55 protein-coding genes are annotated in these 57,671 nt (G+C 46.3%); 48 read left to right on the plus strand and 7 right to left on the minus strand.

The genetic code is table 11. The annotated features are described in order from the left end of the window. Positions 1-591: 591 nt before the first annotated feature. The 14 genes from VHA02S_RS15760 to fliJ all read left to right on the plus strand — a co-directional run bounded on the left by VHA02S_RS15760 (position 592) and on the right by fliJ (position 15,318). Positions 592-1,722, plus strand: a complete 1,131-nt coding sequence (locus VHA02S_RS15760; RefSeq protein ID WP_005448343.1) for a flagellin — start codon at positions 592-594, stop codon at positions 1,720-1,722. Between the two features lie 79 nt (positions 1,723-1,801). Beyond that, positions 1,802-2,230, plus strand: a complete 429-nt coding sequence (gene flaG / locus VHA02S_RS15765; protein ID WP_005448345.1) for a flagellar protein FlaG — start codon at positions 1,802-1,804, stop codon at positions 2,228-2,230. A 20-nt stretch (positions 2,231-2,250) separates the two neighbouring features. After that, a complete protein-coding gene (fliD, locus tag VHA02S_RS15770) occupies positions 2,251-4,263 on the plus strand; it encodes a flagellar filament capping protein FliD (protein ID WP_005448347.1) in 2,013 nt (670 codons plus the stop codon). Next, positions 4,264-4,569: a flagellar protein FliT gene (fliT, locus tag VHA02S_RS15775; RefSeq protein ID WP_005448349.1), complete on the plus strand. Its 306-nt coding sequence runs from the start codon at positions 4,264-4,266 to the stop codon at positions 4,567-4,569. It abuts the gene before it with no gap. Positions 4,570-4,581: 12 nt separating this feature from the next. Then, positions 4,582-4,992 (plus strand): flagellar export chaperone FliS, encoded by a 411-nt coding sequence (gene fliS, locus VHA02S_RS15780; RefSeq protein ID WP_005438665.1) that lies wholly within the window; start codon positions 4,582-4,584, stop codon positions 4,990-4,992. Positions 4,993-5,278: 286 nt separating this feature from the next. Beyond that, positions 5,279-6,745, plus strand: a complete 1,467-nt coding sequence (locus tag VHA02S_RS15785; RefSeq protein WP_005448351.1) for a sigma-54 dependent transcriptional regulator — start codon at positions 5,279-5,281, stop codon at positions 6,743-6,745. Positions 6,746-6,938: 193 nt separating this feature from the next. Then, positions 6,939-7,976, plus strand: a complete 1,038-nt coding sequence (locus VHA02S_RS15790) for a sensor histidine kinase (RefSeq protein WP_005448353.1) — start codon at positions 6,939-6,941, stop codon at positions 7,974-7,976. Beyond that, on the plus strand, positions 7,976-9,385 hold the full coding sequence (locus VHA02S_RS15795) for a sigma-54-dependent transcriptional regulator (RefSeq protein ID WP_005448355.1): 1,410 nt from the start codon (positions 7,976-7,978) through the stop codon (positions 9,383-9,385). Before VHA02S_RS15790 ends, VHA02S_RS15795 begins: the two co-directional genes overlap by 1 nt. Positions 9,386-9,511: 126 nt before the next feature. Further along, entirely contained in the window at positions 9,512-9,823 is a 312-nt protein-coding gene (fliE, locus tag VHA02S_RS15800) for a flagellar hook-basal body complex protein FliE (RefSeq protein WP_005448364.1), read from the plus strand. 14 nt (positions 9,824-9,837) lie between these two features. Then, positions 9,838-11,580, plus strand: a complete 1,743-nt coding sequence (gene fliF, locus VHA02S_RS15805) for a flagellar basal-body MS-ring/collar protein FliF (protein ID WP_005448365.1) — start codon at positions 9,838-9,840, stop codon at positions 11,578-11,580. Then, positions 11,573-12,628 carry a flagellar motor switch protein FliG gene (gene fliG / locus VHA02S_RS15810; RefSeq protein ID WP_005448366.1) on the plus strand — a complete coding sequence of 352 codons (1,056 nt, stop codon included), beginning with the start codon at positions 11,573-11,575 and terminating at the stop codon, positions 12,626-12,628. The genes fliF and fliG overlap by 8 nt, the downstream gene beginning before the upstream one ends. Before the next feature lie 116 nt (positions 12,629-12,744). Beyond that, positions 12,745-13,545 carry a flagellar assembly protein FliH gene (fliH, locus tag VHA02S_RS15815; protein ID WP_005448367.1) on the plus strand — a complete coding sequence of 267 codons (801 nt, stop codon included), beginning with the start codon at positions 12,745-12,747 and terminating at the stop codon, positions 13,543-13,545. Positions 13,546-13,548: 3 nt separating this feature from the next. Further along, the gene (gene fliI, locus VHA02S_RS15820) at positions 13,549-14,868 is read left to right on the plus strand and encodes a flagellar protein export ATPase FliI (protein ID WP_005448368.1); all 1,320 of its coding nucleotides are present in this window, start codon (positions 13,549-13,551) and stop codon (positions 14,866-14,868) included. A gap of 6 nt (positions 14,869-14,874) precedes the next feature. Then, on the plus strand, positions 14,875-15,318 hold the full coding sequence (fliJ, locus tag VHA02S_RS15825) for a flagellar export protein FliJ (RefSeq protein ID WP_005448369.1): 444 nt from the start codon (positions 14,875-14,877) through the stop codon (positions 15,316-15,318). Positions 15,319-15,346: 28 nt separating this feature from the next. On the opposite strand, the gene VHA02S_RS15830 is transcribed toward fliJ, so the two are convergent. Then, entirely contained in the window at positions 15,347-15,661 is a 315-nt protein-coding gene (locus VHA02S_RS15830) for an NIPSNAP family protein (RefSeq protein ID WP_005448370.1), read from the minus strand. Between the two features lie 263 nt (positions 15,662-15,924). Here VHA02S_RS15830 and VHA02S_RS15835 point away from each other — a divergent pair, with 263 nt between their 5' ends. The 31 genes from VHA02S_RS15835 to VHA02S_RS15985 all read left to right on the plus strand — a co-directional run bounded on the left by VHA02S_RS15835 (position 15,925) and on the right by VHA02S_RS15985 (position 44,960). Continuing rightward, positions 15,925-18,039 carry a flagellar hook-length control protein FliK gene (locus tag VHA02S_RS15835; protein ID WP_038898835.1) on the plus strand — a complete coding sequence of 705 codons (2,115 nt, stop codon included), beginning with the start codon at positions 15,925-15,927 and terminating at the stop codon, positions 18,037-18,039. A gap of 39 nt (positions 18,040-18,078) precedes the next feature. Next, positions 18,079-18,579: a flagellar basal body-associated protein FliL gene (gene fliL, locus VHA02S_RS15840; RefSeq protein ID WP_009696009.1), complete on the plus strand. Its 501-nt coding sequence runs from the start codon at positions 18,079-18,081 to the stop codon at positions 18,577-18,579. 7 nt (positions 18,580-18,586) lie between these two features. After that, complete coding sequence (fliM, locus tag VHA02S_RS15845; RefSeq protein WP_038898818.1) at positions 18,587-19,633, plus strand: flagellar motor switch protein FliM; 1,047 nt, start codon at positions 18,587-18,589, stop codon at positions 19,631-19,633. 98 nt (positions 19,634-19,731) lie between these two features. Beyond that, on the plus strand, positions 19,732-20,142 hold the full coding sequence (fliN, locus tag VHA02S_RS15850; RefSeq protein ID WP_005448377.1) for a flagellar motor switch protein FliN: 411 nt from the start codon (positions 19,732-19,734) through the stop codon (positions 20,140-20,142). 1 nt (position 20,143) lies between these two features. Beyond that, complete coding sequence (fliO, locus tag VHA02S_RS15855) at positions 20,144-20,557, plus strand: flagellar biosynthetic protein FliO (RefSeq protein ID WP_005448379.1); 414 nt, start codon at positions 20,144-20,146, stop codon at positions 20,555-20,557. Next, a complete protein-coding gene (gene fliP / locus VHA02S_RS15860) occupies positions 20,544-21,413 on the plus strand; it encodes a flagellar type III secretion system pore protein FliP (RefSeq protein ID WP_017817802.1) in 870 nt (289 codons plus the stop codon). Before fliO ends, fliP begins: the two co-directional genes overlap by 14 nt. A gap of 27 nt (positions 21,414-21,440) precedes the next feature. Beyond that, complete coding sequence (gene fliQ / locus VHA02S_RS15865; protein WP_005433008.1) at positions 21,441-21,710, plus strand: flagellar biosynthesis protein FliQ; 270 nt, start codon at positions 21,441-21,443, stop codon at positions 21,708-21,710. An 8-nt stretch (positions 21,711-21,718) separates the two neighbouring features. Continuing rightward, a complete protein-coding gene (gene fliR, locus VHA02S_RS15870; RefSeq protein ID WP_005448385.1) occupies positions 21,719-22,501 on the plus strand; it encodes a flagellar biosynthetic protein FliR in 783 nt (260 codons plus the stop codon). 9 nt (positions 22,502-22,510) lie between these two features. After that, positions 22,511-23,641, plus strand: a complete 1,131-nt coding sequence (gene flhB, locus VHA02S_RS15875; RefSeq protein ID WP_005448387.1) for a flagellar biosynthesis protein FlhB — start codon at positions 22,511-22,513, stop codon at positions 23,639-23,641. Positions 23,642-23,867: 226 nt separating this feature from the next. Then, positions 23,868-25,967 carry a flagellar biosynthesis protein FlhA gene (gene flhA, locus VHA02S_RS15880; protein ID WP_005448388.1) on the plus strand — a complete coding sequence of 700 codons (2,100 nt, stop codon included), beginning with the start codon at positions 23,868-23,870 and terminating at the stop codon, positions 25,965-25,967. A gap of 29 nt (positions 25,968-25,996) precedes the next feature. Continuing rightward, complete coding sequence (flhF, locus tag VHA02S_RS15885; protein WP_005448389.1) at positions 25,997-27,508, plus strand: flagellar biosynthesis GTPase FlhF; 1,512 nt, start codon at positions 25,997-25,999, stop codon at positions 27,506-27,508. A gap of 14 nt (positions 27,509-27,522) precedes the next feature. After that, a complete protein-coding gene (locus VHA02S_RS15890; protein ID WP_009696006.1) occupies positions 27,523-28,410 on the plus strand; it encodes a MinD/ParA family protein in 888 nt (295 codons plus the stop codon). Beyond that, positions 28,403-29,137 carry an RNA polymerase sigma factor FliA gene (locus VHA02S_RS15895; RefSeq protein WP_005448391.1) on the plus strand — a complete coding sequence of 245 codons (735 nt, stop codon included), beginning with the start codon at positions 28,403-28,405 and terminating at the stop codon, positions 29,135-29,137. The genes VHA02S_RS15890 and VHA02S_RS15895 overlap by 8 nt, the downstream gene beginning before the upstream one ends. Before the next feature lie 45 nt (positions 29,138-29,182). Beyond that, on the plus strand, positions 29,183-29,551 hold the full coding sequence (gene cheY, locus VHA02S_RS15900; protein ID WP_017635949.1) for a chemotaxis response regulator CheY: 369 nt from the start codon (positions 29,183-29,185) through the stop codon (positions 29,549-29,551). Positions 29,552-29,670: 119 nt separating this feature from the next. Continuing rightward, on the plus strand, positions 29,671-30,411 hold the full coding sequence (locus VHA02S_RS15905) for a protein phosphatase CheZ (protein WP_005448392.1): 741 nt from the start codon (positions 29,671-29,673) through the stop codon (positions 30,409-30,411). Between the two features lie 9 nt (positions 30,412-30,420). Continuing rightward, on the plus strand, positions 30,421-32,667 hold the full coding sequence (locus VHA02S_RS15910) for a chemotaxis protein CheA (RefSeq protein ID WP_038898820.1): 2,247 nt from the start codon (positions 30,421-30,423) through the stop codon (positions 32,665-32,667). A gap of 29 nt (positions 32,668-32,696) precedes the next feature. Continuing rightward, positions 32,697-33,812: a protein-glutamate methylesterase/protein-glutamine glutaminase gene (locus VHA02S_RS15915; protein ID WP_005448394.1), complete on the plus strand. Its 1,116-nt coding sequence runs from the start codon at positions 32,697-32,699 to the stop codon at positions 33,810-33,812. 8 nt (positions 33,813-33,820) lie between these two features. Further along, positions 33,821-34,600, plus strand: coding sequence for a ParA family protein (locus tag VHA02S_RS15920; RefSeq protein WP_005448395.1), 780 nt, complete (start codon positions 33,821-33,823; stop codon positions 34,598-34,600). Beyond that, on the plus strand, positions 34,590-35,669 hold the full coding sequence (locus VHA02S_RS15925) for a chemotaxis protein CheW (protein WP_038898821.1): 1,080 nt from the start codon (positions 34,590-34,592) through the stop codon (positions 35,667-35,669). Before VHA02S_RS15920 ends, VHA02S_RS15925 begins: the two co-directional genes overlap by 11 nt. A 36-nt stretch (positions 35,670-35,705) precedes the next feature. Continuing rightward, on the plus strand, positions 35,706-36,200 hold the full coding sequence (locus VHA02S_RS15930) for a chemotaxis protein CheW (RefSeq protein ID WP_005438733.1): 495 nt from the start codon (positions 35,706-35,708) through the stop codon (positions 36,198-36,200). Between the two features lie 14 nt (positions 36,201-36,214). Further along, positions 36,215-36,706, plus strand: coding sequence for a DUF2802 domain-containing protein (locus VHA02S_RS15935; protein ID WP_005447967.1), 492 nt, complete (start codon positions 36,215-36,217; stop codon positions 36,704-36,706). Positions 36,707-36,905: 199 nt separating this feature from the next. Continuing rightward, on the plus strand, positions 36,906-37,523 hold the full coding sequence (gene ccmA, locus VHA02S_RS15940; RefSeq protein ID WP_038898822.1) for a cytochrome c biogenesis heme-transporting ATPase CcmA: 618 nt from the start codon (positions 36,906-36,908) through the stop codon (positions 37,521-37,523). Between the two features lies 1 nt (position 37,524). Beyond that, positions 37,525-38,193 carry a heme exporter protein CcmB gene (ccmB, locus tag VHA02S_RS15945; protein ID WP_005447970.1) on the plus strand — a complete coding sequence of 223 codons (669 nt, stop codon included), beginning with the start codon at positions 37,525-37,527 and terminating at the stop codon, positions 38,191-38,193. Between the two features lie 109 nt (positions 38,194-38,302). Further along, entirely contained in the window at positions 38,303-39,046 is a 744-nt protein-coding gene (locus VHA02S_RS15950) for a heme ABC transporter permease (RefSeq protein WP_005447972.1), read from the plus strand. 11 nt (positions 39,047-39,057) lie between these two features. Then, a complete protein-coding gene (ccmD, locus tag VHA02S_RS15955) occupies positions 39,058-39,264 on the plus strand; it encodes a heme exporter protein CcmD (RefSeq protein ID WP_005447974.1) in 207 nt (68 codons plus the stop codon). Next, positions 39,261-39,746, plus strand: a complete 486-nt coding sequence (gene ccmE / locus VHA02S_RS15960; protein ID WP_005447975.1) for a cytochrome c maturation protein CcmE — start codon at positions 39,261-39,263, stop codon at positions 39,744-39,746. Before ccmD ends, ccmE begins: the two co-directional genes overlap by 4 nt. Beyond that, positions 39,743-41,728: a heme lyase CcmF/NrfE family subunit gene (locus VHA02S_RS15965; RefSeq protein ID WP_038898823.1), complete on the plus strand. Its 1,986-nt coding sequence runs from the start codon at positions 39,743-39,745 to the stop codon at positions 41,726-41,728. The genes ccmE and VHA02S_RS15965 overlap by 4 nt, the downstream gene beginning before the upstream one ends. Continuing rightward, the gene (locus VHA02S_RS15970; RefSeq protein WP_005447979.1) at positions 41,729-42,283 is read left to right on the plus strand and encodes a DsbE family thiol:disulfide interchange protein; all 555 of its coding nucleotides are present in this window, start codon (positions 41,729-41,731) and stop codon (positions 42,281-42,283) included. Beyond that, the gene (locus VHA02S_RS15975) at positions 42,280-42,765 is read left to right on the plus strand and encodes a cytochrome c-type biogenesis protein (RefSeq protein ID WP_005447981.1); all 486 of its coding nucleotides are present in this window, start codon (positions 42,280-42,282) and stop codon (positions 42,763-42,765) included. Before VHA02S_RS15970 ends, VHA02S_RS15975 begins: the two co-directional genes overlap by 4 nt. Beyond that, on the plus strand, positions 42,765-43,982 hold the full coding sequence (gene ccmI / locus VHA02S_RS15980; protein WP_005447982.1) for a c-type cytochrome biogenesis protein CcmI: 1,218 nt from the start codon (positions 42,765-42,767) through the stop codon (positions 43,980-43,982). Before VHA02S_RS15975 ends, ccmI begins: the two co-directional genes overlap by 1 nt. 198 nt (positions 43,983-44,180) lie before the next feature. After that, positions 44,181-44,960, plus strand: a complete 780-nt coding sequence (locus VHA02S_RS15985; protein WP_009698566.1) for an MlaA family lipoprotein — start codon at positions 44,181-44,183, stop codon at positions 44,958-44,960. A gap of 90 nt (positions 44,961-45,050) precedes the next feature. On the opposite strand, the gene VHA02S_RS15990 is transcribed toward VHA02S_RS15985, so the two are convergent. The 4 genes from VHA02S_RS15990 to VHA02S_RS16005 all read right to left on the minus strand — a co-directional run bounded on the left by VHA02S_RS15990 (position 45,051) and on the right by VHA02S_RS16005 (position 49,519). Further along, positions 45,051-46,343, minus strand: a complete 1,293-nt coding sequence (locus VHA02S_RS15990) for an outer membrane protein transport protein (RefSeq protein WP_038898824.1) — start codon at positions 46,341-46,343, stop codon at positions 45,051-45,053. 309 nt (positions 46,344-46,652) lie between these two features. Then, positions 46,653-47,921, minus strand: coding sequence for an outer membrane protein transport protein (locus VHA02S_RS15995; RefSeq protein ID WP_017189317.1), 1,269 nt, complete (start codon positions 47,919-47,921; stop codon positions 46,653-46,655). Positions 47,922-48,219: 298 nt separating this feature from the next. Beyond that, the gene (locus VHA02S_RS16000; RefSeq protein ID WP_009698563.1) at positions 48,220-48,951 is read right to left on the minus strand and encodes a DUF3379 domain-containing protein; all 732 of its coding nucleotides are present in this window, start codon (positions 48,949-48,951) and stop codon (positions 48,220-48,222) included. Continuing rightward, entirely contained in the window at positions 48,944-49,519 is a 576-nt protein-coding gene (locus VHA02S_RS16005; protein ID WP_026000239.1) for a sigma-70 family RNA polymerase sigma factor, read from the minus strand. Before VHA02S_RS16005 ends, VHA02S_RS16000 begins: the two co-directional genes overlap by 8 nt. 632 nt (positions 49,520-50,151) lie before the next feature. On the opposite strand from VHA02S_RS16005, the gene fadI reads away from it, so the two are divergent. Together fadI and fadJ are read left to right on the plus strand one after the other, a co-directional pair. Beyond that, the gene (fadI, locus tag VHA02S_RS16010; protein WP_005433092.1) at positions 50,152-51,459 is read left to right on the plus strand and encodes an acetyl-CoA C-acyltransferase FadI; all 1,308 of its coding nucleotides are present in this window, start codon (positions 50,152-50,154) and stop codon (positions 51,457-51,459) included. After that, positions 51,459-53,573, plus strand: coding sequence for a fatty acid oxidation complex subunit alpha FadJ (gene fadJ / locus VHA02S_RS16015; RefSeq protein WP_038898825.1), 2,115 nt, complete (start codon positions 51,459-51,461; stop codon positions 53,571-53,573). The genes fadI and fadJ overlap by 1 nt, the downstream gene beginning before the upstream one ends. 77 nt (positions 53,574-53,650) lie before the next feature. On the opposite strand, the gene VHA02S_RS16020 is transcribed toward fadJ, so the two are convergent. Next, positions 53,651-53,923, minus strand: coding sequence for a hypothetical protein (locus VHA02S_RS16020; protein WP_038898826.1), 273 nt, complete (start codon positions 53,921-53,923; stop codon positions 53,651-53,653). A gap of 97 nt (positions 53,924-54,020) precedes the next feature. Continuing rightward, positions 54,021-56,798, minus strand: coding sequence for an insulinase family protein (locus tag VHA02S_RS16025; protein WP_038898827.1), 2,778 nt, complete (start codon positions 56,796-56,798; stop codon positions 54,021-54,023). A 377-nt stretch (positions 56,799-57,175) separates the two neighbouring features. On the opposite strand from VHA02S_RS16025, the gene sixA reads away from it, so the two are divergent. Continuing rightward, entirely contained in the window at positions 57,176-57,640 is a 465-nt protein-coding gene (gene sixA, locus VHA02S_RS16030) for a phosphohistidine phosphatase SixA (protein ID WP_038898829.1), read from the plus strand. Positions 57,641-57,671 lie beyond the last annotated feature (31 nt).

Here is a 57,671-nt window from a genome sequence, read left to right on the forward strand (position 1 = left end):
TTTTCAACCTAAAGGCAAGAACCTCATTGGCTCGTGGTGAGAGATGAGCGAGTAAACCCAGCTTCGGCTGGGTTTTTTTCTGCCTGTTTTGGATTAGGGTCTGTTGACCTTTTGTGATGATTTTTGCAGCAATTTGTAGGTGTTTTATACAAGGCAGAGGCTTTGATATGTAGCTATTCTACCTGATAAGCCGATAACGCAGTAGAAAGCACCTACAAACGCTGCCCAAAGGGTTCGGCTGGGCGCCCCCGGCTAAAAGCATTTTACTCTTTGTTGAGTCAATTTTACTTAGAACCACTAGGTTTAAATCGACTCGCCGCGATTAAAACGCTTTTGACTAGGCGTCCCCATCCGAACAAAATTTAACCACGAAAGATAAACAGACCCTAATAACCCAGCAGCTAGCCAACCCATTGAATATTAGAGATTCATCACATTTCAGTAAGCTAAAGAAAATAATCGCAAAAAATTGAAAATTTCTCCTAAAGGATATTTATAGGTCGCCGTTAAAGGGACTGAGAGAAATGAGATGTACCTAAGTGAGGTGAGAGACACGACGGTGCATCAACTAAAGCCTTAAGGAGATCAATTATGGCGATTAACGTTAATACTAACGTTTCTGCGATGACCGCACAGCGTTACCTAAACCAAGCGGCTGAAGGTCAACAAAAATCAATGGAGCGTTTGTCTTCGGGTTATAAAATCAATAGCGCGAAAGATGATGCTGCAGGTCTACAGATTTCTAACCGTTTGAACGCACAGAGCCGTGGTCTAGACATGGCTGTGAAAAACGCGAACGACGGTATTTCTATTGCACAGGTTGCTGAAGGTGCAATGAATGAATCTACCAACATCCTACAACGTATGCGTGACCTATCGCTTCAATCTGCGAACGGTTCGAACTCAAAATCAGAACGTGTAGCGATCCAAGAAGAAGTAACAGCGCTGAACGACGAGCTAAACCGTATCGCTGAAACAACCTCTTTCGGTGGTAACAAGCTTCTAAACGGTACTTACGGTACTCAATCTTTCCAAATCGGTGCGGACTCTGGTGAAGCAGTAATGCTTTCTATGGGTAACCTACGTTCTGATACTTCTGCAATGGGTGGTAAGAGCTACGCAGCAGAAGACGGTAAAGATGCGTCATGGACAGTGAGCGATAAAACTGAACTTAAAATGACGTACACCAACAAGCAAGGCGAAGAGCAAGAGCTTACTGTCCAAGCAAAACAAGGCGACGATATTGAGCAGCTAGCGACTTACATCAACGGTCAAAGCGAAGATGTAAAAGCGTCTGTTGGTGAAGATGGCAAACTACAAGTATTTGCTTCTTCTCAAAAAGTAACGGGTGACGTTGAGTTCTCTGGTAACCTAGCGGGTGAGATCGGCTTCGGTGACGCAAAAGACGTAACGGTTAAAGACATCGACGTAACAAGCGTTGCAGGTTCTCAAGAAGCGGTAGCTATCATTGATGGCGCACTAAAATCAGTAGACAGCCAACGTGCGTCTCTTGGTGCATTCCAAAACCGTTTCAACCACGCTATCAGCAACCTAGACAACATTAACGAGAACGTTAATGCGTCTAACAGCCGTATTAAAGATACTGACTACGCGAAGGAAACAACGGCAATGACTAAGTCGCAAATCCTTCAACAAGCAAGTACTTCAATCTTGGCTCAAGCGAAGCAGTCACCATCTGCAGCGCTAAGCTTGTTGGGCTAATCGGGTCGACTCAGCCTAGTGATTACGTCACCAAAGCGATAGACCTATCGTTAGCCCATAAGGTGGAAGGGAGATTGTAATGGAAATATCCTCCTACACATCGAACATCCAGCCTTACGGCACACCGAGTGGCACAAAAGTTGCTAAAGAAAATGGCGTAGGCGCGCCTAGCACAGCAAGTTCAAACGGTACCGCTTCGCCTGTAAAAGCGAACGATGCCGAACGCGATCTCTCTGTTCAAGCTGCACTTGAAATGGCGGATACCCGCCAAGAGCTGAACAGAGAAGAACGCGAAAAAATGGTTAAGCAAATGAATGAATTTGTCGACGCCATGAATAAGGGAGTGGCGTTTCGTGTTGATGAAGAATCGGGTCGAGACGTCGTGACGATATACGAAGCCACAACCGGTGATGTTATTCGTCAAATTCCTGATGAAGAAATGCTAGTGGTTTTGCGTCGCCTAGCTGAACACACAGCTAACAGCGGTTTGTTAGTTGAAAAGGTGTAAGTCGTTTTTGAGGTGATTTGATGAGTTTAGGCCCTTTGGGGATGTCTGGCGGCATGGATATCAATTCCATGGTCAGCAAAATTGTGGATGCCGAGCGTGTGCCAAAGCAGCAACGCATCGACAACGAGCGTGCGACAATTGACGCCAGCATCAGTGCCTACGGGCGACTCAGAGAATCGTTGGATACGATGAAGAATCTCATGACGAACTTTCGTCAGGAGAAGGCTTTTGCTGTTCGTACGGTAGATACTACCGACGATGCAGTGGTATCTGCGACCGCAACAACAGACGCTATAGCCGGTAAGTATGCTATCGATGTGTTGCAGCTTGCACAGAGTCATAAAGTGGCTTCTGACGTTTTGCCAGAAGATGCTAAGTTTGGACCTGGTAAGCTGCAGATTTCTCTTGGTGATGACACCTTCGACGTTAATGTCCGTTCTAGTTCTAAGCTAGTTGATGTCGTTCGTGGAATTAACGGCGCTAAGGATAACCCTGGCGTACGTGCTTCCGTTATTAACGACGTAGAAGGGCCGCGTTTGATCCTTGCTTCGAATCTATCGGGCAAGGACCATCAAATTAAAGTCAGTGTGGATGCCGATGCAGGTAACCCGCTGAAACATTTCGAATACAAAACTCTAGAAGACCGAGTGAACGCGCTTGAAGAAGCTCGTGAAGCGGCTGAAGCCGTACTTGGACCTCTAAAAGAACCAGAATCAACAACCGATGCAGACCAACCAGAACAGGTGGATGCAGACGGCAATCCTATACCTCCTGAAGAACAAAAAGCGGCAGAAAGTGCGCAAGATGGCGCATCCGATGAACCGATCTCTGCATCCGGCGCTGCTGCGGCGAAAGCTGGACAAGAAGCGATTGATGCCGCTAACAAGCGTGCAAGTATGCGCCCACAAGACAGCATTCCCGGTTGGACTGAAACGGCTTCAGGAACACTTCTCGATTCTTACCGTCCACCGGAACTCGAACTGGATGAGAAAGCGATTGAGAAAGCGCCAGATGTTCCTGGGTGGGATAACACCGCCTCAGGCACACTCACCGATTCATACGTAACAACGAAAGAAGCGAAACAACAGCTCGAACAAGAAAAAGCGGAAATCGAGCAAAAGATTGCGGATGAAAAACAAGAGCTTGACCAAAAGGTTGAACGAGGTGAGCTAACTGAAGCGCAAGCAAAACAAATTCATCGAGCCAAGCTTGAGCCAGAGGAGCGCGAACGTCTTGAAAAAATAGACGTAGCAGAAGCCAAAATCGCAGAAGCAGAGAAGTCTTTTGAAGCGTACTCGGGCATGATGGAAGTACAAGCTGGGCAAGACTCGCAAGTGATGCTTGATGGCGTCGCACAGCTATCTAGTCACAACAACGTGATTGAAGATGCTATTGAAGGTGTCAACTTGACCCTTAAAGGCAAGTCCGAAGTAGGTAAACCTCCTGCTGAAATCGGCGTAGAATACGACCGCGGCAGCGTGCGTAATGACATTGAAAACTTTGTCTCTGCTTACAACTCGTTCTACCAAACATCGAAAGCACTATCGAGTGTTGACCCTACCACTGGTCAGAAAGGACCGCTTGCGGGCGACAGTACAGTGCGTAATGCCGATGCGAGACTGAAAGCGGTATTCTCAACGGCGATTGACAAAGCACCAGAAGATTTAAAATCCCTGACTGAGTTCGGTATCACGACCACACGCCAAGGCACATTAGAGATTAACTACGACATGCTGGATCGCCAGTTGAACAGCAACTTTAACGAGTTGGAAAAGTTCTTTGGTGGTAATACCGGTTTTGCCAAGCGCGTGGAAGACGCGATTCAGGGTATTACAGGGTTTACTGGCAGTATTCGTACTCGTGAAAAAAGCTTAACTGAGCAGAACTATCGTTTAGGTGATGACCAAGCGGCATTAGATCGCCGTATGGATAGCCTTGAAAAACGCACCCACGCTAAGTTTGCCGCTATGCAAGATGCCACGGGTAAGATGCAAGGGCAGTTGGGCGCATTGATGAACGCGTTGGGCCAATAGATGCGAAGTGAACTCATTGAAATTAGTGATATTGATCAACTAATTGCGCAAGAACTAGAAAAAGTCGACTTTAATGCTGAAGAAATTCTTCGTTTGGTCGATATCAGGGAACGGTTATTGCAAAACCTGCTACCCATTGTCGAGAGCAATCCGTTGGTGAAGCAGGAAGCAGAGTGGCAAGACTTGCTCACTCGTACCAAAAGAATTGTTGAGCTGATGCAAAACGAAACCACGAACGTTGGTAAAGAGCTACATAAGTTCCGTTATGGTAAGCGTTCGCTTCAGCAGTACAAAAAATTTATATAAAAGAGGAATACTATGCGCGGTTCTTTGCAAGCATACAAAAAGGTATCAGTCGACAGCCAGCTGAGTGCGGCGTCTCCGCACAAAGTCATTCAAATGCTAATGGCAGGTGCGATTGAGCGTCTGATCCAAGGTAAAGCAGCAATGCAAGCAGGCAACATTCCAGCAAAAGGCGAGCGTCTAGGTAAAGCGTTAGACATCATAATTGCGCTACGCAGCTGCCTTTCAATGGACGATGGTGGTGACATTGCTTCAAACTTAGATTCACTTTACGAGTTTATGATCACTCAGATTTCTGCCGCGAACCACCAAAACGATCCTCAACCGATCGACGACGTTATCGACATCATCCGTGAGATCAAATCAGCGTGGGACCAGATCCCAACTGAGTTCCACAACCTAACTGCTGCAGAAGTAGGCATTTAATAAAGAAAACAATACTTTACTGATTTGGTAGGGTATTGTGTCTGATTGCACATCAAGTCGTTCAGCAAAGTTACAATCAAGCTCACACCTCTTTATTGCTTGGTTGCCTTATTTTTTTATTCAAATAAAATAGAAGTCATTAGTGGCCCTAATGGCTTTTTTTTGTTGCTGATTTTCCTATTTTGTCTATCGTTAATTGAGAGTGGTCCCACCTTTTCTGACACTCAATTGCGCAAATCAAGGTCTGGCCGCAACAACCCCATAATAAAGGCAATCATTCTTACTTATGCAAGGTTTGGCAAAGCTGCTTGTAATCGATGACGACGCACCAAGTCGTTTAAATATAAGCAATATATTGGAATTTGTTGGAGAAAGTTGCGAAGCTGTCAGTTCTGATCAGCTAGGCGATGTAGACTGGTCTAGTGTTTGGTCAGGTTGTATTGTGGCTAACATCTCTGCCGGTCAGGCTGCGACAGCAGTAATGACACAGCTCAACGAAGCGTACCATATCCCTCTTCTCGTCATGGGCTCTTTCCCATTGCCTGTTGATGACTTGCCAAATTTTGTCGGTGAATTAGAGCAACCTCTAAACTATCCGCAACTTAGCGAAGCGTTACGTCACTGCAAAGACTTTCTTGGTCGCAAAGGTGTGAACGTTGTTGCAAGTGCTCGCAAAAACACTCTTTTCCGCAGTCTCGTTGGTCAAAGCCGTGGTATCCAAGAAGTTCGTCATTTGATTGAACAAGTATCAGGTACAGAGGCAAACGTCTTGATCTTGGGTGAATCAGGGACAGGTAAAGAAGTGGTGGCGCGCAATATCCACTATCATTCTGCTTACCGCAACGGTCCGTTTGTGCCAATTAACTGTGGTGCGATCCCACCAGAGCTTTTAGAAAGTGAGCTATTTGGTCATGAAAAAGGTGCATTTACCGGAGCTTTAACGGCACGTAAAGGTCGTTTTGAATTAGCAGAAGGTGGCACGATCTTCCTTGATGAGATTGGTGATATGCCAATGTCTATGCAAGTGAAGCTGTTGCGCGTATTGCAAGAGCGCTGCTTTGAGCGTGTTGGTGGCAATACGACGATCAAAGTCAACGTTCGTGTTGTAGCTGCAACTCACCGTGATCTCGAAACCATGATCGACGATGGCACGTTCCGTGAAGACCTCTTTTACCGCTTGAATGTATTCCCAATTGAAATGCCTGCGCTAAAAGCGCGTAAGCAAGACATTCCTTTGCTGCTGCAAGAGCTAATGACGCGTCTTGAAGCTGAAGGCGGACAACCAATTTGCTTCACTCCTCGTGCTATCAACTCGCTGATGGAACACAACTGGCCAGGTAACGTACGTGAACTTGCTAACCTTGTTGAGCGTATGGTGATCCTATACCCGAATAGCTTGGTCGACGTGAATCATCTTCCGACTAAATACCGCTACAGTGATATTCCTGAGTTCCAACCTGAAGGGAACCCATTCACAACAGTGGAAGAGCAAGAGCGTGATGTATTCCAAGATATCTTCTCTGAAAACTTCAGCTTTGAAGAGCAGAGCGATCTTGACCACAACATGAATGCACCTCAAGCACTGCCACCGGAAGGAGTCAACTTGAAAGAGTTGCTAGCCGATATGGAGGTCAACATGATCAGCCAAGCGTTAGAAGCGCAAGGCGGTGTAGTGGCGCGAGCGGCAGATATGCTCGGTATGCGTCGTACGACATTGGTTGAGAAAATGCGTAAATACAACCTACAGCGCTAGGTTTATCTGATAGCCAAAGTTCACACTTTCAACGGTGATTGGTTATCTTTTCTGATAACGAAAGCACCATTTTCCTAGTGTCAACTTCTTGTCGTTCGCATAACGCTATGATAAATATAGAAAATAGCTTGGTACGCTAATTGCTTACCAAGCTATTTTAGTTTGTAAGTGGCGACAATTCGACAGGCAGTGAATGGACAACAACACTAACCAATCCCATTTAGACTCAGTAGAGAATCAGGTAGAGCGTTATAAACAGGTTCTGGACGTAATGCCGGCTGGCGTGATCTTGTTAGACACGCACGGAGTGGTCCGTGAAGCCAACCCGGAAGCGCATCGAATTCTTGAGATTCCATTAGTCAACGAGAAATGGTTCAACATCATCCAAGCGGTTTTTGATCCGCGTGAAGATGATGGTCATGAAATTTCACTGCGCAATGGTCGCAAAGTGCGCTTGGCCATCTCTGCCTCGGCAACGGGTCAGCTTATCCTGATCACTGACCTAACAGAAACCCGCTTACTGCAATCTCGCGTGAGTGACTTACAACGTTTGTCATCACTCGGTCGTATGGTGGCGTCGCTCGCTCATCAAGTTAGAACGCCTTTATCAAGTGCGATGTTATATGCATCAAATTTAGGTGCGCCGAATCTCCCTCCTGCGACAAGAGAGCGATTTCAGAGCAAATTAATGGATCGACTGCACGATTTGGAGAAGCAGGTTAATGATATGCTGCTTTTTGCCAAAGGTGGTGATAATAAAGTCATTAAGCCATTTAACATTGCTCAGCTGGTGGCTGAATATCAGCCCATGGTGGAAACCGCACTGAAAAACAACAGCATCGATTACTTCCTAGAAGTTGAGGAAGAGCAGACTGAGCTATTAGGTAACGCGAATGCCATTGCTTCAGCATTGAGTAACTTAGTGATGAACGCGATTCAGATGTCAGGCAAAGAATCGCAAATTGATGTCTTTTTCCGCCCGGTAAACGGTGAACTGCGCATTTCTGTGCAAGACAGCGGACCGGGTATACCAAAAGAACTACAAGCCAAAATTATGGAGCCCTTCTTTACCACGCGTTCTCAAGGAACGGGGTTGGGACTTGCTGTTGTTCAAATGGTTTGCCGTGCCCATGACGGTCGATTGGAACTCATTTCAGAGCAGGGTGATGGAGCCTGCTTTACCATGTGCATTCCGCTAGAGCGAGTGCAAGCACATACTGGAGAATCATAATGGCGCAAAGCAAAGTGCTGATCGTAGAAGACGATGAAGGTCTTCGTGAAGCCCTAGTGGATACTCTGGCTCTGGCTGGGTATGAGTGGTTAGAAGCCGATTGTGCAGAAGACGCTTTGGTGAAACTGAAGTCGAACGCGGTAGACATCGTAGTTTCAGATGTACAAATGGCAGGTATGGGTGGCTTAGCGCTGCTCCGTAATATCAAACAGAATTGGCCAAATATGCCCGTTCTGCTTATGACGGCTTATGCAAACATTGAAGACGCCGTGTCGGCAATGAAAGAAGGTGCGATTGATTACATGGCGAAGCCATTTGCACCAGAAGTCTTGCTCAACATGGTAAGTCGCTACGCGCCAATTAAAAGTGACGACAATGGTGACGCGGTAGTTGCAGATGAGAAAAGTCTGCGTCTGCTTGCTCTAGCTGACAAAGTAGCGCGCACTGATGCCAACGTTATGATCTTAGGTCCTAGCGGTTCTGGTAAAGAGGTTATGTCGCGTTACATTCACAACGCTTCAAACCGTAAAGATGGTCCATTTGTTGCCATTAACTGCGCTGCGATCCCAGATAACATGCTTGAAGCGACGCTGTTTGGCTACGAAAAAGGTGCCTTCACTGGGGCAGTTCAAGCTTGTCCAGGCAAATTCGAACAAGCACAAGGCGGTACCATCTTGCTAGATGAAATCAGCGAGATGGACTTGAGTCTGCAAGCGAAGTTACTACGTGTTTTACAAGAGCGTGAAGTGGAGCGTCTGGGCAGTCGTAAGAGTATCAAGCTTGATGTTCGCGTACTTGCAACCAGCAACCGCGATCTTAAACAGTACGTTTCAGAAGGAAACTTCCGTGAAGACTTGTACTACCGTTTGAATGTTTTCCCAATCGCATGGCCAGCACTCTGCGAACGTAAAGGTGACATCTCGCCACTTGCGCAGCATCTTGCTGAGCGCCATTGCAGCAAGATGGGTATGCCTGTGCCTAAGTTCTCTCAAGTTGCATTAGATAAGCTGCTTCAATACCCATGGCCGGGTAACGTTCGTGAGCTGGATAATGTGGTTCAACGTGCGTTGATTTTGAGTGAAAACGGTGACATAGATGCTGAACATATTTTGCTAGAAGGTGTAGATTGGCAAGATGCAAACAGTCTGCAACATGTTGTTCAGAATGCCGAAATGGTCGTACCGGATGTCAAGCCAGTCGCACAAGCTGAGCCAATCAACCGAGTCGCGTCTGGTGGCGAAGGTCTAGGCGGGGAACTCCGTGACCAAGAATACGCCATTATTTTGGAAACATTGATCGAATGTAACGGACGTCGTAAAGAAATGGCAGAAAAACTGGGTATTAGCCCACGAACTCTGCGCTACAAACTTGCTAAAATGCGTGACGCTGGTATCGATATTCCGGCTTAGTAATCACATAAATAGCCATAAGACGAAAGTGTGGGTAAACTACGGCACTATTGTCTTATGGCACAGTAATTGCTGTGTCAATAATCAGTTTTAGTTAATAGTCAAACTTTTGGCTTAGAGGTGACAATGAAAGTTGATGGTATTCAGGCAGAAATGCGCGCCATGATGGTGGAAGCGAGTAACACTGCTCCTACGGCGACAGGCGCGAAAGTTGGTGCAGATTTTGGTGATCTCCTAACAAAAGCCATCAATAACGTAAACTCACTTCAAAAAGCATCGGGTGACCTGCAAACGCGTTTTGACCGTGGTGATGCCGATGTTTCCCTTTCTGACGTTATGATTGCTCGTAACAAGTCCAGTGTTGCTTTCGATGCCACTGTTCAAATCCGCAACAAGCTCGTTGAGTCCTATAAGGATCTCATGAATATGCCAGTGTAATTTAGGTAATAAGTGTGGCAGACAAGTCTACAGATTTAACCGTCACTGATGGCGGCGCAGATGGTGCACTGATTGCTGGCTCAGATCTGGATGTGGAAAGCCAAAACCCAGATCTTGAAGAGCGCAGTGCGTCAAAATTCGATATGGCAGTAGGCGACCTCGATTTACTTCGTCAGGTCGTGTTAGTGCTGTCTATCTCTATCTGTGTTGCGCTGATCGTGATGCTGTTCTTCTGGGTGAAAGAGCCGGAAATGCGCCCATTAGGTGCTTACGAAACGGAAGAACTGATCCCTGTGCTGGACTATCTCGACCAGCAAAAAATCAATTACAAGCTAGATGGTAATACCATTTCGGTAGAAGCGAGTGACTATAACTCGATCAAGCTCGGTATGGTGCGTGCTGGTGTAAACCAAGCGACGGCGGCGGGCGATGATATTCTGTTGCAAGATATGGGCTTTGGTGTATCACAGCGTTTGGAACAAGAACGTTTGAAGCTCAGTCGTGAACGCCAACTTGCTCAAGCGATTGAAGAGATGAAGCAGGTACGTAAAGCTCGTGTGCTGCTTGCCCTGCCAAAACACAGTGTGTTTGTTCGCCACAACCAAGAAGCGTCTGCTTCGGTATTTTTGACGCTCTCCACAGGTGCGAACCTTAAACAGCAAGAAGTGGATTCTATCGTCGATATGGTCGCGAGTGCTGTTCCGGGCATGAAGACCTCTCGTATTACGGTAACTGATCAACACGGTCGCCTGCTTAGCTCGGGTTCTCAAGACCCTGCGTCTGCGGCTCGTCGTAAAGAGCAAGAGCTAGAGCGAAGCCAAGAGCAAGCCCTGCGTGAGAAAATCGATTCTGTGCTTCTGCCTATTTTGGGCTTCGGTAACTACACCGCTCAGGTGGATATCCAAATGGATTTCAGTACTGTTGAGCAAACCCGTAAGAATTTCGATCCGAACACTCCGGCAACCCGTAGTGAATACGCGCTAGAAGATTACAACAATGGCAACATGGTCGCGGGCATTCCTGGTGCATTGAGCAACCAGCCGCCAGCGGATGCGTCTATTCCTCAAGATGTGGCGCAAATGAAAGACGGCACATTGACTGGTCAGGGTTCGGTACGTAAAGAATCAACGCGTAACTTTGAGCTTGATACCACGATCAGCCATGAACGTAAGCAAACCGGTACGCTGGCTCGTCAAACGGTTTCTGTTGCGATCAAAGACCGCCGTACCGTGAATCCTGATACTGGTGAAGTGACTTATACACCATTGTCTGAATCTGAAATTAATGCAATTCGCCAAGTTCTGATCGGCACGGTTGGTTTCGATCAAAGTCGTGGTGACTTACTCAACGTTCTGAGCGTCAAGTTTGCTGAACCAGAGCTTGAGCAAATGGTTGATCCACCAATTTGGGAGCATCCAAACTTCAACGATTGGGTTCGTTGGTTTGCAAGCGCGTTAGTGATCATCGTGGTTATCTTGGTACTGGTTCGCCCAGCAATGAAGAAACTGCTCAACCCAGCCAACAACGACGAAGACGAAATGTACGGACCAGATGGCTTGCCAATTGGTGCGGATGGCGAAACCAGCCTGATTGGTAGCGACATCGAAAGCGGTGAACTGTTTGAGTTTGGCTCAAGCATCGATTTACCTAACCTTCACAAAGATGAAGATGTACTCAAAGCAGTGCGCGCTCTGGTGGCGAATGAGCCAGAGCTTGCTGCTCAAGTTGTGAAAAACTGGATGAACGAAAATGGCTAACGATATCGTACCTCAAGATGAAAACGGCGCAGGCGTTCCTGCGGAGTTTGATGTCTCTAGCATGACAGGCGAAGAAAAAGCGGCGATCTTGCTGCTCAGCCTGAATGAAGGTGATGCCGCCGGCATTATTCGTCACTTAGAACCAAAACAAGTTCAACGTGTTGGTAGTGCGATGGCACGTGCTAAAGATCTAAGCCAAGACAAAGTGTCTGGTGTGCACCGCGCGTTTTTAGAAGACATCCAGAAATACACCAACATCGGTATGGGCAGCGAAGACTTTATGCGTAATGCGCTGGTGGCTGCTCTGGGTGAAGACAAAGCAAACAACTTGGTTGATCAAATCCTACTGGGTACAGGCTCGAAAGGTCTGGATTCACTTAAATGGATGGACCCTCGCCAAGTGGCAAGCATCATTGTCAACGAGCACCCGCAAATCCAAACCATCGTACTTTCGTACTTGGAAGCGGATCAGTCTGCAGAAATTCTTTCTCAGTTCCCAGAGCGCGTGCGTCTGGATCTGATGATGCGTATTGCCAATCTAGAAGAAGTTCAGCCATCGGCACTGGCAGAGCTGAACGAGATCATGGAGAAACAGTTCGCAGGTCAAGCGGGTGCGCAAGCCGCGAAGATTGGCGGTCTGAAGGCTGCAGCAGAAATCATGAACTACCTAGACAACAACGTCGAAGGTATCTTGATGGAGCAAATTCGCGACCAAGACGAAGACATGGCGACACAAATCCAAGATCTTATGTTCGTGTTCGAGAACTTGGTGGAAGTGGACGACCAAGGCATTCAGAAGTTGCTGCGTGACGTTCCTCAAGATGTCCTACAGCGTGCACTTAAAGGTGCCGACGACTCTCTACGTGAGAAAGTCTTCAAGAACATGTCTAAACGTGCAGCTGAAATGATGCGCGACGATATCGAAGCAATGCCGCCAGTTCGCGTAGCAGACGTAGAAGCGGCGCAAAAAGAGATCCTGGCAATTGCTCGTCGTATGGCAGATGCTGGCGAGATCATGCTATCTGGTGGCGCGGACGAGTTCTTATAATCATTTCTTCGTTCCTTTTCTTCCTTCAAGCTGGGGAGAAAAGGAGCAAGCACTTCCTTAAATAACGCACTTTATTTTCAACATAAGTTTCAACATAAACAGATTGTAGGTTAAGCATGGCTGGCGATAGAAAACGTGGATTTATCCGTCCTGATGAAGACGATGCGATGATCGAACCTCAGCGCTGGGGCTTGCCTGATTATGGCGAGCCAAAAGCAAAGCAAGCCAAGCAAACTGCGTTTAACTACGATCCGAGTTGGGTACCAAACTTTGACGAGCCGGAAGAAGAACAAGCGCTTGAACTGACAGAAGAACAAATTGAACTGATCAAGCAAGGCGCTTATCAAGAAGGTCTTTATCAAGGTCAAGAAGCGGGTTTTAAGCAAGGTTACGACAAAGGTAAAGAAGAAGGCGTTCAAGCTGGTCATGCAGAAGGTCTGGAACTGGGCAAAGCCGAAGGCGTAACGGCTGGACAAGAATATATCCAGCAGCAAGTGGAAACCTTTATGAACTTGGCAAACCAGTTCGCTCAACCTTTGGAGTTGATGAATGCTCAGGTTGAAAAGCAATTGGTCGACATGGTGCTATGCCTAGTTAAAGAAGTGGTGCACGTGGAAGTGCAAACCAACCCGCAAATTATTCTCGATACTGTAAAGCAGTCAGTTGAAGCGCTTCCAATTTCTGGTCACCCAATCACCTTGCACCTGAACCCTGATGATGTTGCGATCATTCGCTCTGCATACGGTGAAGAAGAACTTGATTGTCGTAACTGGACTTTGGTGGCTGAGCCGTCATTAAACCGTGGCGACGTACAGATTGCTGCTGGCGAATCGAGCATCAACTATCGTATGGAAGAACGCGTGAAAAGTGTGTTGAACAGCTTCTGTGGCGCAAACCGCCATCAAGGGGGCGAGTAATCCATGCAAGCCTTGGCGGACCGTTTAAAAAACTACAAAATCGAAGGGCTAACCACGCGCCCAGTTGCTTCAGGCAAGCTCGTTCGCGTTGTAGGCTTGACCTTAGAGGCGACAGGCTGTCGTGCTCCGATTGGTAGTTTGTGTCTAGTCGAGACCATGTCCGGTCATATGGAAGCGGAGGTCGTGGGCTTTTCTGGTGATAACCTTTTCTTAATGCCGAGTGAGCAAATCACGGGCATTTTACCGGGCGCGAAAGTGACGCCCTTAACCAGTGAAGCCGGTTTGCCAGTCGGAATGGAACTGCTTGGGCGTGTTATTGATGGTGTGGGCAACCCACTTGATGGTCTTGGTCCTCTTTACACGGAGCATCGAGCTTCGTTCAATGCCGAACCAATAAACCCCCTAGCACGTAAACCTATTTCTGAGCCGCTTGATGTCGGCTTAAAAGCCATTAACGGTTTGTTGACCGTAGGTAAAGGACAACGTATCGGTCTGTTTGCTGGTTCGGGTGTTGGTAAATCGGTCACACTCGGTATGATGACGCGAGGCACGACAGCACAAGTCGTTGTCGTTGGTCTGATTGGTGAACGTGGACGCGAAGTAAAAGAATTCATCGAAGAGATTTTGGGTGAAGATGGACGCCGCCGTTCTGTGGTGGTGGCTGCACCTGCCGATGCTTCTCCTTTGATGCGTTTGAAAGGCTGTCAAACGGCACTGACGATTGCCGAATACTTCCGTGACCAAGGACTAGATGTTCTCCTACTAATGGACTCTCTGACGCGTTTTGCTCAAGCACAGCGTGAGATTGCATTGTCTGTGGGTGAGCCGCCTGCAACCAAAGGTTATCCGCCTTCGGTATTTGCTAAACTGCCAGCGCTGGTGGAACGCGCTGGTAATGGTGGTGATGATCAAGGATCAATTACCGCTTTCTTTACTGTTTTGACCGAAGGTGACGATCTGCAAGATCCGATCGCCGATGCATCACGTGCGATCCTAGATGGTCACATTGTGTTGTCTCGTGAAATGGCGGATGCAGGTCATTATCCAGCCATTGATGTAGAGAAATCGGTGAGCCGTGTTATGCCGCAAATCACCACTGAAGAGCATGTATTGATGTCGAAAGCGGTCCGTCAGGTGTTGTCGATTTGCCGTAAGAACCAAGACCTGGTATCGATTGGCGCTTACAAACCGGGTACTGATCCTGCTATCGATGGCGCGTTTACCCTTAAGCCAAAATTGGATGAATACTTGCAGCAACGCATGAAAGAGTCTGTGCCTTATGACATGTGTGTCAATATGTTGAAGAGCATCTTGGGTGGGTAATAGCGCATGAATAACGCCATGGAGTTCCTACTTGATCAGGCAAAAGAGCGCGAAGACCAAGCAGTATTAGCGCTCAATAAAGCCCGCACAGAGCTAGAAGATTATTACCGCCAAGTTGAGCAGATTGAAAAGTACCGTTTAGATTACTGCCAGCAACTGGTAGATCGTGGTATGGCAGGACTCACTGCGAGCCAATACGGTCACTTGAATCGCTTTTTAACCCAGCTTGATGAAACGCTTTCCAAACAAAAGCAAGCCGAAAGCCACTTTAAAGAACAGGTGGTTAACTGCCAAGATTACTGGTTAAACATGCGTAAAGAGCGTATGTCTTATGAGTGGATGATCGAAAAGCGCGAGAAGGAAAAGCAAATTGCGGAAGCCAAGCGCGAACAAAAGCAGATGGATGAGTTTTCTACCTTACTGTACAGCCGGAAACCGCAACGATTCTAAATGTTCTTACTCTCGATGTTGGCGTAGATTACATTTCTACCGATTCCAACAAGGTCACTTTGACGGAATCTTGCTCAATTAACTCAAACACTTTTGGTCGAATTTCTCGAATCCACCACTCGTTGTAGGTTTCGGCGTAAAGTGATTGGCGTGCTTGTTCACTGTCAAATTCGCGCAGCCAAACAAAGTAGTCATGTCCATCTTCGCCTGTATGAACATACGTGTTTAATACGCGCATGCCTTTGGAGCGTTGATAGGGAAGTAATTCGTCCTTCATCCACGTTAACCATTGCTCTGTTTTGCCAGTTTTGATTTTGTATTGGCGTAATTCTGTGACTTTCAAAGCGATTCCTTAAAGGTTGAGCGAGGTTTTTTTATTTACTCCTCAACGACTCCGCAGTCAAATTAATAAAGTCACTAGATTTACGGCAAGTTTGATCTTTGTTCCATCCGTATCCCTTCTTTGCTCCGTCAGAAATTCCACACTATAGGTTGGCGTGATTTTTGCAATTTAACCGACAGTAACGGGTCTCATGACCCAAGTTTGCCGCCAATGAGCAATCCGACAGCGCCATGCTCAACGCTGCCGATAACGAGAGTTTCTATATGAATGTGAATTTATCCAATGTTTCTGCAACCAGTAAGGTCTCGGTTTCCGATTCTTCGAATAAAGTTGCTGCAGAAGACCCTGAAAGCAAAGGTTTTTTTGAAACCTTAGCAGGGGTGTTTACCGATTCACAAAAATCAGAAAAAGCCGTCGCAAAACCTGATGCGTCAGAAGCTTCGGCAGAAACCACAGATGACGCTGCAAAGGTAGCATCGGTAAGCTCAGAAGGTGAGAGCCAAGAAAAAGTCGTGGCAGACGGTGAAAAAACAACATCGTCAGAGTCCACCGATGCGCTGCTGACACATAATCAGTCAACGAAGTCGTCAGAGGGAGCAGATAATGAGCAAGCTGCCAATTCAGAAAAACCAGGCTCGGCAGCAAAAGTGGCTGCGGTAAATTCGTCGGTAGACGGGCATGTTGTGAAAAGTGAAGACGGATCTGAGTCTGTATCGGCTCTGGCTACATCATCAACGACAAGCCAAACTCAAAACGTAAAAGTTGCTGATACAGAACAAGCTCAAAGTGCTCATGTAAAAAACGCGATGGGAGAAGGTGAGCAACTTCTTGGTCGTATAGAACAGGCCAACCAGACTCTTAAACCTACTGAGTCTTCAGTTGATAGCGGCAAAGCCTTGCCACCAGAACTTAATGTTACACAAATAGGGAACGATAAGGCGCAAAGTGTACCACTCACTCCTGAGCAGCAGGCGATTCTTGCTGCTGGGTCTGTCCAGCAAGGGGAAGCAGTTTCTTCGACTGGTAATGAGAAGGTCGTATTCGATGCTAATGGTAAGCCTGTCGTCGTTGCTTCTAAAGACATGACTGAGCAACAAGCCTCAAACCTAGTGCAACAACAAACAAGTGCTCAAGCTCCTGCGCAAATTGATTGGAATTCACCTAGTGCGCAAGCTGCCCATACGGAAGCAACGGTGAATGCAACTACGCAAGCCGCAGTGAATGGTCAAGTCGTTGCGCAAGGCGTGCAACCTCAAACAATGCAAGGCGCTGAAGTATTTGCTGGTGCTGAAGCACTAACCGCTTCGGCTGCACTACAACAAGGCTTATCTGGTGACGCAGAAGCGGTACCTGTTAAACGAATTACGCTTGATGAGTTACACATCATCGATACCAAACTGGCACAAGGTAAACCACTTTCAAAACAAGAAATTGATGTGATTGAAGGGTTAAAAACGGGTGAGTTGGTTGCGGATATTCCAGAACAAGATCTTGCTCAGTTTGTCGCCTTGCCAAGTGATGTTAAAGCTGCGATGGTGGAGCATCAGGTGGCCCACACTCCGACTCGTGTTGCAGCATCAGCAGTGGCGGCTCAGCAAGCACATCATATTGTTGCTCAGGACGCTAAACACGCAGCCGCACAAGCCACTGCGCAGCCAACCGTGGCGACCAATGTTGATAAAGCTGCTATGTCAGCTATGCCAGAAGCTTTGGTTGCTGCAAGCATGAATCCGACCGCGCACGCAACATCAAGCGCAGAGTTAAGTAAGAAAGTTATGAACGCGAGCCTTGCGGCCGGTGCGCTAAAAGGAGCAAGCAGTAAACAAGATAAGCCAGAACCACAACATGGACTGGCGGGGCAACTTCAAGCAGCAGCAGGTCAACAAGGTGTGACGGCTCAGCAACAAGCGCGAGTGGATGCCGCTCAACAAGCCCAACTGCCTTTGCAGCTTACCAAAGAGCTCGCTAATGACCAGGTGGCAGAAAAAGTACAAATGATGATGTCGAAGAACTTGAAAAACCTCGATATTCGCCTTGACCCACCAGAGTTAGGGCGCATGCAAATTCGCATGACAATGAACAACGATCTCGCTAACGTGCATTTTACAGTGGCGAATCCACAGGCACGTGATTTGATCGAACAGACAATGCCACGCCTTCGAGAGATGCTAGCACAACAAGGTATGCAGCTGGCGGATTCTTCTGTACAGCAGCAGAGCAGTGGACAGCAGCAAAGTGGTTACGCAAATGCTGAACAGAATGGTCAAGGCGGGCAAGGTCGTGGATTTTCTGGTCAGTCAGATGAAAACTTTGATGCCGACACGAATCTTGATTTGAATGTCGTTTCAAAGCGTGATGGAATTAGTTTTTACGCATAAAATAGCGGTCTAGAAAAAGCAGAACAATAAGAGACAGTAATGGCAGAAGAACAGTTACAAGGTGCGGATGCGCCAAAAGGAAAAAGTAAATTACTGATCATCATTATCGCAGTGGTGGTTTTGCTGGTTGGTGGTGGTGCCGCCGCTTTCTTCTTAATGGGCTCTGATGAGCCAGCGCAAGCGGAGCAGACCGAGCAAGCACAAGCGCAAACAGCGGCTGAGCCGATCGCTTATGTGAATATCGCGCAACCCTTTATTTTTAACGTGACGGGCGACCGTCGTGACAGACTGGTACAAATCAAAGCGCAATTGATGGTGCGTGGCAGTGAAAATGAGCAATTAGCTCGTTACCACTCTCCGTTGATTGAGAGTTCATTGTTGTCAACTTTTGCATCGGCAACCGTTGAGCAGCTTCGTTCCCCTACGGGACGTGTTGAGCTGCGTGACCGCGCTTCTGACGATATCAAAGCTGCACTCAATGCTGCTGTTGGTAAGCCAGTGATTGAAAAAGTACTGTTTACAGATTTTGTGATTCAATAGGTAAAACGTGACCGATCTATTAAGCCAAGACGAGATTGATGCGCTTCTGCATGGGGTTGATGATGTCGATGACGTTGATGAACCCATAGATAACGACACCGAAGGTGCCGTCAATTTCGATTTCTCGTCTCAAGACAGGATTGTACGTGGTCGAATGCCGACGCTCGAACTTATCAACGAGCGTTTTGCACGACACATGCGTATCAGCCTGTTTAACATGTTACGTAAAACCGCTGAGGTCTCGATTAACGGCGTACAGATGATGAAGTTTGGTGAATACCAAAATACTCTGTACGTTCCAACCAGTTTGAACATGGTGCGTTTCCGTCCACTAAAAGGTACGGCATTGATCACCATGGAAGCGCGTTTAGTCTTCATCTTGGTAGAAAACTTCTTTGGCGGTGATGGTCGCTTCCACGCCAAAATTGAAGGTCGTGAATTTACCCCAACTGAACGTCGCATCATCCAGCTTCTATTGAAGATTGTTTTCGAGGACGACAAAGAAGCATGGTCGCCGGTCATGGGGGTGGAATTTGAATACCTTGATTCAGAAGTAAACCCAAGCATGGCGAACATTGTCAGCCCGACTGAAGTGATTGTCGTAAGCTCATTCCATATTGAAGTGGATGGCGGCGGTGGTGACTTCCATGTGGTGATGCCGTACTCAATGGTTGAGCCTATTCGAGAATTGCTCGATGCTGGTGTTCAATCTGACAAGATGGAAACCGACGTTCGTTGGAGCTCTGCACTGCGTGAAGAGATCATGGATTGTCCGGTTAACTTCCGCGTCAATCTGCTTGAGAAAGACATCTCCCTACGTGATTTGATGGAGTTGCAACCGGGCGATGTGATCCCGATTGAAATGCCAGAACATGCGACCATGTTCATCGAAGATTTACCGACTTACCGCGTGAAGATGGGACGCTCTGACGACAAGCTTGCGGTGCAAGTTTCTGAAGAAATTGAACGCCCACACGTAGTGAAAACCGATTTAGCCTTCTTAGGTAAAGACATTATGTCTGAGCTTGAGAATGACGACGATACAGACGATTAAGAAATCCTTACTCCCTAAGTCGCAACAGCTGCTAGTACTCACAACAGGGACAAAGCAAGCTCACAGTGCGCAAGTAAGGTTTAACACAGGACAGAAAAATGGAACCGAGTGACGATCAAAAGCTAGCAGACGAATGGGCAGCCGCTCTTGGCGAGGACCCGTCTGCGCCTTCAATTGATGTTGATGAAGTATTGGCAGCGCCACTGGAAGAGTTGAAAGACACCTCTAGCCCAATCTCTGATGATGAGCGTCGTAAACTCGACACCATCATGGATATCCCCGTGACTATTTCGATGGAAGTCGGTCGTTCGCAGATCAGCATCCGTAACCTATTGCAATTGAACCAAGGTTCGGTTGTGGAGTTGGACCGATTGGCTGGTGAGTCGCTCGATGTATTGGTTAACGGTACTTTGATTGCTCACGGTGAAGTCGTGGTCGTCAACGATAAGTTTGGTATTCGTCTTACTGACGTGATCAGCCAAACTGAACGCATTAAAAAGCTGCGCTAATATGAGCAGTTCAATCAAAACTCGATTGAAGCAAATCACGGGAGCACTTGGCTTAATGCTAAGTGCTCCTTATGCATTTGCTGCCGCGCCAAGCAACTTAGATTTGGCGACGACACTGGGCTCTTTGGTGCTGGTTATTGGTGTGATTCTTCTGCTCGCTTGGATGCTAAAACGCATGCAAGTACCAGCATTGGGTCAACAAAAAGGGCTGCGTATTATTAGCCAGTTACCGGTTGGTACTAAAGAACGAATTGCGGTTGTTCAAGTAGGAGAAGAGCAGTTTTTGGTTGGTATTACTAGCCAATCCATTCAAACGCTTGCCAAACTTGAAACGCCACTGAAAGAGGAAGAGTTGGCCACCGGTGCTTTTGCTAGCCAGTTCAGCCAGCTAATAAAAAAACATGACAAAGGATAATTCAATCCGCCTGATGTTCAGCGTGTTTGTGCTGATGGTCGGAATGCTGTTTTCTTCACTTTCGTTTGCTCAGGCAGAGGAGTCGCCGTTACCTGCTAACCTCGCTCAAGGTGACAGCGTGACCGTGAAAGCGATGGAAAGTGAATCAGGCTCAAGTCGCACTATGTCAGTGACTAATGGGGGCGGTATTCCTGCTTTCACTATGACCACCAACGCCGATGGTAGCGAAGATTACTCGGTTACCTTACAAATCCTTGCGTTGATGACGATGCTTGGCTTCTTGCCAGCGATGGTGATCTTGATGACCTCGTTCACTCGCATTGTGGTCGTGATGTCGATCTTACGGCAAGCCATGGGTTTGCAACAGACGCCTTCCAACCAAGTCATCATCGGTATTGCGCTCTTTCTTACCTTTTTTGTCATGTCACCGGTGTTAAATGAGATCAACGATAAAGCGGTTCAGCCTTATTTGAATGAACAAGTGACGGCGCGTGAAGCCTTTGATGCGGCTCAAGTGCCGATGAAAGCGTTCATGCTCAAGCAGACTCGAATCAAAGATTTGGAAACTTTCGTTAATATGTCTGGCGAAGAGGTGACAAACCCAGAAGATGTGTCGATGGCGGTGTTGATTCCTGCTTTCATTACTTCTGAGCTTAAGACCGCTTTCCAAATTGGTTTCATGCTGTTCTTACCATTCTTGATCATCGACCTAGTTGTTGCGTCGGTGTTGATGGCTATGGGTATGATGATGCTATCACCAATGATCGTATCGCTACCATTTAAGCTGATGCTGTTTGTGCTGGTGGATGGGTGGAACCTGATATTGTCGACACTCGCCGGCAGTTTTGCCCTTTAGATTGGCACAGAGAGAAGAGGGTAAGACATGACTCCTGAAATGTTTGTCGAGCTTTTCCGTGATGCACTTTGGATGGTGCTGATCATGGTCTGTGCCATTATTATCCCAAGCTTGCTTATCGGTCTTGTTGTCGCGATTTTCCAAGCGGCAACCTCTATCAACGAACAAACGTTGAGTTTCTTACCTCGTTTGATTGTGACTTTATTGGCGTTGATGTTATTTGGTCACTGGATGACACAGATGTTGATGGAATATTTCTTCGGTCTGATTGAACGTCTTCCACAGGTGCTCTACTAGAGGCGCATATGGAGTATCCTACCGATATAGTCCTCGACTGGATCGCGAATTACTTCTGGCCCTACACACGTATCTCTGCCATGTTGATGGTGATGACGGTGACAGGGGCACGTTTTGTTTCGCCTCGAATTCGACTCTACCTAGGTTTAGCGATCACTTTTGCCGTTGCTCCGGCGATTCCAGCTGTGCCGCAGGATATTGAGCTGCTCTCTTTTCGTGGTTTCATGACCATTGCGGAACAAATCATAATTGGTGTTGCGATGGGCATGGTGACCCAGTTTATGATTCAAACCTTTGTTCTACTTGGTCAGATCTTGGGTATGCAATCGAGCTTGGGTTTTGCGTCCATGGTCGACCCAGCGAACGGCCAAAACACACCTTTGCTTGGTCAGCTGTTCATGTTTTTAGCGACCATGTTCTTCCTTGCTACCGATGGGCATTTGAAAATGCTGCAACTGGTGGTGTTCAGTTTTAAAACCTTGCCGATAGGTTCTGGCTCGCTTAATGCGGTGGATTTTCGCGAAATGGCCGGCTGGCTTGGCATCATGTTTAAGACCGCTTTGAGTATGTCGTTGTCCGGCATTATCGCGCTGCTTACGATTAACTTATCATTTGGTGTAATGACCCGTGCCGCGCCTCAGTTGAATATCTTCTCGCTTGGTTTTGCGTTTGCCTTGATGGTCGGTTTATTACTTTGTTGGTACATTTTGGCGGGTTTGTACAGTCATTATGAATTGTTCTGGGCAGTGGGTGAGGAGCAGATTTGTAACCTCATTCGCTTAGATTGCTAGGAGACTGGATTGGCAGAGTCAGACGGTCAAGAACGCACCGAAGAAGCCACGCCCCGACGGTTACAACAAGCCAGAGAAAAGGGGCAGGTTGCTCGGTCTAAAGAGCTCGCATCAGCATCGGTATTGATTGTTGGTGCTATCGCCTTAATGTGGTTTGGCGAGTCTTTGGCACGTTCGTTGTTTTCCATTATGAGCCGCTTATTTGATCTCAAACGCGATGAGATTTTTGATACGGCTAAGTTGTTCGACATTGCATTTGGTGCGATGGGCGATCTGCTGTTTCCACTTTTTCTTATCCTCATTACCTTGTTTATTGCTGCAATGATTGGCGCGGCTGGTGTGGGGGGCATTAGCTTTTCTGCTGAAGCGGCGATGCCAAAACTCTCCAAAATGAACCCGCTTAGCGGCTTAAAGCGTATGGTGGGCATGCAGAGTTGGGTAGAGCTTATCAAGTCCATCTTAAAAGTCGCACTTGTGACGGGTATGGCGATATACCTCATCCAAGCCTCACAAGCGGATTTGATTCAACTTAGTATGGACGTGTATCCGCAGAACATATTCCATGCGCTGGATATCTTGCTTAACTTTATTTTACTGATCAGTTGCTCGTTGCTTATCGTTGTTGCGATCGATATTCCATTTCAGATTTGGCAGCACGCCGATCAACTAAAAATGACCAAGCAAGAAGTCAAAGACGAATACAAAGAGACCGAAGGTAAACCGGAGGTCAAAGGTCGTATTCGTATGCTGCAACGAGAAGCGGCTCAGCGTCGAATGATGGCTGATGTCCCTCAGGCGGACGTTATCATTACCAACCCGGAGCACTTTTCCGTCGCACTGCGTTATAAACAGAAAACCGACCGTGCGCCTGTAGTGATCGCCAAAGGTACCGACCATATGGCGATGAAGATTCGAGAAGTGGCGCGCGAACATGACATTACTATTGTTCCTGCTCCACCTTTGGCGCGTGCGCTTTACCACACTACAGAGTTGGAACAAGAAATCCCAGATGGACTGTTTACTGCCGTAGCACAAGTGCTCGCGTTTGTGTTCCAACTTAAGCAGTATCGCAAACGTGGCGGTCAACGACCTAAGATTCAAGATTATGACCTGCCTATCCCTCCTGAACATCGCCACTAATGAAAATAATTGCATTGATGGATTAGACAAAAATTCACATTAGATCAAAGGATTGTAATTTCTTTGAGCAACTAGTCATTATTTTGGCGTTAATCATGGTACACACATTGCTTATATCGCCCTAATCAACAACAATACCTAAACTTTTAGGCGAAAGCTGTCGCGTAATACTAATAGTATGTTTGTACTAACGTGATGCTCCAGACCGATTGAGACACCTCGCAGTATGAAGTTAAGCCTGCCTTTTGCAGATAAATTACCACGAATCCCACAGCGCTCCATGCCTGCCATTGGTGCGCCTGTTATGGTATTGGCCACCCTTGCAATGGTGGTACTACCCATACCAGCGTTTCTGTTGGATTTGTTCTTCACTTTTAACATCGCCTTAGCCATGGTGGTGTTGTTAGTGACCGTTTACACACGTCGTCCACTCGACTTTGCGGCTTTCCCAACGGTGCTGCTTATTGCAACCTTATTACGTCTGGCGTTGAACGTTGCATCTACTCGTGTGGTACTGCTTTATGGTCATGAAGGGGGGAACGCTGCGGGTAATGTTATCGAAGCGTTTGGTAACGTAGTTATCGGCGGTAACTACGCTGTCGGTCTTGTGGTCTTCCTCATCTTGATGATCATTAACTTTATGGTTGTTACCAAAGGTGCGGGGCGTATTTCTGAGGTAAGTGCACGCTTTACCTTGGATGCCTTACCGGGTAAGCAGATGGCGATCGACGCGGACTTGAACGCTGGTTTGATTGACCAAGACCAAGCGCGTTTACGCCGTTTTGAAGTTACCAAAGAAGCCGACTTTTACGGTTCAATGGATGGTGCGTCAAAATTCGTAAAAGGTGATGCGATTGCAGGTATCTTAATCCTGTTTATCAACATTATTGGCGGTCTGTCGATTGGTATGGCGCAATACGGTTTGGGCTTCTCTGAAGCGATGCAAATCTATACCTTGCTGACCATTGGTGACGGCTTGGTGGCGCAAATTCCATCGCTATTACTTTCTATCGCAGCGGCGATGATGGTAACGCGTCAAAATACTGATGAAGATATGGGTGAGCAGCTGATTTTTCAGATGTTCGACAACCCAAAAGCATTGATGATTACTGCTGCTATCCTTGGTGTGATGGGTATCGTCCCGGGCATGCCGCACTTCTCGTTCTTGTCACTGGCGGCAATCGCGGGTGGTGGTGCCTATTGGCTGGACAAAAAACAGAAACAAAAAGCCAAAGAGCCAGCATTACCAGCGAAAGCTGAAGATGGCAGTGAGCCGATCTCTCAACGTGAACTGTCTTGGGATGATGTGCAACCCGTCGACATCATCGGTCTAGAAGTCGGGTACCGTTTGATTCCTTTGGTTGACCGTGACCAAGGCGGAGAGTTGCTAGAACGTGTAAAAGGGGTACGTAAGAAGCTTTCGCAAGATTTTGGTTTCTTGATCCCTGCGGTTCATATTCGTGACAACCTTGAGCTGACACCTAATAGCTATCGTATCACGCTAATGGGAGTTGCCGTTGGTGAGGCAGAAATTCGCCCAGACCAAGAGCTGGCGATTAACCCTGGACAGGTTTACGGCATGATCGAAGGTGAGCCAACCATGGACCCGGCATTCGGTCTGGAAGCGGTTTGGATTCGTGAAGAGCAGCGTGAACATGCTCAAGCGTTAGGTTACACGGTGGTTGACTCTTCAACCGTGCTAGCGACGCATTTAAGCCAATTGCTTACCAATAACGCGTCGCAATTGATTGGTCACGAAGAAGTACAGAACCTATTGGAAATGCTAGGGCGCAGTGCACCTAAGTTGGTTGAGAATTTTGTCCCAGACCAACTTCAGCTTGGTGTGGTAGTGAAAGTACTACAAAACTTACTTAACGAAGCCATTCCGATTCGTGATATTCGAACCATTGTGCAAACCTTGGCGGAGTACTCAAGCAAGAGTCAAGAACCTGACATTTTGACTGCTGCCGTTCGTATCAGTTTGAAACGTCTAATTGTTCAGGAAATCAATGGTATAGAGCCAGAGTTACCAGTGATAACGCTTATACCTGAACTGGAACAAATATTGCATCAAACAATGCAGGCATCAGGTGGCGAATCTGCCGGCATCGAACCGGGATTGGCAGAGCGACTTCAGTCCTCTCTGAGCCAAGCGACACAAGAGCAAGAACTGAAAGGGGAACCTGCGGTTCTGCTGACATCTGGTGTATTGCGTTCAACACTGGCTAAGTTTGTTAAGAACACAATACCTAACCTCCGCGTACTGTCTTACCAAGAAATACCGGACGAGAAACAGATCAGAATTGTGCAAGCAGTGGGCAACTAAGCCCTTCGCATCATTAATGGATTCATAGTTTGAAAATTAAACGATTTTTTGCCAAAGACATGCGAACTGCGTTGCTCCAAGTGAAAGAAGAACTTGGCGCAGAAGCGGTGATCATGTCGAACAAGAAAGTGGCGGGCGGTGTAGAGATCGTTGCAGCGATTGACGGTGAGTCTAACGCAGCACCAACCTCACAAGCGCAATCGCTTCCTAACCGTGGCGCAGCTCAATCAAATCGTTATAGCGAACAACGTCAAATGCCGTCATCTGCTTCAGAGCGTTTCCAAGATCGCCGTTTAGATGATGACAGAATTAGCCTAAACGCGAACAAAGATAAATCAGGCTCAATGACGCAACGTTTCGCGAACATGCTCAAGCAATACAGCAGCGGTGCAGCCGAGTCAGATGACCATGTCGCAGAGAATGAAGATTCTTTGTCCGCATTGCTGCAGCGCCAAAATAAGCACCGTGAAAGCTATAACCAAGAGAAACCTGCGCCTTACCAACCAGACTCGCCACTGGCGAAACTGATTGCGCAAGACAACCGATTTGACCGCCCAACTCCTAAGTTGGATCCAACGCGCTATGACCGTCGCCGTCCATCGGATGAACGCGATGACTCTGCCGATGAGCTAGAGAACATGCGTGAAGAGATGACGTCGATTCGTCGTTTGTTGGAACATCAAGTGTCGGGTTTGATGTGGCAAGAGGTAGAACGCCGCGAGCCATTAAGAGCAATGCTGATTAAGCGTTTGGAGCGTATGGGTGTTTCACCTGAACTTGCCGACCAAATGGCTTGCTACATTCCAGAAGATACGAAACCAGCGCGAGCGTGGAAAGCACTGCTGTCTCTTGTGGCGGATCAGATCAACATTCCGAAACAAGACATTCTGAAGCGTGGCGGTGTCGTCGCATTACTTGGTCCAACTGGAGTGGGTAAAACGACTACGGTGGCTAAGTTAGCGGCACGTGCGGCAATGGAGTTTGGTGCCGATAATGTTGCCCTTGTGACAACGGACACATATCGTATAGGTGCACATGAGCAGCTCTCAATTTATGGAAGAATTATGGGTTGTCCTGTAAGAGTTGCTAAAGATTCTAACGAGTTAGCCGATGTTATATATCAGCTACGAAACAGAAGACTGATTTTGGTCGATACGGCAGGGATGGGGCAACGAGACGTAAGACTCTCTGAGCAGCTCGATACCTTAATGCAAGAAAGCGGAGAAGTGATTCACAGCTACCTTGTTTTGCCAGCTACTGCACAACGTCGAGTTCTGCAGGAAACTCTGGATCACTTCCGACGCATTCCGCTGTCGGGTTGTATTTTGACTAAGCTTGACGAGTCGTTAAGTCTAGGCGAATTCATCAGCGTGGTGATTCAGAACGCGATGCCAGTGGCATACATTGCCAACGGTCAGCGCGTACCAGAAGACATTGTGATAGCACAACCAAAATACATGATTGCGAAAGCAAATGAACTGTTAGAGAAGTCGACAGAGAACGAACCTCACTTTTGGAATAGTGATAACGAAGGACTCTAGGGCGGCGGACTACTATGACTGAGAATATGATACACGATCAAGCAAGCGGCCTCCGTCGCTTAACACAACCATCATTGACTAAAGTAATCGCTGTTACTGGCGGCAAAGGTGGTGTGGGTAAATCAAACGTAACACTGGGTCTGGCGATCTGCATGGCACGCCAAGGCAAAAAAGTGATGGTTCTCGACGCAGATTTAGGTCTAGCTAATGTGGACGTTATGCTCGGAATTCGTTCAAAACGTAACCTAGGGCATGTCCTTGCGGGTGAATGTGAGCTAAAAGATGCGATTGTTGAAGGCCCTTATGGTATAAAGATAGTCCCTGCAACTTCTGGCACACAAAGCATGACTGAGCTGTCTCACGCTCAACATGCTGGACTCATCCGTGCATTTGGTAGTCTTGAAGAGGAAATGGACGTACTGTTGATTGATACAGCTGCGGGCATTTCTGACATGGTGATTAGCTTTTCACGAGCAGCTCAAGATGTTGTGGTTGTGGTTTGCGATGAGCCAACTTCAATCACTGATGCATATGCATTAATCAAGCTGTTGAGTAAAGAACACCAGGTTCAGCGCTTCAAAGTTGTTGCAAATATGGTCAGAAGCTACCGTGAAGGCAGAGAATTATTCGCAAAGTTGACTCTAGTCACAGAGCGCTTCTTGAATGTCAGCCTTGAACTCGTAGCATGTATTCCATTGGATGACAAAGTACGTCAAGCCGTGAAAAGACAGAAGATCGTTGTGGACGCATTCCCACGTTCTCCTGCGGCTTTAGCGATCAGCTCATTAGCGAACAAAGCACTAACGTGGCCACTACCTAAAACACCAAGTGGACACCTAGAGTTTTTTGTGGAAAGGTTGCTAAATCGTACTGAATTCGCAGAGGACCCTTTTGGTGAATAAAGCGATTACCTATAACCAACATGGCAAATTTAATAGCCAGCAGGCGTTCATTGAACGTTACTCGGTGTTGGTTAAGCGTATTGCTCACCACCTGTTAGGCCGTTTACCGCCGAGTGTTCAGGTAGAGGATTTAATTCAGGCCGGCATGATCGGTCTTATCGAAGCTCAGCAGAATTATGATGGTTCTAAAGGTGCGAGCTTTGAAACTTATGCGGGTATCCGTATTCGCGGTGCAATGTTAGATGACATTCGCAAAGGCGACTGGGTACCTCGTTCTGTTCATAAGAACAATCGCGAAATTAACCAAGCGATCGCAGAGCTGGAAGGTGTACTAAATCGCGACCCATCTGATGCTGAAGTAGCAGCGCATCTTGGTATGACACTAGACCAATATCATAGTGCTCTTACCGATATAAACTGTTCAAAATTAGTGGGAATTGAAGATTTAGGCGTCTCTGATGATGTGATTTCACCGGCTGATGAGACCGATGACAGCAACCCGTTTAAGGGTGTAGCTGATGAATCGTTCAGAAAAGCACTGGTTGAATCAATAAAACAGCTTCCAGAGCGTGAAGCTTTAGTACTTTCGCTTTATTATGACGAAGAACTCAATTTGAAAGAGATTGGCGATGTGTTGGGTGTGAGCGAATCTCGCGTAAGCCAAATACTGAGTCAAGCGATGCAACGTTTACGCACCAAGCTCAGTGCGTGGACACAAAATGACTAAACACACTGATTTTACGATTCAGTGGAGGCAATTTTGAATAAAAACATGAAGATCCTTATTGTTGATGATTTCTCAACAATGCGCCGTATTGTTAAAAACCTGCTTCGTGACTTGGGTTTCAATAACACTCAAGAAGCGGACGATGGTTTAACTGCATTACCTATGCTGAAAAAAGGTGACTTCGACTTTGTTGTAACCGACTGGAACATGCCAGGTATGCAAGGCATCGACTTGCTGAAACACATCCGTGCTGACGCTGAACTGAAGCACTTGCCTGTGCTAATGATCACAGCGGAAGCAAAGCGTGAGCAGATCATCGAAGCAGCGCAAGCAGGCGTTAACGGCTACATCGTTAAGCCATTTACAGCTGCAACGCTTAAAGAAAAATTAGATAAAATTTTCGAACGTTTATAACTCTCTCTTTCTCTTTGTTAATCGAGTCATCACTTCTAATACCTACTACTAAAGGGTGGCTCGCTTGACGTTTAAAAAGCGATAAGAAAGAACTAAACGTAAAAAAGGGTCTATTCAGGATGATCTCACTAGAGCAGGCGAAGTCGCTCGTTCAGATGCTAGAAAACGGGGAACAGGACCAAGCCAATGAGCTTGTTGCCTCGATATATGAAAGCGATGGGAATCCGATGCTAAAAGAAATCGGAACATTAACCCGCGACCTTCATGATTCACTTAAGCACTTCAACATCGATCAACGCATGACAGAAATTGCGAAAGCGGAAATCCCGGACGCAAGGGACCGTCTGCAATACGTGATTGATAAAACTGAGTTGGCAGCGAATAAAACGATGGATGCGGTTGATTGCTGCTTACCTATCGCCGACAACCTGCATGAGTGCCTTCAACAAGTTCGCCCTCAGTGGAACGAACTCATGCACGGACGCATCGAATTAAGCGATTTTAAAGCACTTTGCCACCGTATCGATGGGCTGTTAGTTCAAGTCGAAGGTGATAGCACTGAATTGCGTGGTCAGTTGACCGAAATTCTTATGGCACAAGACTTCCAAGACTTAACGGGTCAAATCATTCGCCGCGTGATCACGCTTGTCAATGAAGTGGAAGATCGCCTGGTTGAGATCTTGACCGTGTTTTCTGGAAATAAACCAGAAGAACAGACTCAAGTTTTGCCAGAACCGTCAGATAAAAAGATTAAACAATCAAGCGAAGCAGAAGGCCCGATTCTTCACCCTGAACTCAGGGAAGATGCGGTTTCATCGCAGGACGAAGTCGACGACTTGTTGTCCAGTCTTGGATTTTAAAGGTAACGTATGAGCTACGATTTAGACGAAGATATTCTTCAGGACTTTCTAATTGAGGCTGGGGAAATTCTTGAGCTGCTGTCTGAGCAGTTGGTTGAACTGGAAAATAATCCAGAAGACAAAGATCTCCTAAACGCGATTTTCCGCGGCTTTCACACTGTAAAAGGTGGTGCAGGCTTCCTATCATTGGCAGAGCTGGTTGACACTTGTCACGGTGCTGAGAACGTGTTCGACGTATTGCGAAACGGTCAGCGTTCAGTCACGCCAAGTTTGATGGACACCATGCTAAAAGCGCTTGATACGGTTAACCATCAGTTCCAAGCGGTTCAAGACCGTGAACCACTGGATGCAGCCGATCCTGCACTGTTGGAAGAACTTCATCGTTTATGCAAACCTGAGTCTGAAGACGAAGTCGTTGCGGCGGTTGAAGTGCCAGTTGCTGAGCCAGAACCAGTTATTCCAGAGCCAGTTATCGAACAACCAGCAGCGCCAGTAGAAGCAGCACCTTCTAGCGTGGGTTCTGTTGATGAAATCACTCAAGACGAGTTTGAGAAACTGCTGGATGAGTTACACGGTAAAGGTTCTGCTCCGGGTGCATCTGCGCCAGCAGCACCAGCGGCTCCAACGCCAGTAAGTGCACCTTCATTAGACAGTGGTGATATCACTGATGATGAATTTGAACGTCTTCTTGACGAGCTGCATGGCGTAGGTAAGAGCCCATCGGCATCAGAAGTGGCACCAGTAGAAACGCCTAAAGCGCCAGAGCCTGCTGCTCCTACTGCGTCAGCATCAACTGACGGCGATCTGATGACCGATGAAGAGTTTGAAAAACTTCTCGACGAATTACATGGTTCGGGTAAAGGTCCATCTATCGAAGAGTTAGATTTTGCGACTAAACCAGCATCAGAAAATATTACGCCTGAAGCGCCAAAAGCAGCTCCAGCACCTCAGCCTGCTCCAGTAGCGGCTGCGCCTTCTCCAGCGCCAGCGCCAGCTCCGGCACCTAAGCCAGAAGCAAAACCGGTTGCAGTAAAAGAAGAAGCAAAAGCAGCAGCGCCTGCGGTTAAGAAACCACAAGCAGAAGCAACAGTGCGTGTTGATACTTCAACTCTAGACACCATCATGAACATGGTGGGTGAGCTTGTATTGGTGCGTAACCGTCTACTAAGTCTTGGTTTAAATAGCAACGACGAAGAAATGTCGAAAGCAGTAGCAAACCTAGATGTTGTTACCGCAGACCTTCAAGGTGCGGTAATGAAAACGCGTATGCAGCCAATCAAGAAAGTGTTTGGTCGCTTCCCACGCGTTGTTCGTGACTTGGCGCGTAACCTAAATAAAGACATCGTGCTTGAAATGCGCGGTGAAGAAACCGATCTTGATAAAAACCTAGTAGAAGCACTTGCAGATCCATTGATCCACTTGGTGCGTAACTCGGTTGACCATGGTATCGAAATGCCAGACGACCGCGCGAAAGCTGGTAAATCTCGTACTGGTAAAGTGATTCTGTCTGCATCGCAAGAAGGTGACCATATTGAACTGGCTATCGTTGACGATGGCGGCGGTATGGATCCCAATAAACTCCGTGGTATCGCAGTAAAACGCGGCATGATGGATGAAGACGCAGCAGCACGCTTGTCGGATAAAGAGTGTTTCAACCTCATTTTTGCACCAGGCTTCTCGAGCAAAGAGAAGATTTCTGATATCTCTGGTCGTGGTGTAGGTATGGACGTGGTTAAGACGGCGATCAACACCTTGAACGGTTCTATCGATATCGATTCAGAATTGGGTAAAGGCACTAAGATCACCATCAAAGTACCACTGACGCTTGCGATCCTACCAACACTAATGGTTGGTGTTGGCGGTCATCCGTTCGCACTGCCTCTTGCATCGGTTAATGAAATCTTCCACTTAGATCTTAGCCGTACCAACGTTGTTGATGGTCAACTAACCATTATCGTACGTGATAAGTCTATCCCACTGTTCTACCTACAAAACTGGTTAGCTTCTAAGTCGCCACGTGTAGAAGAGCGCATTGGTCATGGTCATGTTGTTATCGTTCAAATTGGTAGCCAACGTGTCGGCTTTGTGGTGGATACATTGATTGGTCAAGAAGAAGTGGTTATCAAGCCACTGGATAACCTATTGCAAGGCACGCCAGGTATGGCAGGTGCAACGATTACCAGTGACGGTCACATCGCATTGATTCTTGATGTGCCAGATCTACTTAAGCAATACGCTGCAGCTTCGCGCATTTAAGCGAAGCTGGAGTTGAAAAAAGGAATAAGATGGCGATTAAAGTACTAGTCGTTGATGATTCGAGTTTTTTCCGTCGTCGCGTTAGCGAAATCATCAACTCAGAATCGCGCCTAGAAGTGATAGACGTTGCGGTTAATGGCAGAGAAGCGGTTGAGAAAGCCAAAACTCTAAAACCTGACGTCATCACTATGGATATTGAAATGCCAGTCATGGACGGTATTACTGCCGTGCGTGAAATTATGGCTACGTCTCCTACGCCAATCCTAATGTTTTCGTCCCTGACTCATGATGGGGCGAAGGCTACGCTTGACGCACTAGACGCTGGTGCATTGGACTTCTTACCGAAGAAATTTGAAGATATTGCTCGTAACCGTGATGAAGCGGTATCGCTACTCCAACAACGTGTCATTCAAATTGCTTCTAAGCGCGCATTCATGCGTCGCCCAATGGCGAAACCTGCTGCGACTGCACCGAGCTCAACAACTCGTCCATTAGCATCACGCAATACTGCGCCTGCCGCAGCAACTGCAAGTCGCCCTGTGGCAGCAAAATACCGCGCTTCAGGTAAGAAATATCAGTTAACAGCTATCGGTACTTCCACTGGTGGTCCTGTTGCTCTGCAAAAAATTCTGACTCGTTTACCCGTAAACTATCCGCACCCAATCGTGTTGATCCAACATATGCCAGCTACTTTTACTGCTGCTTTTGCAAGTCGTTTAAATACGCTTTGTAAGATCCAAGTAAAAGAAGCTCAAGATGGTGATGTATTGCAAGCTGGCGTTGCCTATTTGGCGCCAGGCGGTAAGCAAATGATGATCGACGGTCGTGCAGGTGCTGCTCGTCTGCGCATTATCGATGGCGGCGACCGCATGAACTACAAACCTTGTGTGGATGTTACGTTTGGCTCTGCTGCAAAAGTATACGGTGACAAAGTATTGTCGATGGTACTGACAGGTATGGGGGCTGACGGTCGTGAAGGCGCACGCATGTTGAAATCAGCAGGCTCAACAATTTGGGCTCAAGATGAAGATAGTTGTGTGGTTTACGGTATGCCACAAGCGGTTGCGAAAGCGGGCATCTCTACAGAAGATTTACCTCTCGACCGCATTGCGGAACGCATGTTGGTAGAAGTGGGCTTAGCGTAGGAAAGATCATGATCGTTTGGAGTGTTGCTAACCAAAAAGGTGGGGTAGGGAAAACGACATCAACTGTGACGTTGGCTGGGCTATTGAGCCAAAAAGGTCATCGTGTATTGATGGTTGATACAGACCCTCATGCGTCACTGACGACTTACCTTGGTTATGATCCGGATGCAGTAACGTCGAGCTTGTTTGATTTGTTCCAATTGAAGACGTTTTCACGTGAGACAGTAAAGCCGTTAATCGTCGAGACTGAACTTGAAGGAATGGACATCATCCCGGCACATATGTCACTTGCAACGCTTGACCGCGTGATGGGAAACCGCAGCGGCATGGGCTTGATCTTAAAACGAGCGCTTCAAGCCGTAGCAGAAGATTATGACTATGTGTTGATCGACTGCCCGCCAATTCTTGGCGTAATGATGGTCAATGCGCTAGCTGCGAGTGATCGTATCCTGATCCCTGTTCAAACTGAGTTCTTAGCGATGAAAGGTCTTGAGCGTATGATGCGCACTTTGACCATTATGCAGAAGTCTCGTCCAGGTGGCTTTAAAGTGACGATCGTACCAACCATGTACGATAAGCGCACAAGAGCTTCGTTGCAGACACTGACTCAGCTTAAGAAAGATTATCCGAATCAGGTATGGACTTCTGCGGTGCCGATTGACACGAAATTCCGTGATGCAAGCTTAAAGCATTTACCAGCATCACACTTTGCTTCTGGTAGTCGTGGTGTGTTTGCTTACAAGCAACTGCTGATTTACTTGGAGAGGTTGGCGTTCGATGAGCAATAACGACGTACTTTCCAGTGAACAGGCGCTTGATGATTACTTCAGCGCATTACTTGGCGAAGAGGTCGAGGTCATTGAGCAAGAGGAAGAGCTTGACTTACTCGCTCAAGAACTATCATCTGCAGAGCCAGAGCCAGAGCCAGAGCCAGAGCCAGAGCCAGAGCCAGAGCCAAAATTACAAATACAATACGCGGAACCAGAGTCGTACCAATACAGCGATACTTACTCACCTGAGTTAGAAGCGCCTAATTTGGAAGACGTTCAACGATTGTTAAGCCAGCTGGAATCCACCAATGTAGTGGCAGAGTTGGATATCGATGACATTTTGGATCAAAACACGATTGATATCGCAGCCGAAGCTAAATCAATCGAACCAGAAATTGAAATCGAAGCTGCGGCAGGTGCCGTGGATGAAATTCAAGAGTGGGATATCGAAGAAGAATTGATTCCTGCTGTTGAGACCGAGCAGCTAGAACCAGTTTGGACTCAATCTGAAACTGAAGCGTTTGAGCCTAAAGTTGACGTTGAAGCCGATGTGGAAGTCGAACAGCACATTGAGACAGAAGCCGAACTGGAAACGGAAACAGGCTCACTGTTGCCAAACACTTGGGAAAGCACGCAACGTAGCGAAGATTTTCAGGTGCTGTACTTTGATGTTAATGGTGTGACGTTTGCCGTTCCACTTGATGAGCTCGGTGGTATCCATCAAATTACGGAACTGAACCATTTGATTGGTCGTCCTGCATGGTACCTAGGTTTGCAAACCAGTCGTGAGCAACAATTTGATGTTGTCGACACTGCGAGGTGGGTGATGGCTGATAAGCTTCATGACGAAGAGTACAAAGATAACTACCAATACGTCGTTATGCTTGGTGAAAGCATGTGGGGGTTGGCAAGTAACCAATTAATGGGTACTGAGACACTCAATATCGACAAAGTCCGTTGGCGTGAACAAGCAGGTAAGCGCCCTTGGCTAGCGGGCATGGTGAAAGAAAAAATGTGTGCTTTAATTCATGTCCAAGCACTTATAGACATGCTAAACGCTGGTTTAGATGTAAAATCACTGAATTAGATTTTTGGTCGGGAACGACAATTACGAGGATTAACTATGTCTCAAGCTTTTGAAGTAGAAGTGAAGAAAGATACATCGAACGACGAAGTTCTTCAGTGGGTGACGTTCCAACTAGAAGAAGAAACGTACGGCATTAATGTAATGCAAGTTCGCGAAGTTCTTCGCTACACAGAAATCGCTCCGGTTCCAGGTGCGCCAGATTACGTACTGGGTATTATCAACCTACGTGGTAATGTCGTAACGGTTATCGATACACGTTCACGTTTTGGTTTGATGGAAGGTGAAGTTACTGACAACACTCGCATCATCGTGATTGAGTCTGAGCGTCAAGTTATCGGTATCTTAGTAGATAGCGTCGCTGAAGTTGTTTACCTACGTTCTTCTGAGATCGACACTACGCCTTCTGTAGGTACGGACGAAAGCGCGAAATTCATCCAGGGTGTAAGCAACCGTGATGGCAAGCTACTTATTCTTGTTGATCTGAACAAGCTGCTAACTGATGACGAATGGGATGAGATGGCTCACCTATAATTGGCTGATGAATCATGGCTGACGAAACCTTCCTATCTTTACCGCTCTTAGTGGGCGGTCTAGCATTTGCCTTCTTGATTTTGCTTTTGTTGCAAATTCGCGTTCGTGCGGGTCTGCAAAAGCAAATGGACCAGCAGCGTGCGCAAGCACGTCACGCAGAAAAAGAAGTGCAAAAGCTAAACAAGCAATTGTTGGAAGTGCGTTCAGTGGTCGTTGGTTTAGGTCAAAAGGTCACTGAGCAACAAGATGTGATTCAACATCTTAATGAGCGCATTCGTGAACTTGAGCACGCAGATACAGATGGTCGTTTGTACAGCCGTGCTTCTAAAATGGTTCAACTTGGCGCTGACATCAATGAGTTGATTGAAGAGTGTGAATTGCCAAAAGCAGAAGCAGAATTGATGCTTTCTCTGCAGAAAAAACTGGCAGGTCAAGAGAAGATCCCTCCACTTAGCGGTCAACCATCAGATGATCCGACATACCCACCTCGTGGACGACGTCGATAAAGAATGAAAAAAGAAGCTTCGGCTTCTTTTTTTATTTTTAAAATAAAAACTTATAATCACTTATGGTTATTTTTATCAAAATGTGACTATAAGTTAACAAAAACTCACGAACTTACATACATCATCGCTTTCTTATCCTGTTTTGTCACAACTAAGCTGTGCTAATATAGCGACTCGTTCATTTTTTAGTTGAAGCCCTATGTTAGAAGTCTCTAACCTAACTGCGATCCGTGATGACAGGGTCCTGTTTGAAAACCTGCAATTCGAAATTAAACCTAGAGAGTTGGTCCAGATTGAAGGACGTAACGGTACAGGCAAAACCACATTGCTGCGTATTGTGACAGGGTTAGGGGACAGAGAAGAAGGCATCATCAAATGGAAAGGCGAAGAGGTTGAAAAGTCTCGTGATGTTTTCCATCAGGACCTTTTGTTCCTAGGGCATCAAACTGGCGTTAAACGCGAACTTACTGCGTTTGAAAACCTGCGCTTTTACCAATCTATCCATAATAATCGTTCCTCAGATGAAGAAATCTTTGCTGCTTTAACCCAAGTGGGTCTTGCAGGCAGAGAAGATGTGCCTGTAGCACAACTTTCTGCAGGACAGCAGCGTCGCGTTGCATTGGCAAGACTGTGGCTAAGTAATCAAATTTTATGGATTTTGGACGAACCGTTAACTGCAATCGATAAGCAAGGTGTGAAGGTGCTTGAATCGTTGTTTGCAAATCATGCAGACAATGGTGGCATTGTGATTTTAACGACACACCAAGATATGTTTGCAGACAGCCCGAAACTTAGAAAAATAAAACTGGGTGACTAATATGATTTCGGCAATGTCGACCATTATCCGCCGCGAGCTTTTGATTGCATTTCGCCGTCAAGCAGACATCTTGAACCCTTTGTGGTTTTTCATCATTGTTATCACACTTTTCCCTCTTAGCATCGGTCCAGAGCCTAATTTGTTAGCACGTATTGCAGCAGGCATTGTTTGGGTTGCTGCGTTGCTATCCGCCTTATTATCATTAGAACGTCTATTCCGTGATGATTATCAAGATGGTGCGCTTGAGCAAATGATGCTAATGCCGATCCCACTGCAACTTGTTGTGATTTCCAAGGTCATAGCTCACTGGTTGTTAACGGGATTGCCTCTGATCTTAATCAGTCCATTGTTGGCGATTCTATTATCTCTTGATTTTAATACTTGGCTGTCTGTTGTACTGACATTGGTCATCGGTACACCGACGTTGAGTTTTATCGGTGCTATTGGTGTAGCACTGACTGTTGGGTTACAAAAAGGCGGCGTTCTTTTAAGTTTGCTAATTCTCCCGCTTTACATCCCAATTCTAATTTTCGCTACGTCCGCGATTGATGCCGCAGCACTGGGTATGGCGTATAACGGGCAATTAGCGATTTTAGGCGCAATGTTGATGGGGGCTGTCACTCTCACACCATTCGCCATCAGCGCAGCATTGAGAGTTAGTGTTAACTAACTCAGTAAAGTGCGCGTTTAGCGACGTTTGATCAAAGAATTATTATTAAAGCACTGCTACGGTCTCGACCCTCTGGACAGTGTCCCTGAAGTAAGAGTGAGAACTTAACATGTGGAAATGGCTACATCCTTATGCCAAGCCAGAAGCAGCTTATCACCTGAGCGGTAAGTTTCTTCCTTGGTTTTCTGTATTGGCCCTCGTATGCCTATCGGTTGGTACCGTCTGGGGGCTCGCATTTGCACCTTCGGATTACCAGCAAGGCGATAGTTTCCGAATCATTTACATCCACGTACCTTCGGCTATTTGGTCTATGGGCGTGTACATGTCGATGGCTATAGCTGCATTTATCGGCTTGGTTTGGCAAGTACGTCTATCTGACATGGCAGCACTGGCCATGGCGCCTATTGGTGCGGTATTCACCTTTATTGCTCTGTTAACGGGTGCCGTTTGGGGTAAACCTATGTGGGGCACTTGGTGGGTATGGGATGCTCGTCTAACCTCTGAACTTATTCTTCTATTCTTATACCTTGGTGTTATTGCACTTTACCACGCGTTTGACGATCAAAAGACAGCGGCAAAAGCGGCGGGTATTTTGGCAATCGTTGGTGTGGTCAACCTACCGATTATCCACTTCTCTGTTGAGTGGTGGAATACGCTTCATCAAGGCGCGACAATCACCAAATTTGAAAAACCATCCATCTCATCCAATATGCTTTGGCCGTTGCTGCTAAACATTTTTGGTTTTGCGTTCTTCTTTGGCGCGGTAACGATGGTGCGCTTCCGTAACGAAATTATCAGCAAAGAGAGTCATCGCCCTTGGGTGCAAAAACTCGCGGCTGAAAAAACTCAGTGAGGTAATTGAATATGCATTTTGAATCTCTGAGCGAACTCTTTGCCATGGGTGGCTACGCAGGTTACGTATGGAGCGCGTTTGGTATTACTTTCTTATCTATGATCATTCTTTTAATTTCGAGTATCCGCCGTGGGGATGCGTTGTTAAAAGAAGTGAAAGCGAAAATTGATCGTCAAGCGCGAGTCGACGCGGCGAAGAATATGGAGAACACGTTATGAACCCGAGACGTAAAAAGAGGCTAGGCATCGTTCTGGCTATCTTTATCGGTATTAGTGCAACCATCGGTTTGATGCTTTATGCGTTGAACCAAAATATGGATCTATTCTACACGCCGACGGAATTGGTAAATGGTAAACCTGACGGTACTAAACCAGAAGTTGGTCAGCGTTTGCGTATCGGCGGCATGGTGGTTGTAGGCTCAGTTCGCCGTGACCCAGAGTCACTAAAAGTGAGCTTTGATCTGCACGACGTGGGTCCTAAAGTGACGATCGTGTACGAAGGTATTCTTCCTGATTTGTTCCGCGAAGGTCAGGGTATTGTTGCTCAAGGTGTTCTTGAAGACGCAACAACCGTAAAAGCTTTTGAAGTGTTGGCAAAACACGATGAAGAGTACATGCCACCTGAAATTGCAGAAGCAATGAAGAAGACTCACGAGCCTCTGCAGTACACATCAGAACAGAAACAAGGAAGCGGCCAATGATTGCTGAAATCGGTCACTTTGCCCTCATACTTTCGCTAGCAATGGCATTGTTGCTAAGCATATTGCCGTTATGGGGCGCATCAAATAACAACACTATGCTGATGAACACAGCACGACCACTTTCATGGTCGATGTTCGTCATGCTGTTTTTCTCATTTGCGATTTTATGTTGGGGATTCTACACCAACGACTTTACGCTCCAATACGTTGCAAGTAACTCAAATAGCCAACTGCCTTGGTACTACCGCTTAACGGCTGTTTGGGGCGCGCACGAAGGCTCACTACTGCTTTGGGTACTTATCCAAGCTGCGTGGACAGTCGCGGTCGCTACTTTCAGTCGTGGTATGCCACAAGAATCCGTTGCGCGTGTACTTGCGGTAATGGGCATGATCTCAGTGGGCTTCCTACTATTTATCATCCTGACTTCGAACCCGTTCCTACGCACTTTGCCGTTCTTCCCGGTAGATGGCCGTGACTTGAACCCGCTTCTTCAAGACCCAGGTTTGATTGTTCACCCACCTATGCTTTACATGGGGTACGTAGGCTTCTCGGTTGCCTTCTCGTTCGCGATTGCGTCTTTGATGACTGGTCGTCTTGATACGGCTTGGGCTCGTTGGTCTCGTCCTTGGACTACGGCAGCTTGGGTATTCCTAACACTAGGTATCGCACTAGGTTCTTGGTGGGCATATTACGAACTTGGCTGGGGTGGCTGGTGGTTCTGGGATCCAGTAGAAAACGCATCATTCATGCCTTGGCTAGCGGGTACGGCGTTAATGCACTCTCTAGCGGTAACCGAAAAACGCGGTACATTTAAAGCGTGGACGGTACTTCTTGCTATCTCTGCGTTCTCTTTGAGTTTGTTAGGTACCTTCTTAGTGCGTTCCGGTATTTTGGTATCGGTACACGCGTTCGCGTCTGATCCATCACGCGGTATGTTTATCCTAGGTTTCCTAGTCTTTGTTATCGGCGGCTCACTCCTGCTATTCGCAGTGAAAGGGGCAGCGGTTCGCGTACGTGGTAATTTCGATTTGGTGTCGCGTGAGAACGCGCTGCTTGCTAACAACGTGCTTCTGATTGCTGCGCTAGTCGTAGTATTGGTTGGTACCTTGTTACCATTGGTTCACAAACAAATTGGTCTTGGTTCAGTATCTATCGGTGCACCATTCTTCGACATGCTGTTTGCGTGGTTGATGATGCCGTTCGCCTTCCTACTAGGTATTGGTCCTATGATTCGTTGGAAGCGCGACAATCTATCTAAGCTTATTAAGCCAATGATTGTTTCTGGTGTGCTTGCTTTCGCACTAGGTGCTGTGTGTGTATTCCTGTTCGCCGATTTCTTCTCAGCGATGGCTTACATCGGTTGGGTAATGGCAATCTGGATCATTGCAATGCATGGCTTTGAACTGTACGAGCGTGCTACTCACCGTCACAGCTTCGGCGAAGGTGTTCGTAAACTTCAACGTAGCCACTGGGCAATGATGCTTGGTCACATTGGTCTAGCCGTTACTGTGATTGGTATTGCGATGGTGCAAAACTACAGTATCGAACGTGACGTGCGTTTGGCTCCGGGTGAGCACTTCAAGATTTACGGTTATGATTTCTACTTCTCAGGTCTACGTGACAAAGATGGTCCAAACTACGATGGTTACATCGCAGACTTTGAAATCACGAATGATGGTAAGTATGTGAACACGTTGCACGCTGAAAAACGTTTCTACCGTACAGCGAAGTCAATGATGACTGAAGCGGCAATCGACCGCGGTATCACTCGCGACCTATATATTGCGATGGGTGAACGTCTAGAAGATAACCGTTCTTGGGCGGTTCGTATTTACTACAAACCATTCGTTCGTTGGATCTGGACTGGTTCATTGATCATGTCTTTGGGTGGTGCGCTTGCTATCTCTGATAGACGTTACCGCTTCCGCAAAACGGCTAAGAAAGGCGATAAGTCAAAGCTAGCGGAGCAGGAGGCAAAATAAATGAATAAGAAAGTCTTATTTATCCCGTTGGTAGCTTTCATGGTATTGGCGGGTATCTTCGCAACTCAGTTGGTTCGCAACCAAGAGGGTGACGATCCAACGAAACTTGAGTCAGTACTGGTTGGTAAGCCAGTACCTGAGTTCCATCTAGAGGATTTAGCTGAACCTGGTAAACAGTACGATCAGTCGATCTTTAAAGGCGAACCACTGTTGCTTAACGTTTGGGCGACTTGGTGTCCGACTTGTTACGCTGAACATAAGTACCTCAATGAGCTTGCAGGGAAAGGTGTGAAGATCATCGGCATGAACTACAAAGATGATCGCAATAAAGCGGTAGGTTGGCTGAACGATTTGGGTAACCCATACCTGATCAGCTTGTTTGATGGTAGCGGCATGCTAGGTCTAGACCTTGGTGTGTACGGTGCACCAGAGACATTTATCATCGATGCAAACGGTGTGATCCGTTACCGTCATGTTGGTGATGTAAACCCTCGCAACTGGGCGGAAACGTTGGAGCCGCTGTACACCAAGTTGGTTGAGGAGGCGAAGCAATGAGAAAGTTTTTCTTAGCGGCTTTTGCTGCGATGACATTTTCTCTTGCTGCTCATGCAGCGATTGAAGTGTATGAGTTTGACAATCTAGAGCAAGAACAGCAGTTCAAAGAGCTTGGTCATACTCTTCGTTGTCCTAAATGTCAGAACAACACCATCTCTGATTCGAATGCAGAATTGGCTCAAGACTTACGCCATAAGGTGTACGAAATGACCAAAGAAGGTAAGTCGAAAGATGAGATCGTGGACTACATGATTGCTCGTTACGGCAACTTCGTAACGTACAATCCTCCGTTTACTTTTGCTACTGCAATTCTGTGGCTAGGTCCACTAGCAGTGGTATTAGGTGGCTTTGGTTTAATCGTGCTGCGTAGCCGAAAATCAAAAGCAAAAGCAGTTCAAGCAAGTAACGAACAATGGGACGAAGAAAAAGAAGCGCGTCTCAAATCATTGCTTGATGAAGAGAACAACGGAGATAAGAAGTAATGACACTATTTTGGGTTTCTACCGTTGTTCTTACGCTGATAGCTTGTGTCTTAGTTGCACTGCCGCTGCTTAAGCAAAAAGCCAACAACGATGAAGTGTTACGTGATGAGCTTAACAAAGCGTTCTATAAAGACCGCCTATCTGAGCTTGCTGAAGAAACAGACGAAGGTCTAGTCGAGAGCCAAGATGATTTGATTTCCGATCTGAAGCAATCTCTTCTGGACGATATCCCTGGTGATAAAAAGCAAAAGGAAACACATGTTTCTCCGATTGCTGTTTTGATCCCATCAGTGATTTTGACAGTGGTATTGAGCTACGGTCTTTACTACAAGTTTGGCGCATCTCAAGACGTTGTGAAGTGGCAGGAAGTAAACGATAACCTTCCTGAACTTTCTAAAAAGCTAATGTCTGCAGCATCTGAGCCACTCAGTGATGATGAAATGGCTGATCTCTCTTTGGCTCTGCGTACACGCCTGCATTACCAACCTGAAGACTCAACCGGTTGGTTGCTATTAGGTCGTATTGCTTTGGCGAACCGAGATGTGACGACTTCCATTGATGCAATGGAAAAAGCGTACAAGCTAGAACCAAAAGATCCAGATGTTCAACTTGGTTACGCACAAGCTCTGATGCTTTCCCAAGACGAGATGGATCAAGCAACGGCTCGTTCTCTGCTTGGTAAACTGATGCAACAAGATTACGTTGACCTACGTGTCTTCTCTCTACTTGCGTTTGATGCATTTGAGCGCCAAGATTTCCCAGCAGCGATTAAGTATTGGGGTATCATGCAGCAAATGATCGGTCCTGAAGACAGCCGCTATGAAATGCTAGGTCGCAGTATCGAAAGTGCACGTAAGCAAATGGGTGAAGCGGTTTCTCCAGACAAGAGTGTGGCAGTGACTATTAACGTAGCTCCAGAAGCTCAACTTGATCCAAATGCGGTATTGATTGTGTCAGTACATCGCGCAGATGGTTCTCCGATGCCTGTTGCGGCAGCTCGCTACCCATTAGGTACGTTCCCTCGTACAGTCGTACTGGATGATGGTAATGCGATGATGGACGGTCAGAAGCTATCTTCTCTAGATAAGTTGATGGTTCGCGTTCGTGTTGATTCGGATGGTAACGTTGCAACTCGTGACCAAGATTGGCATGGTGAAAGCCAAGTCGTTGATTTTGGTCAGCCAGTAGAAGTGATGATAGATAAACAGTATCAATAATTCATGAACGTCTCTAATAATTGACACTTAAGGATTGTTAGGACGGTTTTGTGGTATGACTACCAACTATCGAGTAGAATAATAAAGGCCAGCGCATGCTGGCCTTTACTTATATACCCAAATGACTTTTTCCAAAGTACTAAACGTACGTAAAACACAGGTCATTTAGGGGTATTAATCGTCGTTATGGAACGTAGAATGTATAACAAGGGTAAATCCATCTTCTTGTTGCTGTTCGCTGTTGGACTGGTTGGCTGTTCAACTGCACCCGAGGAAGCGGTAACAGAAGAAAACGAAACTAATCAAACAACTTCTGATGTTTATGATCCATTGGAAAGTTTCAACCGCACAATGTGGGAACTGAACTACGATTATCTTGACCCGTATTTAGTTCGCCCAGTGTCTCTTGCGTATGTTGATTACACGCCTGTGCCAATTCGCTCTGGTATTGCTAACTTCCTAGCTAACTTAGACGAACCTGCGAGTGTGGTGAATAACCTAGTTATGGGAAATGGCACTAAAGCCGTTGATCACTTTAACCGCTTCTGGATTAACTCGACATTCGGTATCTTAGGTCTGTTTGACGTTGCAACGGCTGCTGGTATCACCAAGTACGACAACAAAGAGTTCAGTAGTGTGGTTGGTCACTATGGTGTAGGTAATGGTCCATATTTTATGGTACCGGGCTACGGTCCATATACATTGCGTGAAGTGACAGACACTGTGGATGGTATGTACTTGCCACTTTCATACCTAAACTTCTGGGCAGGCTTAGGTAAATGGGCGCTGGAAGGTATGGAAAAACGTGCTCTGTTAGTACCACAAGAAGCACAGCTTGAAGCATCGCCTGATCCATATGTATTAACTCGTGACGTTTACATTCAACGTCAAAACTTTAAAGCAGAAATCAGTACGACTGATGAAGTAGATGCGGAAGAAGAAGCGTACTTAGACGAGTATTTAGAAGAAGACTTCTAATCGCTTTATACAGAAAAACAAAAAGGCTTGGTGAAAACCAAGCCTTTCTTTTTATCGGTAACTTTCTTTTATCGATAAATAGCGTTCAGATTAGAACTTGTAGTTCGCTTGAACACCGATTAGCCATACGTTACCTGTTACTTCACCAGAGAATTCTCCACCAAATGTAGCAGGATCTTTCATTGGTGGCATACCATCAGTGCGACCTTCATACATTGAAGCATCTTTCGCAAAAATATAGGTAAAGCCAGCGTCTAGTGTTAGATTCTTAGACCATTCGTAACCAGCACCAATACTTAACCATAGACGATCCGTTTCAGGGATAGTAGCTGTACGGTTTTCGTCACTCACAGCAGAAGTGTCGTATGCAACACCTGAGCGTAGCGTCCATTTTTGGTCAAGTTTGTAAGTAGTACCTACAGCGAAGCGGTAGTTATCTTCCCAGTTTTCTTCTTTGATCAAATTTGATGCTTCACCTGGGAAGTCGGCTACTAGCTCTTTAAAACTACTCCAATTAGTCCAGTTGATGCTCGCATGAATCGCTAATTGTTCATTTAACTGATGGTAGCTTGCTAGTTCCGCTGTTGCTGGCAGAGCTAGGTCCATCGAGCCATTTTTATGAGCATTTGGATCTGCTGGGTTGAAACCAAGACCTTTTGCATAACCTTCTAGTGTTAGATCTACTTCAGATTTGTAAGCAAAACCAATACGGTTATTAGCGTTGATTTGCCATGCAGTGCCTACTTGCCAGCCCCATGCCGTATCGTCACCTTCCATGTATTTAAGAGTGGTTCCTGCTAGCTTGTCACCCATCTGTGGTGGCATAACTGCGCCGAAGCTGCCATCTGCCATGACATAGCGGATACCGCCACCAACACTAAGCTTTTCGTTTAGCTTGTATGCTGCATTTAGGTTCGCTTCCATTGAGAATACGCTAGCTTGGTTACCAAAGTTAGCTGCGGCAAAATCTTTACCTAGGTCCGTTTCCATACCGTAGTTAGTGCCAAGGGCAAAGCCAATAGCAAATTTGTCATTGTATTGGTGAGAAAAGTAGAAGTTCGGAATGACAGCATCGTGTGCAAAGTCATGAGAGTTTGCAGCGTTTGGACCATTCACGTAAGTCGACGTGCCATCAACATCGATGTTTGGGTTTACATAGATAGCGCCAACAGACACTTGTGTGCCTTCTAGGTAAGTTAGCATAGCTGGGTTACGCCATTGTGCACTTGCGTTATCAGCCATTGCCGCTTCACCAGCGTATGCACGACCTAGACCAGTCGCAGAGTATTCTGCAAGTTGGAAACCTGCTGCGTTTGCAACGCCTGAAGTACTAAGTAGACCGAATGCCACTGCTGTTGATAGGAGAGTCTTGTTGGTTTTCATTGTAATGTTCGCTGAGTTATTTATAACGTGGGGCGAAAGTTTACGTCTAGAGTTATTACTTTAAAAATGAAAAGCCAATAAAACAGTGTTTTCAGGTGAATTATCTATATATTTCAATCTATTTAGAAGATCTAACTAACTGTAATGGCGGTGTGAAAAAAACTCAGCGAACACTTGTGAGTCATAATTGTGAGATTTGATTACACGTGTGCGCCCAAATTGGGTGAATGTAAAACGATAGATAAGAAAAAAGGCTGGAATTCCAGCCTTTTATATAGAGAGTGTTTATATTAGCTTGCTACGTGATGCTTAGAAGCTGCGGCTGTATTGTAAGCCGAATAGGATAGCATCTGCATGCGTTGTCGCTTGAATTTTACTTAGCTCAACACCTACGGTTGTATTCTCGTTAACTTTAACATCATCACCCATTAGATAAGTAAAGCCAAAGTCTACGTTAGACTTGGTGTCGATATGGTATGTGAAACCTGCAGAGAACCACTGACGATCTGAGTCTGGCACTGAAATAGAAGTCACTTTATCTTGTGCGCTAGTGTCGTACATGTAGCCTGCACGTAGTGTCCAGTCGTTGTTTAGGTAGTAAGTACCACCGATTGAGTAGTGCCAACCATCTTGCCATTCGTAAGGCTTGTCATAGCTGCCAGTCAGTACAGAATCTTGTAGGTTCTCGAATTCAATTTTGTCAAACGCACTCCAACCAATGTATTGGATAGAGTAGTGAACTGCGAATTTAGTGTCGGTAATTTTGTGGTAACCTGAGAATTCAGCCATATCTGGTAGAGGTAGTGTGATCTTCTGACCTTTGTCGTCTTCAGCTTCAAACTCAGGGCTGTAACGGTAAGATAGACCAAAACGGTTGTTTTCATCTAACTCAAACACAGTGCCAACATTGAAACCAAAGGCAAAGCCATCAGCTTTATCCACGTCTAACAGTGGAGTACCTGCAGCTGGTACTGGTCCAATGTTCATAGGTGGAAAACCTTTACCTGCAACGCGCTTCATTGTGCCTTGACCGTAAATTAGGTCTAGACCTGCACCGAAGCTCCATTGTTCGTTTAGACGGTATGAGCCAGCTACACCAAAGTTAAAGCTTTTAACGTCAGTAAGACCGCCATACTCTGCTGCTACATAGCTATCTGAAAACTCAGTTTTAGTACCGAAGTTTGAGTATGCGTTTACACCCCATGCAAATTTTTCATTAACAGGTACGATAAGGTGAATGTTTGGAGCGATTGAAGTGCCGCCGACATCATCAGTGTCTGCAACATCTTGAGGACCAGTGAATGTTCCCGAATATGTAACGTCTTTTACTTCAATTAGAGAAGTAATACTTTCAAAACCAAGAGATAGCTCAGTTTTGTCAAATAGAGCCATTGCCGCAGGGTTACGAGCCATTACAGAAGCGTTATCTGCAATTACCGCATCACCGGCGAATGCACGACCGATACCAGTCGCTGATTGTGCGTTTAGCTGGAAACCAGCCGCCATTGCTTGACCAGATGCCATTGCAACCGTCACTGCTAGGAGAGTCTTTTTAAACAGACGCGTATTCTGAGTCATTTTTTATTCCTTATTAGTTTCGTCTCTTTGGACGATAAGTTGAGCTTTTGCTCAGTGGCGCAGATAGTAGTATTAAGAGTGGACCATACAAATCCGACCATTGGATAAATTTGAATAAAAATTGCAGAAATGATGTCTAAATGTCGGGAAATTGCACCTAAAGTGCATAATTTAGAGTTTTGACTCTAAACTCAATAGTTGGCGTGAATGCTTTTTGTATTATTCATAAACAAAAAGCCGCTAAATTTCGAAATTTAGCGGCTTTTTAGTAGCTAGTAGTGTCGTTTCGCTGAAGTTATTACATCGGCTCCATCATTGGAGCAAGTTTTGCTGCAATAGCATCGATGTCTTCACCGCTGTTACCAACAAGAATCATGCTGGCTTTACCCACAGGCTTCACAACACCGCTCATACCATCTTTATCAAAATCGACTTTCTGGTCGCTCTTCACGTCAGTAACAAACATGGTTACTTTGCCTTCTTTACCTTGAAAAACCATATGAAGGGCGTTTGACTCACCAAAGCCGCAATGGTTTAAGTAGTAAACATGGTACGGAAAGCTACCGTTAAGTTGATAATGGAACGGCATCATTTTCGCGTTTACTTGCTTGCTTGAAACATCCTCATCGAGGTTGCGTACAAATGACTCTTCCGCCACCACGTGTTTCATTGCGGTATCTGCTAGGCTCGCTTGAGCTGGAGAGACAATAACGTTCCCCCAGTTGATTTGACCTACCAATAAACCAGCAGTAAAAGCAACCGATGCAGCCAACGCCATTGCTTTGCGAGCAAAGTTCGGTCTAACCACATTATCGTCATCAAGCGCATTCGACGTTTGATTAAACAGAATTTTGTCGGCTAGATCTTCAGGCACATCCACATTCATGGCTTGCTTGATTTTAAGGTCGAGATCCAAAACGTCATCAACAAACTTACTGTTAGCGTCGTTCTCAGCTAAAGCTTGAAGAATCTCTTCATCCTTCTGTTTTGGATCCGACAAAATACGACGACGAAATTCTAAATCATCCATTTTTTTGTCCTCTCTGAGTATCTTGAGAATCCAACATCTCTTTTAATTGATTACGGGCGCGGAAAAGGCGCGTCATTACAGTGTTCTTGTTTAGATCAAGAATGCTGCCGATTTCTTCTCCACTGAAACCACCAACAACTTGAAGAAACAAAGGCTCACGGTATTCGACGTCAAGCTTCATTATCTGAGCTTGTAGCCATTCCTGCTGATGATGTGGGTCATCGCTAACTTTAGCATCATTGCCGTAGTCATCGATATCAACCAAATCAAATTGTTTACGCTCGAAGCGGCGCGCGTTTTCTCGTCTCAATATAGTAATAAGCCAAGATTTTGCTGCCTTTTCATCTTGAAGACTATCCAGTGACTTCCATGCGCGCAAACAGGTTTCTTGAACCAAATCTTCTGCAATCGCCTTGTCTTTGCATAACCAGTAAGCGTAGCGATACAAGTCTCTGTGATAGCCCCGAACAAGAGCTTCGTATTTTCTTTGTCTGTCCATATCAGAGTTGACCGGACTGTTGGAATTTTTCTTTCCAAACATTTTAAATATTGCCACAGGAGCCTCCATCTTGCTCTGTGAGGTCATATATACCGATTGTATTTATGAACGATCCGACTACATCGAGATGTAGTGTCGCAGCAGCACAATATACTTCTTCAATGATCAAGCACTTATTTGAAGTGATGATAAATTATTCTATATAGTTTTAATAAGCGTTTTCATGCAACTATTTTAGAGTGATCAAGACTCTTTCGTACTTTGATACGTTCAGAAACTATAAAATCACCATAAAATTGATCTATTTCAAAATCTGATGCAGTGAAGGGGCTATAGTACATCTTGTCATCTAGTTAGTCATTGACGACTAACATGTTGAGCAAGATGACACTTCCTTTTGAAGGCTGACTTTACTTTCTCCTAATCAGGAAACTGATTAATTTTACAATTGGCGTATGTTAATTGTTTTATAGATATTCCGACCACACAGTTTTGTGTGGTTTTTTTTTTGCTTCAATTTTACCTTCCGCACACTTCTCTTCATTTTAACTCACTATAGTTAATCATTCTTAATCGCCTAAGAATCAACGAACTAGAGCAATAGATCTACTCGCTTCACGTTTATTTAAACGCATGTTTGATAAATTTAACAAACTGATTACAATGCATCAGGTCAGACCTCTTGTATTTAAGGAGAAACAATGGGCAAGCAGGAAGTGAAAACACGCCACGGTGAACGTGTTGCTATTGTCGCAGGGCTACGAACCCCCTTTGCTCGTCAAAGCACAGAGTTCAGCCAGGTGCCAGCGGTCGATTTAGGCAAAATGGTAGTGAGCGAAATGCTTGCTCGCACAGACATCGATCCGAAACTCATCGAACAAGTGGTATTTGGACAAGTAGTTCAAATGCCAGAAGCGCCAAACATTGCACGTGAAATTGTGCTTGGCACAGGAATGCACATCCATACTGATGCCTACAGTGTTACTCGCGCGTGCGCGACTAGCTTCCAAGCTGCAGTTAACGTTGCTGAGAGCATTATGGCGGGCAGCATTGATGTTGGTATCGCGGGTGGTGCGGACTCTTCATCGGTTTTACCAATTGGTGTTTCTAAGAAACTTGCCGCGAACTTGCTTGCGCTAAGTAAAACCAAAACGCTGGGTCAAAAGCTCAACATTCTCAAAAAACTCAGCTTTAAAGATTTAATGCCAGTACCGCCAGCGGTAGCTGAGTACTCGACTGGGCTTTCAATGGGTCAAACTGCTGAGCAAATGGCGAAGTCACACGGCATTACTCGTGCAGAGCAAGACGCTTTGGCGCACCGTTCTCACTCTCTAGCTTCGCAAGCTTGGAAAGACGGCAAAATTCAAGACGAAGTGATGACCGCTTTCCCAGAACCTTACAAAAAGTGGATCTCTGAAGATAACAACATTCGTCATGATTCGACATTAGAGGGCTACGCAAAACTGCGTCCGGCTTTCGACCGTCAATATGGCAGCGTAACAGCCGCGAACAGTACGCCATTAACCGATGGCGGTGCTGCTGTGATGCTAATGCGCGAGGGCAAAGCGAAAGAGCTTGGTATGGAAATACTTGGCTACATCCGCGGTTATGCATTCTCAGCCATTGGTGTGGAAATGGACATGCTAATGGGACCAACATACGCGACGGCAAAAGTGTTGGAGAACACAGGTCTCGAGCTTTCAGACCTGACGCTTATCGATATGCACGAAGCCTTTGCTGCCCAAGCATTGGCGAACGTAAAGATGTTTGCTTCTGATAAATTTGCCCAAGAAAACCTAGGTCGCTCGAAAGCGATAGGTGAAATCGATATGGATAAGTTCAACGTCCTTGGCGGTTCCATTGCCTACGGTCACCCATTTGCCGCAACTGGTGCACGTATGATGACGCAAACGCTGCGTGAGCTTAAACGTCGTGGCGGTGGTCTTGCGTTGAATACCGCATGTGCCGCAGGTGGTCTTGGTGCAGCAATGATTTTGGAGGTTGAGTAATGAGCGAGCAAAAAGCATTTAGTCTAAAGATTGATGAGCAGAACATTGCTTGGCTAGCCATCGATGTGCCAAATGAGAAAATGAACACGCTGCAAGCGGCGTTTGCAGATGAGATGAAAGAGATCTTCGCTCAACTAAAAGACACCAGCGGCGTGAAAGGGATGATCATTCATTCCCTAAAACCAGATAACTTTGTTGCCGGTGCCGATGTTCGTATGCTTGAAGCGTGCACAACGGCGAGTGAAGCTGAAGCATTAGCTAAGCAGGGGCAAGAGTTATTCCAGCAACTGTCTGATCTGCCTTATCCGGTTGTTGCTGCGATTCACGGTCCATGTCTAGGTGGTGGTTTAGAGCTTGCTCTAGCGTGTGACTACCGTGTGTGTACCGATTCCGATAAAACGCGTCTTGGTTTGCCTGAAGTGCAACTTGGTTTGTTGCCTGGTTCTGGTGGTACTCAGCGCCTTCCTCGTCTGATTGGTCTGCTGCCTTCGTTAGACCTCATCCTTACAGGTAAACAACTGCGTGCGAAGAAAGCGAAAAAACTTGGCGTTGTTGATGCGTGTGTACCAGAGACGATTCTTCTTGATGTAGCTAAGCAGCTTATCGAAAAAGGGAAGAACAAAGGTAAGAAGAAGCAATCGACAAAAGAGAAGTTGATGTCGGGCAGTGGTTTAGGTCGTAAGTTTGTGTTTGAGCAAGCCGCGAAGAAAACCAATGAGAAGACCCGCGGTAACTACCCAGCAACAGTTGCGATTCTCGAAGTCATTCAGCACGGTCTTGAAAAAGGCTTTGCTCAAGGTCAAGAGCTTGAAGCAAAGCGCTTTGGCGAATTGGTGATGAGCTCTGAATCAAAAGCATTGCGCTCTATTTTCTTTGCTACTACTGAAATGAAGAAAGAAAACGGTGCGGAAGCCGAGCCAGCAGCTGTCAACAGAGTTGGCGTGTTGGGTGGTGGTCTAATGGGGGCAGGCATCAGCCATGTATCTGTTGCGAAGGCGAAAGTGCCAGTACGTATTAAAGACGTCAGCAATGATGGCGTGCTTAACGCGTTGAACTACAACTATAAGTTGTTCGAAAAGCAGCGTAAGCGCCGTATTATCTCTAAAGCGGGCCTGCAATCGAAAATGCTGCAACTGTCTGGAGGCGTTGATTTCACAAGCTTCAATCATATTGATGTGGTTATTGAAGCGGTGTTTGAAGATCTTGACCTTAAACAGACGATGGTTGCGGATATTGAAGCGAATGCAAAACCAGAGACCATCTTTGCGACCAACACGTCTTCGTTACCAATTCACAAAATTGCAGAAAAAGCAGAGCGTCCAAAAAACATCGTCGGTCTGCATTACTTCAGTCCGGTAGAAAAAATGCCACTGGTGGAAGTGATTCCTCACGAAACCACGTCAGAAGAGACCATTTCTACCGTTGTTGCACTAGCGAAGAAGCAGGGCAAGACACCAATTGTCGTGAAAGATAAAGCAGGCTTCTATGTAAACCGCATTCTTGCGCCTTACATGAACGAAGCTGCGCACATCTTGCTGGCAAATGAGCCAATCGAACAACTTGATGGTGCGCTGCTTGATTTTGGTTTCCCAGTTGGTCCTATCACATTGTTGGATGAAGTCGGTGTTGATATCGGTGCTAAGATCATGCCGATCTTGGTTAACGAATTAGGCGAACGATTTAAAGGTCCAGACGTATTCGACACACTACTGAATGACGGTCGAAAAGGTCGTAAGAGTGGGAAAGGCTTCTACACCTACAAAGGTAAGAAGAAAGAAGTCGATAAGTCCGTGTACAAGCTATTGAACCTGACGCCAGAATCTAAACTGAGCGACAACGACATTGCATTGCGTTGTGTACTGCCAATGCTAAACGAAGCGGTTCGCTGTTTAGACGACGGTATTATCCGTTCTCCACGCGATGGTGATATCGGCGCGATCTTTGGTATTGGTTTCCCACCATTCTTAGGTGGTCCATTCCGTTACATGGATCAATTCGGTTTGAAAGAACTGGTTGAGAAAATGAACGAGTTTGCATCGAAATACGGTGATCGTTACGCGCCATGTGATGGCTTACTCACTCGTGCGGGTGAAGGTCGTAACTTCTACGATTAATGGCTAGCGCTAAAAAGAGAAAGGCTTGCATGACGCAAGCCTTTTTTGTTTCTGAAAGAGTGGCAATTGACAGAGAATCAGTCGTCATTCTTGCCTTTGTTCTTTCCTTTTCCTTTGTCGTTTCCATGACCTTTACCCGGGTTGTCGTCGCCATGGATACTGGCATTGCCTTTACCTTTTCCTTTGTCGTGTTTGCCAGAACAGTCGTCTGACTTTATTGATACGTTATCACCATCAAGGCGCAAACAGTCTTCACTCAGTTCGAAATCGTCACCCTTAATTGTGATGTCTGCATGGGCAACAGGCGCGAGTGGCATAAGTACAGCAGCAAGTAAAAGTAGCTTTTTCATTTAGTCCTCGTGTTTGCGTAATTGTTGAACAAGGTAATTACAGCATAAACGAAATGACTGCTTTTACCATTTCATGCCATTTCTATACTTGAGTCTCTTACCCGAGACCGAAGTCTTTTGGACGCAGTTGAAACTCTTCGATCGAGCCCACTTCTAAACCGAGATTGATACGGGGTTCGTCCGCGTGAGCGATGCCTTGTGAGTGCATCACTAAACGATTCGCAGTACGAGGTTTAAGCTCATTGACCACAAAGCGAATCATATCGGTGCGGGTCAATTCTTTAAGCTCTTCCAACACTTTTTCACGCTGATTAAAGTCGGTGTCTTTGTTGCCAATTGCTACCCATAGGCGCTGCGCTCTTCCGCGCAATGTGGTGTCAGGCGTTGCAATCTGGTTCCATAATCCGCGCTTACTGCTGTGCCATTGGTATTCATTGAGCTCTAACAACACCATGTAGAACGCATTTAAAAACTCATCGATTGAGGTAACCAGTTCGGCTGGTGCAGCATTCGGTGACTGCACGTAAAGCACAATCCCCGGATGACGGTTAAGCGGCATATTTCCCGTGCCAACCATGTAGCCTAACTGTTGTTTGGTTCGGATTTCATGGAAGAAGGTTGCCGACATTAAGTGATTAGCCAAGGAATAAAGCGCAATATTACGAGGCGAGATATCTTCACATTGATGATAAATCACCACTGCTGAGTCTTGCTGGTTACAGTTTACTTCGCGTTGGAAACTGCCGTTTTCACCCAGCATGACGAGTGGGCGAAGCGCCTCTTCGTAACGTTGTTCTTTCACACGCAATGCGTCTTTCAATGTGTTTGCCATGTCATGAGCTTGCTGACGCTGCCAATCGCCATAAACGAACATCTCAACGTGTAGCTCAGCCAGAATCGATTCAACGAACACTGACAGCTCATCCACTTCAATCTCTTCCAATGCTTCAACCAATGTTGCGAATGGAGGATTGTTAGGTTGGAGTAGACCTGTTAATGCATTAAAAAGCTGTGAAATAGGGCGATCTTGTGATGAATTCCGCCAATTGCGTAACAGTTGTTGCTTAATGGTCTCAAAGCGAGCAGGGCTGAACTCACGTGCAGCAAAGCGATGCAGAATCATTTCTAGCAGTTGAGGTAGCTTTTGGCTAAAACCCGATAATGTCAGCGTGACGCCGCCTTGGTGAGCATACATGTTGTAACCCATGCCTGCGATTTCAGCTTGATACGTCTCTTTGGCTAGAGAATCGAGGAACATCTCAACACATAGTCTCGTTTTCACGATGTTTTTCGGTGATGCTACCGCGTGTGAACTGTCGATGGCGACGTAAACGACACCTTTTGGTACTCGGAATTCATCGTCTTGCAAATGCCATAAACGGAAGCCTTCTACATCTTCCACCAACTCCGGCAATGAGCCACCGTTTTCAAACGGTTTTGGATCGAGTTCGTAGCAAATGTATGGGTTCTTTTCTGGGAGAACGAATTGCCAACTTGGGTCGATTTGTTGATAGAAACGGCGCTGCTCTTCGCTAAACGGCGTTACCGAGTAAGGCGTGAAGTACCACTCTGCGGTTTGGTTGTACTCCAAGCCTTTCGCTATCAATGTAACGCGAACATTTTCAACCGAAAGATATTGGAGTAATGAGCGTTGAAGCGCTTCATCATAGCCTGCCATTTTGTAGTCACCATAAACCGTGTCTTCCGGTTGATAGTGCTGCATATTGATCACTAGATGGCTGACCAAATCCATTGGACGCGATGGCTCTTGGAAGCGAAAAGCGGATTCCAACACCGCTTGTTTTTCCAAGTAGCGCCACTCATCCATACCATCTTGTTTGATCATAGAGAGATATTGGAATACCGCTTGAACGATGTCATCAATATGGTCCAAGCCGTTTGGCGTCAGTGTGCAACTTACGGTGAAATCGCGGTAGTTACTGCCACTCGCACCGCCGCCTGCAGAAAGGGAGGTAATCCAGCCTTTCTCTTTGAGTTGAAGCATCAGACTGCCTTCACCTTCGTAACCCAACAGGTGAGCAAAGTAGGAAAGGGGCTTCACGCTATAGTGCGCGTCCATTCCCGGCATTGGGAACGTGAGAATCAGTTTACGGAACTCTTTGATTGGTTCGACTTGAACCAAGATGCCTGTGCTTTCTTCAGTGCCGATAGGCACATCGATCGACTTTCCGCGTAGTTGGTGGTTTGGAATGTCGGCAAACATGGCTTCTACCCATGTTTGCTGCTCATCAAGAGATTGCGGGCCAAACAAAGTCAGCGTCATCAAATCGGCAGAATACTGCGAGTGATGAAATTCAACAATTTCGTCTCGAATCGATTTGTCTTCGCGATCGCCAAGTGTATCTAAGTTACCGACAGAAAATTTTGAAAACGGGTGCTCTGGGTTGATGACTTCTTTGTTGACTTGATACAGACGGCGAGAATCGTCGTTCAGTTTGAGCTTGTATTCGGAATCGACCGCTTGGCGTTCTTTGTCTAACGCTTCTTCGTTAAACAGTGGTGCGGTAAAGAATTGGCTGAAGCGATCAAGCGCAGTTTCAAAAGCAGTTGGTGTGACATCGAAGAAGAAACAGGTGTGCTCGGTGCCCGTCCAAGCGTTGTTGGTGCCACCATGTTGACTAATATAACTTTGAAACTCGCCCACTTTAGGGTATTTTTCCGTACCCAAAAAAAGCATGTGTTCTAGATAGTGTGCCAGACCTTGGCGATCCATCGGATCATCGAAGTGTCCAACGTTTACTGCTAGGGCTGCTGCCGACTGTTGAGCCGTGTCGGAATGAATCAGCAACACGCGCAGGGCATTACTCAATGTAATGTAGCGGTATTGATTTGAATCGTTTGGACTTAGGTGCACGATGCGTCTCCAGATTTCGCATTACAGTAATTATGATCCCCGAGCGGGGAGGCGCAAAGTTTGCGCTTCGACAAATACTGCTTGCCGCATTTTTGTTATTCGTAAGAGTACTGCATAAGCCCATCAGCAAATTGCTATGGGGTTCGAGCTATTTGAAGGAATGCACTGAGTTCATAACTTCATCGTAGAATGTGATGAACTGAGTATATTCTTTTTAATAGATTGTTAAGAAAGTCGCTATCTTTAGCAAGCGAATTGGTATAATGAACCGATAATTATATCAGTATTTTTGTTTCGACATTATTAAAGTTAGCCCGCTATCCGTATAAAGATAGCAGTCAACCTTTTGGTAGCGTTAGCTATCCCTAGGAAATAACATGAAAATATTTATCTTGCGTCACGGTGAAGCAGAGCATTTTGCGAACACCGACGCAGAAAGACAACTGACCCCAAGAGGCAGAACTGAATCGGAAGCAGTTGCCCGAGCATGTAAAGAGCAAGGTTTTGCTCAATTCGACAAAGTACTGGTGAGCCCGTACATTCGAGCGCAGCAAACTTGGCAAGAAATCAGCGCACACTTTTCGGCTAAGAGCATCGAAACGTGTGAAGACATCACGCCTTACGGTCAATCCGACCAAGTGTTTGATTTCGCTAATGCGTTGATTGAAGTTGAGAAGCTTGAATCTCTTTTGCTTGTGTCGCACTTGCCGCTGGTGGGCTACCTTACCTCGGAATTTGTGAAAGACATGACGCCGCCAATGTTCCCGACATCTGGCTTGGTGTGCATTGAATTTGATCCGCAAACACAACGCGGTGAAGTGCTTTGGCATATCACGCCATAGAGCACCACCTCTCGGGATGATGGCTCGAGAA

The sequence above is a fragment of the Vibrio harveyi NBRC 15634 = ATCC 14126 = KCTC 12724 genome (assembly GCF_001591145.1).
Classification (GTDB): domain Bacteria; phylum Pseudomonadota; class Gammaproteobacteria; order Enterobacterales; family Vibrionaceae; genus Vibrio; species Vibrio harveyi.

Excerpts from the sequence above, each read along its gene's own strand:
- VHA02S_RS15760 (WP_005448343.1), top strand. The coding sequence starts at position 592 with ATGGCGATTAACGTTAATACTAACGTTTCTGCGATGACCGCACAGCGT.
- flaG (WP_005448345.1), top strand. The coding sequence starts at position 1,802 with ATGGAAATATCCTCCTACACATCGAACATCCAGCCTTACGGCACACCG.
- fliD (WP_005448347.1), top strand. The coding sequence starts at position 2,251 with ATGAGTTTAGGCCCTTTGGGGATGTCTGGCGGCATGGATATCAATTCC.
- fliT (WP_005448349.1), top strand. The coding sequence starts at position 4,264 with ATGCGAAGTGAACTCATTGAAATTAGTGATATTGATCAACTAATTGCG.
- fliS (WP_005438665.1), top strand. The coding sequence starts at position 4,582 with ATGCGCGGTTCTTTGCAAGCATACAAAAAGGTATCAGTCGACAGCCAG.
- VHA02S_RS15785 (WP_005448351.1), top strand. The coding sequence starts at position 5,279 with ATGCAAGGTTTGGCAAAGCTGCTTGTAATCGATGACGACGCACCAAGT.
- VHA02S_RS15790 (WP_005448353.1), top strand. The coding sequence starts at position 6,939 with ATGGACAACAACACTAACCAATCCCATTTAGACTCAGTAGAGAATCAG.
- VHA02S_RS15795 (WP_005448355.1), top strand. The coding sequence starts at position 7,976 with ATGGCGCAAAGCAAAGTGCTGATCGTAGAAGACGATGAAGGTCTTCGT.
- fliE (WP_005448364.1), top strand. The coding sequence starts at position 9,512 with ATGAAAGTTGATGGTATTCAGGCAGAAATGCGCGCCATGATGGTGGAA.
- fliG (WP_005448366.1), top strand. The coding sequence starts at position 11,573 with ATGGCTAACGATATCGTACCTCAAGATGAAAACGGCGCAGGCGTTCCT.
- fliH (WP_005448367.1), top strand. The coding sequence starts at position 12,745 with ATGGCTGGCGATAGAAAACGTGGATTTATCCGTCCTGATGAAGACGAT.
- fliI (WP_005448368.1), top strand. The coding sequence starts at position 13,549 with ATGCAAGCCTTGGCGGACCGTTTAAAAAACTACAAAATCGAAGGGCTA.
- fliJ (WP_005448369.1), top strand. The coding sequence starts at position 14,875 with ATGAATAACGCCATGGAGTTCCTACTTGATCAGGCAAAAGAGCGCGAA.
- VHA02S_RS15835 (WP_038898835.1), top strand. The coding sequence starts at position 15,925 with ATGAATGTGAATTTATCCAATGTTTCTGCAACCAGTAAGGTCTCGGTT.
- fliL (WP_009696009.1), top strand. The coding sequence starts at position 18,079 with ATGGCAGAAGAACAGTTACAAGGTGCGGATGCGCCAAAAGGAAAAAGT.
- fliN (WP_005448377.1), top strand. The coding sequence starts at position 19,732 with ATGGAACCGAGTGACGATCAAAAGCTAGCAGACGAATGGGCAGCCGCT.
- fliO (WP_005448379.1), top strand. The coding sequence starts at position 20,144 with ATGAGCAGTTCAATCAAAACTCGATTGAAGCAAATCACGGGAGCACTT.
- fliP (WP_017817802.1), top strand. The coding sequence starts at position 20,544 with ATGACAAAGGATAATTCAATCCGCCTGATGTTCAGCGTGTTTGTGCTG.
- fliQ (WP_005433008.1), top strand. The coding sequence starts at position 21,441 with ATGACTCCTGAAATGTTTGTCGAGCTTTTCCGTGATGCACTTTGGATG.
- fliR (WP_005448385.1), top strand. The coding sequence starts at position 21,719 with ATGGAGTATCCTACCGATATAGTCCTCGACTGGATCGCGAATTACTTC.
- flhA (WP_005448388.1), top strand. The coding sequence starts at position 23,868 with ATGAAGTTAAGCCTGCCTTTTGCAGATAAATTACCACGAATCCCACAG.
- VHA02S_RS15890 (WP_009696006.1), top strand. The coding sequence starts at position 27,523 with ATGACTGAGAATATGATACACGATCAAGCAAGCGGCCTCCGTCGCTTA.
- cheY (WP_017635949.1), top strand. The coding sequence starts at position 29,183 with ATGAAGATCCTTATTGTTGATGATTTCTCAACAATGCGCCGTATTGTT.
- VHA02S_RS15905 (WP_005448392.1), top strand. The coding sequence starts at position 29,671 with ATGATCTCACTAGAGCAGGCGAAGTCGCTCGTTCAGATGCTAGAAAAC.
- VHA02S_RS15910 (WP_038898820.1), top strand. The coding sequence starts at position 30,421 with ATGAGCTACGATTTAGACGAAGATATTCTTCAGGACTTTCTAATTGAG.
- VHA02S_RS15915 (WP_005448394.1), top strand. The coding sequence starts at position 32,697 with ATGGCGATTAAAGTACTAGTCGTTGATGATTCGAGTTTTTTCCGTCGT.
- VHA02S_RS15920 (WP_005448395.1), top strand. The coding sequence starts at position 33,821 with ATGATCGTTTGGAGTGTTGCTAACCAAAAAGGTGGGGTAGGGAAAACG.
- VHA02S_RS15925 (WP_038898821.1), top strand. The coding sequence starts at position 34,590 with ATGAGCAATAACGACGTACTTTCCAGTGAACAGGCGCTTGATGATTAC.
- VHA02S_RS15930 (WP_005438733.1), top strand. The coding sequence starts at position 35,706 with ATGTCTCAAGCTTTTGAAGTAGAAGTGAAGAAAGATACATCGAACGAC.
- VHA02S_RS15935 (WP_005447967.1), top strand. The coding sequence starts at position 36,215 with ATGGCTGACGAAACCTTCCTATCTTTACCGCTCTTAGTGGGCGGTCTA.
- ccmA (WP_038898822.1), top strand. The coding sequence starts at position 36,906 with ATGTTAGAAGTCTCTAACCTAACTGCGATCCGTGATGACAGGGTCCTG.
- ccmB (WP_005447970.1), top strand. The coding sequence starts at position 37,525 with ATGATTTCGGCAATGTCGACCATTATCCGCCGCGAGCTTTTGATTGCA.
- VHA02S_RS15950 (WP_005447972.1), top strand. The coding sequence starts at position 38,303 with ATGTGGAAATGGCTACATCCTTATGCCAAGCCAGAAGCAGCTTATCAC.
- ccmD (WP_005447974.1), top strand. The coding sequence starts at position 39,058 with ATGCATTTTGAATCTCTGAGCGAACTCTTTGCCATGGGTGGCTACGCA.
- ccmE (WP_005447975.1), top strand. The coding sequence starts at position 39,261 with ATGAACCCGAGACGTAAAAAGAGGCTAGGCATCGTTCTGGCTATCTTT.
- VHA02S_RS15965 (WP_038898823.1), top strand. The coding sequence starts at position 39,743 with ATGATTGCTGAAATCGGTCACTTTGCCCTCATACTTTCGCTAGCAATG.
- VHA02S_RS15970 (WP_005447979.1), top strand. The coding sequence starts at position 41,729 with ATGAATAAGAAAGTCTTATTTATCCCGTTGGTAGCTTTCATGGTATTG.
- VHA02S_RS15975 (WP_005447981.1), top strand. The coding sequence starts at position 42,280 with ATGAGAAAGTTTTTCTTAGCGGCTTTTGCTGCGATGACATTTTCTCTT.
- ccmI (WP_005447982.1), top strand. The coding sequence starts at position 42,765 with ATGACACTATTTTGGGTTTCTACCGTTGTTCTTACGCTGATAGCTTGT.
- VHA02S_RS15985 (WP_009698566.1), top strand. The coding sequence starts at position 44,181 with ATGTATAACAAGGGTAAATCCATCTTCTTGTTGCTGTTCGCTGTTGGA.
- VHA02S_RS15990 (WP_038898824.1), bottom strand. The coding sequence starts at position 46,343 with ATGAAAACCAACAAGACTCTCCTATCAACAGCAGTGGCATTCGGTCTA.
- VHA02S_RS15995 (WP_017189317.1), bottom strand. The coding sequence starts at position 47,921 with ATGACTCAGAATACGCGTCTGTTTAAAAAGACTCTCCTAGCAGTGACG.
- VHA02S_RS16000 (WP_009698563.1), bottom strand. The coding sequence starts at position 48,951 with ATGGATGATTTAGAATTTCGTCGTCGTATTTTGTCGGATCCAAAACAG.
- VHA02S_RS16005 (WP_026000239.1), bottom strand. The coding sequence starts at position 49,519 with ATGGAGGCTCCTGTGGCAATATTTAAAATGTTTGGAAAGAAAAATTCC.
- fadI (WP_005433092.1), top strand. The coding sequence starts at position 50,152 with ATGGGCAAGCAGGAAGTGAAAACACGCCACGGTGAACGTGTTGCTATT.
- fadJ (WP_038898825.1), top strand. The coding sequence starts at position 51,459 with ATGAGCGAGCAAAAAGCATTTAGTCTAAAGATTGATGAGCAGAACATT.
- VHA02S_RS16020 (WP_038898826.1), bottom strand. The coding sequence starts at position 53,923 with ATGAAAAAGCTACTTTTACTTGCTGCTGTACTTATGCCACTCGCGCCT.
- sixA (WP_038898829.1), top strand. The coding sequence starts at position 57,176 with ATGAAAATATTTATCTTGCGTCACGGTGAAGCAGAGCATTTTGCGAAC.